Here is a 55,683-nt window from a genome sequence, read left to right as displayed (position 1 = left end):
GGCGAGCGCATCGCGGGCCACGAGGGTCAGGTTCTCGATCTGCGCCCGGGCCGCGACCGGGTCCTTGGCCAGCAGCCGGAGCGCCAGGTCGCCTTGGAGGGACACCGCCGAGAGGCTCTGGCCCAGCAGGTCGTGCAGGTCGCGGGAGAGCCGCAGCCGCTCCCGTCCGATGGCGACCTCGGCCAGTTCGGTACGGGTGGCCTGGAGTTCGTCGATGATCCGCACCAGCCAGACCGATCCGTAGGTGGCCGCCACCCCGATCGTGAAACCGGCGGACAGCCAGAAGGTGGCCCAGGCCGCCTTCTCGGCGAAGCCCACGCCGGCGTACGGGCCGGACGGGGACGCGGCCAGCACCACCAAGGTCCCCGCCGCGGGAAGGACGGCGACGATGACCGCGAGAGCGCCGCGCAGCAGCATCATGGCCGAGACGACGACGAACAGCTGCATGTCGATCCAGTTCCCGGCGTACCACGGCATCGGCAGGTAGACCAGGGCGATCAGCGCCGGGAACGTCCACCACCAGCCGCGCGGGCGTTCCCCCCGCACCGCGGCGAAGCTGTGCCGCAACTGGAGCGCGCCGACGGCGAGTCCCACCAGAAGGGGGACGACGGGGTGGCGTGCCGCGGGATTCTCCACGCCGGTGATCGCGTAGATCGGAGACGCCAGGATGAACGGCACGTGGGCGGCGACGAGGAACCAGCGGGCGCGGCGCGGTGACCAGGCGGGGCCGCCCTCCAGCCACCCGGCGGGCGCGGCCTTCACGGGGCGTCCCCCGGCTCGGCGGTGACCTCCAGCCGCAGGCGGCCGTCGTGGCGGGTGACCACGATGGCGCAGCGCCGGACGGCGTCGTCGTGCAGGAGGCGTGCGACGTCGGTGCGCAGGGCCGAGTGAAGGGCCTCATCGAGGGTGTCGGGGACGTCGCCGTCCGGCAGGACGACGCGGCACTCGATCCCCGCCGCGGACAGGAGCGTCACCGCGGTGTCCAGTGCGGCGTCCAGCGAGGTGTTCTGGTAGCCGCGGATCAGGCGCCGGGTCTCGGCCAGCGTCCGTCTCGAATCGCCGGCCAGGGCCCGCAGTTCATTCTCCGAGGCCCGCCTGTCATGCGGGGCCAGCGCACCCGCCCGCCGTCCCCGCGCGGCGATCGACTCCAGTGCCGTGCCGACCGTGTGCCGCAGTTCCTCGTCGATCCGCAGCCGTTCGCGCGCGACCGCCCGGTCGGCCAGCGCGCCGCGCGCCGCGTGCAGCCGCCGCACCGCGCCGACAAGCCAGATCAGCAGGAACACCGGCAGTCCCTTGAGGGCCCCGGCGATCGTGAAGAAGGGCGCCATGTCGGGGCGGCCGAGCACGATCGCGAGCGGTGCCTGCGCGGCCACGATCGTCCCGAAGAGGGCGAACGACCAGGGGCGGCGCACCACGATGAGCACGGACACGGCGAGCGCGTGGAACTGCCCGAGCCAGAGGGCCCCGAGGTACGGGACGGCCCCGACGATCACCGCGGCCATCGCCGCGACCGTCCAGCCGGCTCCGCGGGGACGGGTCCCCTGCGCCGCGTGGTAGACGTGCCTGACGTGCAGCGGCAGGTAGGCGGCCGTGGCCAGCACCGCGCCCAGGGCGGGGGCGTCCGTGGACGTGAGGGCGAAGCGCCACAGCTCCACCAGGGGGATCAGGACGCTGTAGGCGACCGCGCCCATCGCCGCGAGCGGAACGAAGTTCGCCGTGAGCGGGAGGGAACGGCCGGTTCTCGCCCGCGGCGGTCGCGCGGCCCGCGGCGGTCGCGCGGCGTGCGGGGGTCGCGTCGGTTGCGGCGTCAGGTGGCCCTCCACCCGTGGATCGAGGCCGGGCCAGGATATGCGCCGGCCTCGCGGCATGGCCAACGAGGCGCCGGCATCCGTCACGTGACCTCCTCCGCCGTCCCCGTGGCCTCCCGGCCTCCACCATCGCGTTCGCCGTTGACCAGTGTCGTTCCGCCGCCGCGTTCATCGGCAGATGCGGATGTCCGCATTTCACCCATGACGTTCATCACCGCCGACTGACGACATCGGCATCTGCCCTGCGGGCCGTCCGCTCGGCGAGGCTCGATCCGTCAGGACGGGCGCCGCCGGAGACCGGTGCGCACGCACACCGGAAGGATCCACGGGGAACGGCATGAAGGAAACGACAGGTACCGGCGCGGACGGTGTCGTCCAACTGCGGGCGGTGCGCAAGGTGTTCGGCTCGAAACGGAACGGCGTCGCGGCGCTCAACGGGGTCGACATCACGTTCCGGCCCGGCGGCTTCACCGCGATCATGGGTCCGTCGGGCTCGGGGAAGAGCACCTTCCTGCACTGCGCGGCGGGACTGGAAAGGCCGACGTCGGGCTCGGTCGTCCTGGACGGCCACGAGCTGACCGGCATGGGCGAGCGGGCCCTCACCAAACTGCGGCGCGAGCGCATCGGCTTCGTGTTCCAGGCGTTCAACCTGCTGCCCGCGCTCAACGTGGCCGAGAACGTGGGACTGCCGATCCTGCTCGCCGGCGGCAGGCCGCGCCGGGCCGCCGTCCACGAGGCGCTGGAGCGGGTCGGGCTCGGCGCGCTCGGACGCCGCCGTCCCGCCGAACTGTCCGGGGGGCAGCAGCAGCGCGTCGCGATCGCGCGCGCCCTGGTCACCCGTCCCGCGGTGGTCTTCGGCGACGAGCCGACCGGCGCGCTCGACACCCGCACCGCCCGGGACGTCCTCGCCCTTCTCCGTGAGGCGGTGCGCGACGCCAGGCAGACCATCGTGATCGTCACCCATGACCCGGTGGCCGCCGCGCACGCCGACCGGGTGGTCTTCCTGGCCGACGGCCGCATCGTGGACGAGTTGGACCGGCCGTCCGCCGACGCGATCGCCGGGCGCATGACGCATCTGGGCGCCTGGGACACCGATCCGGGCGGGCACCGTCCGGCGGAGGTGTCCTGATGTTCCGGCTGGCCCTGCGCACCCTGCGTTTCCGGAAGGGCGGCTTCGCCGCCTCGTTCGCCGCGCTGTTCCTCGGAGTCGTCATCGTCACCGCGTGCGGCGGGCTGATGGAGAGCGGAATCCGGACCGAGGTGCACCCGGAGCGGCTGGCCGCGGCTCCCGTCGTGGTGGCCGGCGACCAGTCGTACCGGGTGCCGAACTCCGAGGACGCGGAGCGGGTGACGCTCCCGGAGCGGGTTCGCCTCGACCCCGATCTGGTGTCCGCCGTCCGGGCCGTGCCCGGTGTCGCCGGGGCGGTGCCGGACGTGTCCTTCCCCGTCGCCGTGTTGCGGTCGCGCGACGGGACGCCGCTTCCCCTGGGCGAACGTCCGGCAGGGCACGCCTGGTCGTCCGCCCCGCTGGCGCCGTACACCCTGAAGGCGGGACGAGCGCCAGGCGCTGAGGGCGAGGTCGTGCTCGACGGGCGACTGGCCGCGTCCGCCGGGGTCGGGCCGGGCGGCACCGTCGGGCTGGTGGTGGGCGGCGCGGCCGAACGGTTCCGTGTCGTCGGCCTGGCCTCGGGCCGCTCCGCCCTGCCGCCGGGAGTGTTCCTCTCCGATCCGGACGTGCAGCGCATCGCGCCGCGGCGGATCGACGCCCTCGGCGTGTTCCCCGTCCAGGGGACCGGCGCCGGCGAGCTCCGCGGACGGGTCGCGCACGCGCTCGCGGGACGCGGCGTCACCGTATCCACGGGTCTCGACCGGGGGCGGGCCGAGTTCCCCGACGTCCGTCCCGCGGGAGAGACCCTCATCGTGCTGGCCGCGGTGTTCGGCGGGCTCGCGATCATGGTGGTGGTCTTCGTCGTGGCGAGCACGCTGGGGCTGTCCCTCCAGCAGCGCCGCCGCGAGATGGCGATGCTGCGAATCGTCGGCGCCACCCCGGGGCAGCTTCGCCGGCTGGTCCTCGGCGAGACGTTCGTGCTGGCCGTCCTGGCCGCCGCGCTGGCCCGGCTGCCCGGCGCGTTCCCCGGACGGCTGCTGTTCGACCGCCTCACCGCGCAGGACGTGGTGCCCTCCGAGATCGTCTTCCGGCAGGGCTGGATTCCGCCGGCGGCGGGCGCGGGCGTCGGGCTGCTCACCGCCGTGGTCGCGGCGTTCGTCGCGGCCCGCGGGGCGGCGACGGCACGTCCGGCGGAGACCCTCACCGAGGCGGCTCTGCCGGACCGGCCCCTCGGCCGGGTGCGGGTCGCCTGCGCGCTGGTCTGCCTGGCCGGCGCCACCGCGCTGGCGCTCGTCACCGCGATCGTGATCCCGGGTCCGGTCGCGGCCAGCACCGCCGGGCCGGCCGCGATGCTCTGGGCGGCGGGGCTCGCCCTGCTCGCACCGCGGATCGCGCCGATCCTGCTCGCGCCGCTGCGTCCGGTGCTGCGCGCGCTCACGGGGAACGCCGGCCGCCTCGCGGTGCTCAACGTCCGGGCGCGGCGGATCCGGACGGCGGCCGCCATCACCCCCGTGATGCTGGCCACGGGACTGGCCACCGGCATGATCTACCTGCAGACCGCGCAGTCCGCCGACGCGCAGCGCGTCTTCGCCGAGACCCTCCGGGCGGACGCCGTGGTCACCTCGTCCACCGGCGGGCCCACCTCCGGCCTGGTCGCCGACATCCGCGAGGACCCGGCGGTCGCGGCGGCATCGGCCCTGGTCACCAGCGTCGGGTACGTCGAGGCGCCGCGTTTGGGGGGCCAGAGCGAGGACGGGGTGCCGCTGCGCGGGGTCAGCCCGGAGGGTGCCGCGGCGACGACCGCGGTCTCCGTCACCGCCGGCACGCTCACCGCGTTGCGCGGCGACACGGTCGCCGTGGACGTCGAGCACGCCCGGCGGATCGGCGGGGGCCTCGGTGTGGGCGACACCGTGACGCTGCGGCTGGGCGACGGCGCGAAGGCGAACCTCACGGTCGTCGCGCTGGTCGCGATGGAGGCCGGGCCCAAGACCGTCCTGCTGCCGGCCGACCTGCTGGCTCGGCACACCACGGCCGCTGGACCCGCACAGGTTCTCGTGCGGGCCGCGCCCGGCGTCGGGCCCGGCCGGCTGGCCGCCGCGCTCACCGACCGGCTCTCGGGCAGGCCCGGCGTGCGGGTCGCCGACCGGGACGAGGCCGTCGCGGTGCAGGCCGAGCAGGAGCAGACCGGGGCCTGGGTGAACTACATGTTCGTCGCCGTGATCGTCGGCTATACGGTGATCACCTTGGTCAACACGCTGATCATCGCGGCGGCGGAGCGGCGGCGCGAGTTCGCCCTGCAACGCCTCATCGGAGCCGACCGCGGCCGGCTCCTCCGGATGATGGGCGTCGAAGGGCTCGCCGTCGCCATCACCGGCGTCCTGCTGGGCAGTCTCGTGGCGGCCCTGACGCTGGTGCCGTTCGGCATCGCCCTGGACGGCTCGCCGGCCCCCGCCGGACCGCTGTGGATCTACCTCACCGTGATCGGCTCCGCGGGCGCGCTGACCCTCATCGTGACCGCCCTCTCCACCTGGTTCGCGCTGCGCCCGCACCCCGCCGCCGCGGCCGCCGTGTGACCCACATCACTTCCCCGTTTCCGGCCGCGGCGGGTCGGCGAGCGGAAGTTCGTGGCCGGCGGGCTGCTGCTCCAGACCATCGGCATGGGCTGGATCGCCCTGGTCGCCGATACCGACACGGGCTATCTCGAACTTCTGCCCTCGCTCGTCATCGGCGGTCTCGGGCTGACCATGGCCATGCCGGCGGCACAGAAGTCGGTCGTCGGAGCGGTGCGGCCGCACGAGATCGGCCAGGCCTCCGGCGCCTTCATGATGCTGCGGATGTTCGGCGGGGTGTTCGGCACCTCCGTCACGGCCGCCATCTTCGCGACCGCCGGGGGCTACGCGTCGGCCGAGGAGTTCAGCGAGGGCTTCTCGGCGGGGATGGGAGCGGTCACCGCACTCGCCTTCATCGGCATGCTCATCGCGCTCGGCATGCCGGGCAGACGACCGGTCACCGTGTCGCCACCCCCGGCCGCCACGAGCACCGCATCCCAGGACGAGACCGTTCCCAGCCACTAGCCGGCCACCGGCCGGGCGACGACCTCGTCCTCGCCCGGCTTCGGCGGCCGTCCCGCAGGGCGCGCGGCGGTCAGGTCGCCAGGAGTCCGCGCATGCGGCCGATCTCGGCCAGCTGGGTGGACTCGACGTCGCGGGCCATCTCCTGAATGGTGATGTCGGTGCCCTTGCCCAGGACGTCCTTGACCATGGTGAGCGCGCCCTGGTGATGGGTGATCATCAGGGTCAGATAGAGCTTGTCGAACGCGGCGCCGCGCGCGTCCCGCAGCTGCTTCATCTGCTCGGCCGTGGCCATCCCCGGCATGCCGGCCTGGTGCCCGCCGTGGTTGCGGCCGTGCGCCTTCAGGACCGCCTTGGGGTTCTTCTCCAGCCAGGACCGCATCGCCGCGATCTCGACCTTCTGCGCCGCGTCGATGCGGGAGGCCAGCGACCGCACCCGCTCGTCGGACGCACGGTCGGGGGCCAGCGCGGACATCTCCAGCGCCTGCGCGTGGTGCGGGATCATCATCTGCACGAACGTGACCTCGGCCGCGGTGGGCGGCGCGGCTTCGCGCGGACCCGCGACCTCCGTCTTGTTGGGCTCGCCCGGACGGCCCGGGACCAGCACGGACCTCGACGGGGCGGCCTCGGGCCCGTCCTCGCCGCTGCACCCCGCCAGGACGCCGGCGGCCAGCACGACCACCATGCCCGTCATCGCGATCCGGTTCCGCATCACGCCTCCCAGGCCAGCCGACCACGCAACCGGACCGTACAAGCAGAGCAAGATTACACAAAACCGGCTTTTGATATCTGGACAAATAGCCACACGTTCGGGCAGGTCTATGCATCAAGCCCAGTGGACTTCATAATCCGGGGAGATCAACTGTCCCACCGGGGGTCATGTAGACAAAGGAGTCAGGGTGGCGCCAGTTCTCAAGCGAAGAACCAGACGCAAGACCTTCTTCGGCATCCTCTCGGGCATCGTGCTGGTGATGTCGTCCGTGCTCGTGCCAGCGGCGTCGGCCGAGCCGGGCGATGACCCGATCAGCAAGACCCCGAACATGCACCATCTGGCGAACATCCCCAAGCAGGGGCCGCTCGCCGGGCCCACCGCGTACGGCTCGGACTGGGCCTTCAAGGGCCGGTACGCCTTCGGCGGCAACTACGAGGGCTTCACGGTCTACGACATCAGCCGGCCCCAGAGGCCGAAGGTCGTCACCGTGGTGCACTGTCCCGGCTCCCAGAACGACGTGTCGATCGCCGGGGACCTGCTGTTCCTGTCGACGGACAGTTCCAGGAGCGACGACTCGTGCCAGTCCGTGTCCAAGCCCGCCACCGAGAAGTCGGCGTGGGAGGGCATCAAGATCTTCGACATCAGCGACGTCCGCAACCCGCGCTACGTCAAGGCCGTCGAGACCAAGTGCGGCTCCCACACCAACACCCTCGTCCCGGGCAAGCGCGGCACGGTCTACATCTACGTGTCCTCGTACCGCCCGAACGACACCTACCCCGACTGCAAGCCCCCGCACGACCTCATCTCGATCGTGAAGGTCCCGCTGCGGCACCCGCAGGCCGCGCACGTGGCGGCCGAGCCGGTGCTGTTCCCGGACGGCGGCAACCCCGGTGACCCGGCTGACACGCCGTGGCCCAACGGGACCAGCGCCACCTCCGGCTGCCACGACCTGACCGCCTACCCCGACAAGGACCTGATGGCCGGCGCCTGCATGGGCGACGGTGTGCTGTTCGACATCTCCGACCCGCTCAAGCCGCGCACCATCACCAGTGTGCGCGACGACGACAACTTCGCGTTCTGGCATTCGGCGACGTTCAACAACCGCGCCAACAAGGTCGTCTTCACCGACGAGCTGGGCGGCGGCGGCGCCGCCACCTGCAACGCGGAGGTCGGGCCCGAGAAGGGCGCCAACGCCATCTACGACATCGTCGGCAAGGGCAAGCACCGCGAGCTGAAGTTCCGCAGCTACTACAAGATCCCGCGGCACAACACCGACGCCGAGAACTGCGTGGCGCACAACGGCTCGCTGATCCCGGTGAAGGGCAAGGACATCATGGTGCAGGCCTGGTACCAGGGCGGCATCTCGGTGATGGACTTCACCGACTCCCGCAAGCCCAAGGAGATCGCCTGGCTCGACCGCGGCCCGTGGTCGGACGAACTGGCGATCGCCGGCCCGTGGTCCGCGTACTACTACAACGGCTTCATCTTCTCCAACGAGATCCAGCGCGGCCTGGACGTCATCGACCTCCGGGACCGCCGTACCGACCGGGCCAAGCGCGTCAGGATCGACATGCTCAACGCGCAGTCCCAGCCGAACTACTACGACGACTGATCTGACCGGAAGGGCCTCGGCCCCGTGGAGCGCCAAGCTCCGCGGGGCCGATGGCGTTTCCGGCCGATGGCGTTTCCGGGCGATGCGGACGGCATGCCGGGGCGCTCCACCTGAGCGCCGAGTACAGCCGCTACCCTCGGTTCGTGGAGGCTGCGACGTAGTGAAGCGACTTCACAGTGATGCGATTTCAGAAGATCCCAGCGGCCGGCACGCCACGCCGGTGGACCTCACCGGCCGGGGGACCTGCGCGTGAGCGAATCCGAATCGTCCGGGGCCGACGGCGGGGAGGCCGCGTCGGACCGTCCCCGCGAGAGTGAGCCGGACGCGCGGTTCACCTTCGCCAACGAGCGGACGTTCCTGGCCTGGAACCGCACGGCGCTCGCCCTGATCGTCGCCGGGCTGGCCATCGTGCAGCTGCTGCCGCCGTTCCCCGGGCTGCCGTGGGGCCGGCATCTGCTGGCCGTCCCGCTGATCGTCCTCGGCGCCGTGCTGTCCGTCGGCGGTTTCGCCGAGTGGGGCCGCAACCAGCGTGCGCTGCGCCGGGGAGAGCCGCTGCCGCGGTCGCCGCTCCCCCGCGTCCTCGCCATCGCCATCGCGGCCGTCGCGCTGCTGGCCGCCGTCCTCGTCCTGCTGTCGGAGGCGGTCGAGTGACATCCGGGGCCCTCGACGATCCAGAGGACCTCGATCCCGGCCTGGCCCGTGAGCGCACCGAGCTGGCCTGGTTCCGGACCGCCGTCGCCTTCGCGGCCCTCGGCGGCGCCATGCTCCAGACGACCCCCGTGATCGGTGGGCTCGTCCTGGGCATGAGCGCGCTGGTCCACGTGCTGGGCCGCGCGACACGTCCGGCCGGACGCGCCGCCGCGCACGAGCGCCGCCGCGCCCTCCTGCTGATCAGCGTCGCCGTGACCCTGGTGGCCGCGGCCGCCCTCGCAACGGTCTTCTTCGCCTCGGACAGCCTGTTCCCGCTTCGACGCTGATAAGGAGACGCAACGGCGGCGGGCCGGGGCGAGCACTGTACCTGGCTCGCTTCAGATGTCGTTGTCATGCCCGGGTAGACCGGTGCCACCTCGAGAACTCATCGATCATGCCCGGCGCTTCTGGCGGCGGCCGGGGTTTTGCAGGTTTCCCACAACTCGGGACGCCCAGCGTGCGCTGTCAGCGACATGGCGCCGCGGGCCGCCAGACGGAAAAGTGAGCACCTGCGGAGGCCGCCGTGTCGCGGCTCGCAGCGTCGGTTACAGAAGCGTCGGTACAGGAAGGTTCGGCCGGGTGTTCAGTCGTGTCGCCATCGTCAACCGTGGTGAGGCCGCCATGCGGCTCATCCACGCCGTACGGGACATCGCCGCGGAGACCGGGACGCGGATCGAGACCGTCGCCCTGCACACCGACGTCGACCGCACCGCCACGTTCGTGCGCGAGGCCGACCTCGCCTACGACCTCGGTCCCGCCGCCGCGCGCCCGTACCTCGACCTGGAGGTGCTGGAGCGCGCCCTCGTGGAGACCGGGGCGGACGCCGCGTGGGTCGGCTGGGGCTTCGTCGCGGAGGACCCGGCGTTCGCGGAGCTGTGCGAGAAGGTCGGCGTCACGTTCGTCGGGCCGAGCGCGGAGGCGATGCGCAGGCTCGGCGACAAGATCGGCGCGAAGCTCCTCGCCGAGGAGGTCGGCGTGCCGGTCGCGCCGTGGAGCCGCGGCGCGGTCGAGACCCTGGACGCCGCGCTGGCGGCGGCGGACGAGATCGGCTACCCGCTGATGCTGAAGGCGACCGCCGGCGGCGGCGGGCGCGGCATCCGCGTCATCACGAGCGGGGACGAACTCGCCGACGCCTACGAGCGCACCAGCCAGGAGGCGGCGCGGGCGTTCGGCAGCGGCGTCGTGTTCCTGGAGCGCCTGGTCACCGGCGCCCGGCACGTCGAGGTCCAGGTGATCGCCGACGGCGAGGGGACGGCGTGGGCGCTCGGCGTCCGCGACTGCTCGGTGCAGCGGCGCAACCAGAAGGTCATCGAGGAGTCGGCGTCGCCGGTGCTCGGCCCGGCGCAGGCGGCCGAGCTCAAGGCGTCCGCCGAGCGGCTGGCCGTCGCGGTCGGCTACCGCGGCGCGGCGACCGTCGAGTTCCTCTATCACCCCGGGGACGAGCTGTTCGCGTTCCTGGAGGTCAACACCCGGCTGCAGGTCGAGCACCCGATCACCGAGGCCACCACCGGGTTCGACCTGGTCAAGGCCCAGCTGCGGGTGGCGTCCGGCGGCCGGCTCGAAGGCGGGCCGCCGGTGGAGCGCGGGCACGCCGTGGAGGCCCGGCTGAACGCCGAGGATCCCGACCGCGACTTCGCGCCCTCCCCGGGCCGCATCGCGCGGCTGGACCTGCCCGCCGGGCCGGGCATCCGGGTGGACACCGGCGTCCGGGAGGGCGACACCATCCCCGCCGACTTCGACTCGATGATCGCGAAGATCATCGCCTACGGCCGGGACCGCGGCGAGGCGCTCGGCAGGCTGCGCCGGGCGATGGCGCAGACCGCGGTGATCATCGAGGGCGGCGCGACGAACAAGAGCTTCGTGCTCGACCTGCTCGACCAGCCCGAGGTGATCGACGCGAGCGCGGACACCGGCTGGATCGACCGGGTCCGCGGCGAGGGCCGGCTCGTCTCGCACCGGCACTCCGCCGTCGCGCTGGCGGCCGCCGCCATCGAGGCGTACGAGGAGGAGGAGCGCGCCGAGCGGCAGCGGCTGCTGTCCACGGCGTTCGGCGGGCGCCCGCAGGTGCAGCACGAGAGCGGCCGGCCGCTGGAACTCAAGCTGCGCGGTGCCGGCTACCGCGTGCGCGTCGCGCGGGTCGGCGCGCACCGGTTCCGCGTCGGCGTCGAGGCGGTGGACGGCGCGGCCGGCGCGGTCCGCACCGCCGACGTCGAACTCGAACGCTTCGACCGGCACACCGGGCAGATCGTCGTCAACGGCTCCCGGTACCACCTGCTCACCGGCACGCACGGGCCGGTCCACATGGTCGAGGTGGACGGTGTGGCGCACCGGGTCAGCCGCGACGAGGGCGGCGTCGTCCGCTCGCCCGCGCCCGCGCTGGTCGTCGCCACGCCGCTGAAGGTCGGCGCCGAGGTCGAGGCGGGGGCACCGGTCCTGGTGCTGGAGAGCATGAAGATGGAGACGGTGCTGCGGGCGCCGTTCAAGGCGCGGCTGAAGGAATGCGCCGTCGCCGTGGGCAGCCAGGTGGAGACCGGTGCGCCGCTGCTTCGGCTGGAGCCGCTCGCCGACGACGGCGAGGACGACGACACCGCGGCGGCCGAGTCCGTCGAGCTGGACCTGCCCGCCGCGCCCGCGGCGGTCCCGGCGCGGGAACGCGCCCGCCGCGGCCGGGAGGACCTGCGCAGCCTGCTCCTGGGCTTCGACGTCGACCCGCAGGACGGACGCCGGGTTCTCGACGACTACCTCGGCACACGCCGGGCCGCCATCGTGGACGGCCATTGGCCGCTGGCCGAGGAACTCGAACTCGTCAACGTGTTCGCCGACCTCGCCGAGCTGAGCCGCAACCGGCCGGCGGGCGGCGACGGCGGCGGGGACGGCGGCGGGAACGGGCATGTGCACAGCGCCCGCGAGCACTTCCACACCTACCTGCAGAGCCTCGACGTCGAGCGGGCCGGGCTGCCGGAGGCGTTCCAGGCCAAGCTCGCCACGGCCCTCGGCCACTACGGGGTCACCGAGCTGGATCGCTCCCCCGCGCTCGAATCCGCGGTGTTCCGGATCTTCCTCGCCCAGCAGCGCGCGTCCGCCGACGCCGCGGTCGTCACGACGCTGCTGCGCGCGTGGCTGCGGGAACCGCCGCCGGAGGAGTCGCTGCGCGAGCCCGTCGGTCTCGCGCTGGAGCGGCTGGTGGCCGCGACACAGGTCCGCTTCCCGGTGGTCTACGACCTCGCGTGCGGTGTGGTGTTCGCCTGGTACGCCCAGCCGCTGCTGCGGCGCAACCGGGCCCGCGTCTACGCCGACGTCCGCAGGCACCTGCGCCACCTGGACGCGCACCCGGACGCGCCCGACCGCGCGGAACGCATCGCCGAGATGGTGCGGAGCACCGAGCCGCTGGTGCGGCTGCTCGGCCGGCGGCTCATCCGCGGCAAGCGGGACGGCCGCGGGGGGAACGACCACGGGCGCGACAACGCGGTCATGCTGGAGGTGCTGACCCGGCGGTACTACGGCAACAAGGGCCTCACCGGCGTCCGCACCAGCCGGGTCGCGGACTGCACGTTCGTCGTCGCCGAGCGCGCGGGTTCGTGCCTGGTCTCCTCCGCGGTGAGCTTCGAGGCGCTGGGCGGCGCGCTGCGCGGGCTCAGCGAGCTGGCAGGCGGCGACGAGGACATCGACGCCGACATCTACCTCGCCTGGGAGAACCAGCCGGACGACTTCGACGCGATGGCGGCGGCGCTGCACGGGGTCATCAACGCGCACCCGCTGCCGGACCGGGTCCGCAGGATCACCGCCACCGTCGCGGGCAGCAGCGGCGCGGTGATGCACCACCACTTCACGTTCCGCCCGTCGGGCGGCGGGATGGCGGAGGAGCGGCTGATCCGCGGCCTGCACCCGCACATCGCGCAGCGGATGCAGATGGAACGGCTGAGCAGGTTCGACCTCACCCGGCTGCCGTCCTCGGACGAGGAGGTCTACCTCTTCCAGTGCGTGGCGCGCGACAACCCGTCCGACGACCGCCTCGTCGCGTTCGCGCAGGTCCGCGACCTGACGGAACTGCGGGAGCAGGACGGCAGGCTGCTCACGCTGCCGACGGCCGAGTACACCATCGCGTCCTGCGTCGACTCGATCCGCCGCGCGCAGGAGCGCCGGCCGTCGAAGAACCGCTTCAACACCAACCGGATCGTGATCTACGTCTGGCCGCCGAGCGACCTCACCCGCACGGAGCTGGAGCGGATCGCCGGGCGCGTGGTGCCGACGACCGTGGGCGCCGGGCTGGAGGAGATCCTGCTCATCGGGCGGCAGCGCGACCCGAGGACCGGCGAGCTGTTCAAGATCGCCGTGCGGGTGGCGTACGACGCCACCGGCGGAACCGAGCTGACCGTCGGGGAGCCGTCGGACGAGCCGGTGGAGCCGCTCGACGACTACCGGCAGAAGGTGCTGCGCGCGAGCAGCCGCAACACGGTGTACCCGTACGAGCTGACCGGCATGCTCGGCCGCTTCGCCGAGCACGACCTCGACGTCGACGAAGCGGGGAACCACGTGCTGGTGCCGGTCGACCGGCCGCGTGGACGCAACACCGCGGCGATCGTCGCGGGCGTCGTCACCACGACGACCCGGCGGCATCCCCGGGGCGTCACCCGGGTCGTGCTGCTCGGCGACCCGACGAAGGCGCTCGGCGCGCTGTCGGAGCCGGAGTGCCGCCGCGTGATCGCCGCGCTGGACCTCGCGGAGCGGATGCGGGTGCCGGTGGAGTGGTACGCGCTGTCCGCCGGGGCCCGGATCTCCATGGAGTCGGGCACGGAGAACATGGACTGGGTGGCGGCTGCGCTCAAGCGGATCGTCGAGTTCACCCAGGACGGCGGCGAGATCAACATCGTGGTCGCGGGCATCAACGTCGGCGCGCAGCCGTACTGGAACGCCGAGGCGACGATGCTCATGCACACCAAGGGCATCCTGGTGATGACGCCGGACTCGGCGATGGTGCTCACCGGCAAGCAGTCGCTCGACTTCTCCGGCGGCGTGTCGGCGGAGGACAACTTCGGCATCGGCGGCTACGACCGGGTGATGGGCCCGAACGGGCAGGCGCAGTACTGGGCGCCCACCCTGGCCGCCGCGCGGGACGTGCTGATGTCGCACTACGACCACACCTACGTCGCGCCGGGCGAGGAGGCGCCGCGCCGCGCGCGGACGTCCGACCCCGTCGACCGGGACGTCTCCGGCTTCCCGCACGCCGTGGAGGGCAGCGACTTCACCACCGTCGGCGAGATCTTCTCCGCCGAGGCCAACCCGGACCGCAAGAAGCCGTTCGACATCCGGACCGTGATGCGGGCGCTCTCCGACCAGGACCACCCGGTGCTGGAACGCTGGGCCGGCATGGCCGACGCCGACACCGCGGCGGTGCAGGACGTGCATCTCGGCGGCATGCCGGTGTGCCTGCTCGGCATCGAGTCGCGGGCGGTGCCGCGGCGCGGCTTCCCGCCCACCGACGGCCCGGACACCTACACCGCGGGCACGCTGTTCCCGCAGTCGTCGAAGAAGGCCGCGCGGGCGATCAACGCGGCCAGCGGCAACCGGCCGTTGGTGGTGCTGGCGAACCTGTCGGGCTTCGACGGCTCACCGGAGTCGATGCGGAAACTGCAGCTGGAGTACGGCGCCGAGATCGGCCGCGCGATCGTGAACTTCCGCGGGCCCATCGTGTTCTGCGTGATCTCGCGCTACCACGGCGGCGCGTTCGTGGTGTTCTCCAAGGCGCTGAACCCGAACATGACCGTGCTGGCGCTGGAGGGTTCGTTCGCGTCGGTGCTCGGCGGCGCGCCCGCCGCCGCCGTCGTGTTCTCCGGTGACGTCAACGCCCGCACCGCGGCCGACCCGCGCGTGCGCGAGCTGGAGGCCCGCCTCGCGCCCACCTCCGGCGCCGACCGCGCCGCGCTGACCGCCGAGCTCGACGAGCTCCGCGCGTCGGTCCGCGCGGAGAAGCTGGGCGAGGTGGCCACGGAGTTCGACCGCGTCCACGACATCCGGCGCGCGGTCGAGGTCGGCTCGGTCGACGCCGTCATCCGCGCGGCGGAACTGCGCCCGCGGATCATCGAGGCGATCGAGTCCCACCTGAACCGGCGCTGAGCGGCCGGCCCGCGCACGAAGGGCCGGGGCGCCGCGGACGGCGCGCCCGGCCCTCACCCGTGCTCCGGGACGGCCTGACCGGCGTTACGTGAACGCGGGCATCAGGACGTGAACGCGGGCATCAGGTGTTCGTGGATCAGGCGGAGCTGGCCGTCCACGTCCGGGACGCCGGTGAGGTCGCGGCCGGTGAAGGACTTCACCAGGCCGGGGTCGGTGATCGCGCAGATCATGTGGTTGACGCCGGTCGGCGCGATCTCGCTCTCGATCTTGGCGCGGACCTCGTCGGGGGTGCCGGCCAGGGACAGCTTCTCGGTGATCTCGGGGGTGGTCAGCTCGATGGCCTTGGCCAGGTCGCCGGCGCCGATGGCCTCGATGATCGGGGCCATGTCCGCCGGGTCGACGCCGTTGCGCTCCAGCTGCTCGGCCGGCATCGCGGACGCGTACAGGCCGACCATGCTGCGGGCCGCCTCCTTGGCCGCGGCCGAGTCGGGGCCGACCGCGAACACGACCCAGGCGCCGATGTCGAGCGTCCGCCAGTCCTTGCCCGCGCGCTCGGCGCCCGCCTTGAAGTGCTCGACGGCGTACTCGTAGGCGCCGCGCGAGTAGCTCAGCGCGTGGTGCACGCCGTCGGACAGCTCACCGGCCGCCTCGAACGACTTCGGCCCGCGCATCGCGCCGATCTTGACGGGGAGGTGCTCCTGGACGGGGCGCGCGAAGGTGAACAGGCCCTCGTAGGAGTAGAACTCGCCGTCGCGGGTGATGGCGCCCTCGTCCAGCAGGGTCCGGACGACCGCGACGGCCTCCTTCACCCGGGTGAGCGGCTTGGTCTTCGCCCAGTCGATCTTGTATTGGGCGAGGACCCCGAAGTTGCCGCTCCCCAGGACGACCTCGGCGCGGCCGCCGGTGAGCTCGTCCAGCGTCGCGGCGGCCTGGGCGATCAGGGACGGCTCGCGGAGGGTCACCGCCGACACCGACGGGCCGAGGCGGATCTGGGAGGTGCCGGCCGCGGCGGCGGCGAACAGCAGCCACAGGTCCTTGTGCCACGGCTCGTCGGCCGCGTACACGGCGTGGAAGCCGAGCTGGTCGGCGAGCTTGATGGAGTCCAGCGACTCCGAGAGCGGATAGTCGGGAAGCATGGCATAGCTGAACTTCACAGGGAGACATCTCCTTGTAGTGCGCACCCTGCGCACGGTTCGGGGGATGGGGAAATCGTAGGCGCTCCGGCGTGGCCGGAGGGTCACTTTCCGCTTATCGTCAGATTTCCACCAAAGTCCCATGAAGGCCGTTACGCCTCGCCCTCATCCACACCCTCGGCCTGAGCCGCCGCCGGCCTGGACGAACTGCGGGACCACCCGGTCGAGGAGATGCAGAAGGACCTCCTTCAGCATCAGATGGACCTGGTCACGGCTCAGCCGCCCGTACTTGAGCCATTCACGCGTGGTCGCCTCGGCCATCCCCGAGTATCCCCGGAACGCCGCACGGATCTCCGGGTGCTCGCGGGAGGCCGGCGCCAGCCCGACGACCTCGGCCATGTGGTCCACCGCGGTCTCCCTGCCCTTCTCCAAGAGCTCCACCAGTTCGGCGTCGACCCCGGAGGCGCTCATGTCCAGGGCGGTGATCCAGGTCGTCCGGTTGCGTTCGAGGAGTTCCAGCCACGCCTCGATGCTCTGGTCGATGCGGTCGGGGACCATGGCACCCTCCACGAACGCCGGCACGGGGACCGGCGGCACCGCCAGCATCTGCGCCACGGCGGCCAGATACAGATCCCGTTTGGTGCCGAAGTAGTGGTTGAGCAGGCCCCTGCTGACACCGGCCGCGGCCGCGATCTCGGTGTTCGACACCGAGCCGTAGGGACGTTCCCTGAACAGCGCGCGCGCACATTTGAGGATCTGCTCCCGCCGCTCGTCAGGCCCCTTGCGGACTCTGCGCGGAGCCTCCACCGCAGCCTGGTCGGTCACGTCGTTCCTCGGATCCGATCGCCGGGAGCGGCGTACGGGCCACCGGTGGCGACGCGTCCGGTGATGAGTGTTCCGGTGGTTGCGAGGCCTGCCATGTGCGAGGACCCTCCGTCCGATCGTGTGCCGCTGCGCTCGGCGAGCACTGTTGACGCTATGCCAACAGGACGTTGCCGACAACAGGGCCGCCACTATTGGCGAAGCGCCAATATTGCTCTAGGGTCACGTGTGACTCCACGGCGCGGGAGATCCAGACAGTCGGGGGCCGGCGACATGAGAGGACATCATGAGCGGCAGACACGACTCGGGCCCTGCGGACAGGCCGACCCGGCGGAGGTTCCTCGGCGGCGCCGCCGCCGTGGGTGCGGGTGCGGCGGTGGCGGGAGTCCTGGGCGGTGAGGCGTCGGCGCAGGCCGGGTGGCAGGCGGGCCCGGCCGGGGCGCGGCGGCGTGCGGCCGGCCGCCGGGTGGCGGTGTTCGGCGGCGGGATCGCGGGGCTGTCGGCGGCGTTGGAGCTGGCCGAGCGCGGGTTCGCGGTGACGGTGTACGAGCGGCGGCAGCTGGGCGGCAAGGCCCGGGTGTTCGGGGTGCCGGGTTCGGCGCGCGGCGGGCGGGACGAACTGCCCGCCGAGCACGGGTTCCGGTTCTTCCCCGGCTTCTACCAGAACCTGCCCGACTCGATGCGCCGCATCCCCTTCCCCGGCAACGAGAAGGGCACCTGGGACAACCTGACCCGCGCGTCCACCTACCTGGGCGCCCGCAAGGACCGCCCGGACCTGACGATCCCGTTCCCGTTCCCGTGGCCGATCCCCGAGGGCACCCCGCCGTTCCTGACGCCCGAGTCGCTGATCTCCACGTTGATCAGCGGGCTGCAGTCACTGGGCATGATCCCGCTGCCGGAGATCCTGCACTTCGTGCGCAAGGGCGTCATGTACGTCACCAGCTGCGACGAACGCCGCGTCGGGCAGTGGGACCACGTGTCGTGGGCCGACTTCCTGGGCACCGCGACCCGGTCGGAGGAGTACAACACGCTGCTGGCCGACGGGCTGGTGCGCAACCTGGCCGCGATGAAGTCCGCCGACGCCAGCACCCACGCCATCGGCCTGGTCGGCGAGGCCACCCTGTGGAGCGTCCTCGGCGAGGGCAACGAGGCGGGCGGGTCGGTGGACCGGGTCCTCGCCGGCGCGACCGACGAGATGCTCATCGACCCATGGGTCGCGCACCTGAAGACCCTGGGGGTGCGGTTCCAGGTGGGGTGGGCGGCCGAGTCGTTCCAGCTGTCCGGCGGCAGGATCGCCTCGGCGGTCGCGGTCGACCCCGCCGGGGCCCGGCACACCGTCGACGCCGACTGGTTCGTGTCGGCGGTGCCGCTGGAGCGCGCCGACCGGCTGGTCGACCACCGGATGCGCGCCGCCGACCCGATGCTGAACAACATCTCCAAGCTGCGCAACGACTGGATGAACGGCCTGATGTTCTTCCTCAAGCGGGAAGTGCCGATCACACCGGGGCACGTCAACTACTGGGACTCCACCTGGGCGATCACCTCGATCAGCCAGGCCCAGTTCTGGAAGCGGGACTTCACCGCCTACGGCGACGGCACGGTGACCGACAACCTGTCGGCGATCATCTCCGACTGGAACACCCCCGGCATGTTCAACGGCAAGACCGCCAAGGAGTGCAGCCGCGAGGAGATCGCCGAGGAGGCCTGGAAGCAGATCAAGGCGCACGTCAACAAGCCCGGCAAACCGCCGGTGCTGACCGACGACATGCTGCACACCTGGTACCTGGACCCCGGCATCCTCAACCCCGGCACGCCCCAGGTCGCCAACGAGGACCCGCTGTTCATCCAGACCCTCGGCGCCTACGAGACGCGCCCCACCGCCGGCACCGGCATCGAGAACTTCTTCCTGGCCGGCGACTGGGTCAAGACCGGCCTCTACGTGTCCACCATGGAAACCGCCAACGAAGGCGGCCGCCTGGCCGCCAACGCCCTGCTGGACGCCGCCGGCCACAACGGCGACAAGGCCGCCATCGGCGAGCTGTGGATCGCACCCGCCTTCAACGACGCCAAGAAGCTCGACCAGGAGCGCTACCGCGACGGCGAGCCGCACATCCTCGACGACGGCATCTGATCCGCCGCCGGGCACCCGAGTCTCCGGCACTGGCCGCGTCGCGCGCCGAACCGTGCGGCCAGTGCCGGGTTCCGGCCGTCACAGGAAGCCGCGGTCCGGCGTCATCTCTTCGTAAGAACCAATGGACGGTTCCGCCGTTAGCGTGAACGGCATGAAAAAGGTGATCGCGGCCGTGATCGGTGCCGTTCTGCTCGTGGCCGGATGCGGAGGCGGCGGCGATGGTGATGGCGATGGCGCGACCTCCGTCCCGCCATCGAGCAATGCACCCGAGCGCCCCGCCGCGCAAAGCCCCGCCGGGACCGTGCCCGAAGCGTTGAAATTCGAGGGCGAGACGCTGGACGGCAAGGGCTTCGACGGCGCGAGCCTGGCGGGCAAGCCGGTGGTGTTCTGGTTCTGGGCGCCCTGGTGCCCCAAGTGCCTCTCCGAGGGGCCCCACGTGGCCAAGGCCGCGGAGAAGTACGGGGACAGGGTCTCCTTCGTCGGCATCGGCGGCCTGGACGACGGCAAGGACCGGCTGCAAGCGTTCGTCTCCCGGACGGGCACCAAGAGCCTCACGCACCTGGACGACCGGACCGGCAAGCTGTACTCCCATTTCAAGGTGACGTCGCAGTCGTCGTTCGTCTTCATGGCCCCCGACGGGACGACGAGCAAGGACTCCGGGCCGCTGGGGCAGTCCGAACTGAACCGGCACGTCGACGAACTCCTCGGCTGACCGGCCGATGGAGACGATCTCGCTCGCCCTGGCCGCCGGGCTGGTGGCCGCGTTCAACCCGTGCGGCTTCGCGCTCCTGCCGTCCTATCTGACGCTGCTGATCGCCACGCCGGGGGCGGGCGGCGTGTGGCGGGCCCTGCGGCTGTCGGCCGCGATGACCGCGGGGTTCGTCACCGTCTTCGGCGTGTTCGGCCTGCTGGTCTCGGTGCTGACGACCTCGATCCAGCAGTACCTTCCCTGGGTCACCATCGTCGTGGGCGTGGCCTTGATCGCGCTCGGGGCGTGGCTGGTCACCGGGCGGGAACTGCTGCTCCGGCTGCCGCGCGTGCAGGCGGGCGGGCTGTCGGGGTCGCTGGCGGGACTGTACGGATACGGCGTCTCGTACGCCGTCGCGTCCCTGTCGTGCACCATCGCGCCGTTCCTGGCCGTCACCGGCCTGGTGTCCGGCGGCGCGGGCATCGTCGGCGGGCTGGCGGCGTTCGCCGCGTACGGCGTCGGGATGGGCCTGGTCGTGGGGCTCCTGTCGATGCTGGTGGCGCTGGCGCGGGACGCCGCGGTGGCGCGCACCCGCCGGATCCTGCCGTACGTCGCCCGTGCCAGCGGCGGCCTGCTGCTCGCGGCCGGGCTCTACGTCGCCTACTACGGCTGGTACGAGGTGCGCGTCAACGGGGGCGCCTCGGCCGACTCCCCGGTCGTCGGCGCGGCCACGGAGATCCAGGGCACGGTGTCGGGCTGGGTCGACCAGATCGGCATCTGGTGGATCGCCGCCGCCTTCGCCGCCCTCGCCGCCGGAACCGTGGCGGCACGCAGGCTCCTGCCGCGTGCACGGCGCACGCCCCGGGAGCCGACCGCTACGAAGTGAGACTCCCTCTCGTCGCGGCGTCCTCCCGCGCGCGGGCGTCCCGGCGGGCGTTGGGTCACCCCCGCCTCCGCACCCTCTTTTAACGTGAGAGTAGTGTGCCGTCGGAGTGGCCGGTGCTGCCCCGCCCCGCCATGCGGCAGCGGGCGGGTCCGGCCGACACGAGAGGGATCATGCCGACCTACCGAATCCAGCAACAGGAAGGCGCCCCGCAGACGGTGCGGGCGCTCCGTCTCCGGACGGACGACGAGCAGATCTACTTCGAAGACCGGGTGAAGGGCGACTGGCAGCCCGTCCTCGAACTGCGCCTCGACGACGTGGAACAGGTACAGCGCCGCCTCAACGAGAACAACGGCGCATGGATCTGGGTGACCGAGCACGTGCGGCGCATGGCGAAGTGACCCTCCGCCGGCGGGTCAGTCGGGGACGCCCGCGGCGAGCATCGGGGTGAGGGTGAGGCCGGGGTGTTCGCGTTCGATGGCGCGCAGGCGCCATTTGTCGACGAACACCGCGATGAGTGAGCCGTCCAGGGTGCGGGTGAGGACTTCCACGCCGCGTCGTCCGGCGAGGGTCTCGGCGGACTCCTTGTCGGTGATGCGGGCGGTGGAGTAGTCCAGCCGGTTCAGGTCGACGGGTGCGTTGAACTCGTCGGCCATCCGGGCGGTGACGACGTCGAACTGCAGCGGCCCGACGGCGGCCAGCACCGGTGCCTGGTCGCCGCGCAGGTCGCTGCGCAGCACCTGGACGACGCCCTCGCTGTCGAGCTGGTCGACGCCGCGGCGGAACTGCTTGGCGCGGCTGTTGTCGGTCACCCGCATCACCATGAAGTACTCCGGGGCGAACGCCGGGATCGGCGGGAACGACACCGGGGTCTTGGCGTACAGGGTGTCGCCCACGGTCAGTCCGGACGCGTTCGGCAACCCGATCACGTCGCCCGGGTAGGCCGCGTCGAGGGTGGACCGGTCGCGCCCGAAGATCGTCTGGGCGTACTTGGTCGCCAGCGGGCGCCCGGTGGGGGCGTGGGTCAGCGACATGCCGCGTTCGAAGCGGCCCGAGCACACCCGGATGAAGGCCAGCCGGTCGCGGTGGGCCTTGTCCATGCCCGCCTGCACCTTGAACACCTGCCCGGAGAACGGCGCCGACACCGGCCGCTCGGTTCCGTCGGCGTCCGCGCGCGCCGACGGCGCGGGCGCCAGCCGGCACACCGCCTCCAGCAGCTCCGCCACGCCGAAGTTGGGCAGCGCGGCGCCGAACAGCACCGGCGTGCAGATCCCGGCGGCGAACGCGTCGGCGTCGAGGACGGCTCCGATCTCGTCCAGCAGCGCCAGCTCCTCGTTCGCGGTCTCCCACGCCGGGCCCTCCTCGGCGGCGGCCTGCTCGGCGGGGACGTGTTCGGCGATCGCGCGGGTCGCGCCGCCGGGCGTGCGCCTGAACCGGGTGAACGAGCCGCCGGCGCGGTCGATCAGCCCGCGGAAGTCTCCCGCTACGCCGACCGGCCAGTTCAGCGGGGCCGGACGCAGCCCGATGCGCTGCTCGACCTCGTCCAGCAGCTCCAGGGGTTCGCGGCCGGGACGGTCCCATTTGTTGACGAAGGTGATGACGGGGATGCCGCGGTGCCGGCACACGTCGAACAGCTTCAGCGTCTGCGCCTCCAGGCCCTTGGCCGAGTCGAGCAGCATGATCGCCCCGTCCACCGCCGCCAGCACCCGGTAGGTGTCCTCGGAGAAGTCCGCGTGGCCGGGGGTGTCCAGCAGGTTCAGCAGCGCGTCACCGAACTCGAACCGCAGCACCGAGGAGGTGATCGAGATGCCCCGGGACCGCTCGATGTCCATCCAGTCCGACCGCACGCCCCGCCGCCCGGCCTTGCCGTGCACCGCCCCCGCCTGCTCGATCGCCGCCGCGTGCAGGGCGAGGGCCTCGGTCAGCGTCGACTTGCCCGCGTCCGGGTGACTGATCACCGCGAACGTCCGCCGCCGCGCCGCCTCCGCCGCCACGTCCTGCGGTGTGCCCGTCCCGCCGCTCACCGCGAACGGCAATCGTGTCTGCTCTGCATCCGCCCACCATCCGAGGACCGTCTCCGTCAACCTAACCTTACGTTAAGGTATCTTGTGCACGGTCGGTTCCAGAGCGTGCTCGCCGGCTACGAAGAACGGGACCGCGATGGGCGCATTGTTCGAGGAACTCGACTGGCGTCCGACGCCCATGGGCGCCATCAGCCTACGGCGGCGCCGGGACCCGTCCCTCCGCATCGACGTCTACGAGATCAAACTCGATGACGACTTCCTCATGTCGAGCCTGTGGACGGCCGGTGAGATCGAACTCGCCCGGCTCGGCCTGGCCGCGGCGGAGGGCACCGGCCTCGATGTCGCCGTCGGGGGCCTCGGGCTCGGCTACACCGCCGATGCCGCGCTGGACGAGCCGCGGGTCCGTTCGCTCGTCGTGGTGGAGACGCTCGCCGAAGTGATCGACTGGCACCGCGCGAAGCTGGTGCCGCTCGGGGAGCGGCTGACGACCGACGACCGCTGCCGGCTGGTACAGGGCGACTTCTTCGCCATGGCCTCGTCGGAGACGGGGCTCGACCCGCGGACGCCCGGCGGCCGCTTCCATGCCGTCCTGCTCGACATCGACCATTCGCCGAGCCATCTCCTCGCCACCGGCCACGCCTCCTTCTACCGGCCCGGGCCGCTGGGCCGGCTCGCCGCGCGGATCCACCCCGGCGGCGTCTTCGCGCTGTGGTCGAACGACCCCCCGGACGATGCGTTCACGGCCGTCCTCGGCGAGGTCTTCGCCGAGGTCACGGCGCATGTCGTCGAGTTCCCCAACCACGTTCAGGGCGGCACCGCGGCCAACACCGTGTACGTCGCGCGCACGCACCCGCGCTGAGAACGGGACCGCCGCGAAGATGGCAAGCTTGACCGACGGTATGGATCATCCGCCTCCGGCGGGTCGGCCGGCGGTGCGAGGAGGACCCTGATGGACGGCAGGCACATGCAGATCGGCGAGGTCGCCGACCGGACCGGCCTGAGCCTGCGCACCATCCGCCACTACGAGGAGGTCGGGCTCGCCCTCCCCACGGCGCGCTCCCAAGGCGGTTTCCGCCTCTACACCGACGACGACGTCACCCGCCTCCTGGTCGTCAAGCGGATGAAGCCGCTCGACTTCACCCTCGAAGAGATGCGCGACCTGCTGGACATCCTGGACCGGCTCCAGTCCGCCGACACCGGCGAAGCCACCCGCAACGACCTCACCAAACGCCTCGCCGTCTACCGCTCGCTGGTCGAGGAGCGCTGCGAGAAGATCCGCACCCGCCTCGCCGACGCCGAGCAGTTCTCCGCCGAACTCTCGGCGGAACTGCGCAAGCACCGCCCATAGCCGGTTCCGGCCGGGCGGCCTTGTCCGGACGTCGCGGCCGCCCAGAAAATCCGGTATGGACCTGCCACTAGACTTGTGTCATTCGTTGTCTCAAGTAGGTCGCGTTTGTGAAGGTAGGTCACCGCCATGACCGCATCCCAGCCCCCGACGACGACCGCCGAGGAGCTGCGCGGTGCCGGCCTGCGGGTGACGGCCGCCCGCGTCGCCCTGCTGGAGACCGTCCGGGACGGTGACCACCTCGACGTCGAGGCGATCGCCTCCGGGGTGCGCGACCGCGTGGGCCACATCTCCCTCCAGGCCGTGTACGAGGCCCTGCACGCGCTCACCGCGGCCAGGCTCGTGCGGCGCCTCGAACCCGGCGACAGCCCCGCCAGGTTCGAGGGACGGGTCGGCGACAACCATCACCACCTGGTGTGCCGGAGCTGCGGCGCGGTCAAGGACGTCGACTGCGCCGTGGGGCACCCGCCCTGCCTCGACCCGGTGGACGACGCGGGTTACCTGGTCGACGAGGCCGACGTCACCTTCTGGGGCCTGTGCCCGCAGTGCCGCCCGGCGACGACGAGCTGAACACCACCCGAGCCAGTACGCCCGGGCCGGCCCGTGCAGGCCGGCCCGGGCGCCGGGATCAGGCGAGGTCGAACCGGTCGAGGTTCATCACCTTGTCCCACGCCGCGACGAAGTCGCGCACGAACTTCTCCCGCGCGTCGTCGGCGGCGTAGACCTCCGCGATCGCGCGCAGCTCCGAGTTCGACCCGAAGACGAGGTCGACGCGGCTGCCGGTCCACCTGACCGCACCCGAGGCGTCGCGGCCCTCGAAGGTCTCCGCCTCCTCGGACGTCGGCTTCCACGTCGTGCCCATGTCGAGCAGGTTCACGAAGAAGTCGTTCGTCAGCGACCCGGGGCTGTCGGTGAGGATGCCGAGCGACGACGACTGCCGGTGGTTCGCGCCCATGGCCCTGAGGCCGCCGACGAGGACCGTCATCTCGGGTGCGCTCAACGTGAGCAGGTTCGCCCGGTCGATCAGCGAGTACTCGGCCGGCAGCGGGCTGGCCTTCCCGAGGTAGTTGCGGAACCCGTCGGAGGTCGGCTCCATCTCGGCGAAGGACTCCACGTCGGTCTGCTCCTGCGACGCGTCCGTCCGGCCCGGGGTGAAGGGGACCTCGATGTCGTGACCGGCGGTCTTGGCGGCCTGCTCGACGGCGGCGCATCCGCCGAGGACGATCAGGTCGGCGAGCGAGACCCGCTTGCCGCCGGTCTGGGCCGAGTCGAAGGACTCCTTGACGCCCTCCAGGGCGCGCAGGACTCTTTCCAGCTCGTCGGGCTGGTTGACCTCCCAGCCGTTCTGCGGTTCGAGGCGGATGCGCGCGCCGTTGGCGCCGCCGCGCATGTCGGTGCCCCGGTACGTCGCGGCCGACGCCCACGCGGTCGACACGAGCTGGGAGACCGACAACCCGGAGGCGAGGATCTGGGCCTTGAGGGCGGCGATGTCGCCGGCGTCGACGAGCTCGTGCGTCCGCTCGGGAACGGGGTCCTGCCACACCAGCGTCTCGTCCGGAACCTCCGGCCCGAGGTAGCGCGCCACCGGGCCCATGTCGCGGTGGGTCAGCTTGAACCACGCGCGGGCGAAGGCGTCCGCGAACGCGTCGGGGTCGTCCTTGAAGCGCCGCGAGATCGGCTCGTAGACCGGGTCGAACCGGAGCGACAGGTCGGTCGTCAGCATCGTGGGGGCGTGGCTCTTGGACGGGTCGTGCGGGTCGGGGACGGTACCGGCCCCGGCGCCGTCCTTCGGCCGGTACTGCCAGGCGCCGGCGGGGCTCTTGAACAGCTCCCACTCGTAGCCGAACAGGATCTCGAAGAAGCTGTTGTCCCACGTGGTCGGGGTGTCGGTCCAGATGCCCTCAAGGCCGCTGATGATCGCGTCCCCGCCCTTGCCGGTGCCGAAGGTGCTCTTCCAGCCTAGGCCCATCTCTTCGAGGGGGGCGCCCTCGGGCTCGGGGCCGACGTGGTCGGCCGGGCCCGCGCCGTGCGTCTTGCCGAACGTGTGCCCGCCGGCGATCAGGGCGACGGTCTCCTCGTCGTTCATCGCCATGCGGCGGAACGTCTCGCGGATGTCGCGGGCCGCGGCGACCGGGTCCGGGTTGCCGTTGGGGCCCTCCGGGTTGACGTAGATGAGCCCCATCTGGACCGCGCCCAGCGGGTTCTCGAGGTCGCGGTCGCCGCTGTAGCGCCGGTCGTCGAGCCAGGTGGTCTCGGGGCCCCAGTAGACGTCCTCCTCGGGCTCGTAGACGTCCTCGCGGCCACCGGCGAAGCCGAACGTCGTGAAGCCCATCGTCTCCAGGGCGACGTTGCCGGTCAGGATGAACAGGTCGGCCCACGAGATCTGCCGGCCGTACTTCTTCTTGACCGGCCACAGCAGCCGGCGGGCCTTGTCGAGGCCTCCGTTGTCGGGCCAGCTGTTGAGGGGCGCGAAGCGCTGCTGGCCGGACCCGGCGCCGCCGCGGCCGTCGCTGACGCGGTAGGTGCCGGCGCTGTGCCACGCCATCCGGACCATGAACGGGCCGTAGTTGCCGAAGTCCGCGGGCCACCAGTCCTGCGAGGTGGTGAGGATCTCGGCGATGTCCCGCTTCACGGCGGGAAGGTCGAGGCTCGTGAACGCCTCGGCGTAGTCGAAGTCCTCGTCCATGGGGTTCGACACGTCGGGGTTCTTGGCGAGGAGCTTCAGGTTGAGCCGGTTCGGCCACCAGCCGCGATTGCCGCCGCCCTGGGTGGGGTGCGGGGCGCGCTCGTGGACGACCGGACAGCGGCCTTCGGCGTTCGTCTCGTTGACGGCCGACTCTTGGTTTTCCGACATGGGGATCCTCCCAGGCAATGCATGCCGAGTCAGGAACTAGGCCTGGTGGGACACCTTCGGGAGCCCCCGGCGCACGACCCCGATGATCGAGTCGGTGTCGGCGTGCGGATGCGCGTGGACCGCGCTCAGCACCTCCGCACGGGGACGGGTCACGCGCAGAGCGGCCCCGCGCGGCATCTGCCGGTGGTCCGAGGGCGTTGCCACGTCCGACAGACTGGCTCAGTATCTGGAACCAGTCAAGAATTGGGAGCCGTCAAGCTTGGCCGGTTCGCCGCGGAAAAGTCGTCCCGCCGGACGCGGCGCGGCGTCCGGCGGGACGGGGATCGTGAGGCGGGGGGACTAGCGGAAGTTCACATCGCTGCAGATGTAGTACACCTGGTCCATGTGCGACGCCTGCCAGATCGTGAAGACGACGTGGCGGCCGCTGCGACCGGGTGCGTTGATGTCGCTGATGACGTAGTTGTTGCTGGAGCCGTAGCGTCCGGTTTCGCGGACCAGCTCCAGGTCGCTCCAGCGCAGCGGCTGGTTCAGGCCGTCGTAGCCCTGGCGGGTGACGTAGACGCGGAAGTAGTCCGCGCCGTGGCTGGCCTGGTCGTACAGGTTGATCGTGAAGTCGGTGCCGATGTCGGTCATCTTCCACGCGCCCACGGCGTCCATGGACCGGTAGCGCCCGCCCTCGGCGTGGCCGCCGCTGCACAGCTGCCCGTCGGGCACCGCGGCCTGGTGGTCACCGCCGACGTTGTTCTGGTAGAGCCCGTTCCAGTTCCACATGGCGTTGGGGTTGTCCTGCCATGCCTGCCAGCACATCGCGTCGAGCTGCTGCATCTCGGGGTTCAGGTGGTCGTCGCCCCAACGGTCCCAGCAGCCGTAGTTGCGGGACGCGGGGTCGATGACCGATCCGTGCGCCGAGGCCGTGTCGACCCAGAAGAGCGGGACGAGCACGGCCGCGAACAGGATGGTCGCGGCACGCCGTATTCGGTGGTGCATGTGCGAGGTCTCCGTTCCGGTTGCGGGGGTATGGCCGGATTGGGAGCGCTCCCGGACAGAGGCTAACTCCGATCCGGACGATCCGTCATCCGGCCCGTGAAAGCTTTCACGCCGGGCCCGCTAGCAGTCCGTCCCAGCCGGCCCTTCACCCGGCAGATGGCCCGCCGGCGGCGGATTCCCGGAGTCTCCGGGCGAGGGTTTCCGCGTCGTACGGGCCGGTGTGGCGGCGTTCTCCGACGAAGAAGGTGGGTGTGCCGCGTGCTCCGCTGGCCTCGGCGCTGGTGACGTCCGCCCGGATCCGGGCGGACGTGCTCTCGTCGTCGAGGTCCCGGAGGAACATCTCGACGTCCAGCCCGAGGTCGGCGGCGTAGCCGGCGACGTCCTCGTACTGGAGTTCGTCCTGGTGCTCGAACAGGAGGTCGTGCATCTCCCAGAACCGTCCCTGCGCGTCGGCGGCGACGGCCGCGTGGGCGGCGAGTTCGGCGTAGGGGTGCACGTCCGGGAGGGGCAGGTGCCGGAAGACGTACCGCAGGTCATCGCCGAAGCGCTCCTGCAATTCGTCCGCGACCCCCGTGGAGCGGGCGCAGAACGGGCATTCGAAGTCGCCGTACTCCACCAGGGTGAGCGGTGCGTCGTGCGGACCTCTGATGTGGTCCACTTCCGGGTCCACCGGCCGGTCGAGGAACCGCGGCAGATCCGCCTGGTCTTGGCCGCGCAAAACCGCGGCGGCGTGGAACACGAGCCACCCGAGGGCGGTCGCGAGCACCACCGCCAGCAGCACGCCGACGGTCGCCTGGTCGCGGGTCGTCTCGTCATCGAAGGCCAGGCGGACGATCAGCAGCGAGACGGTGAACCCGATGCCGGACAGGGCCGCGCCGCCGAACACGTGCTCCAGGCTGACCCCCTGGGGCAGCCTCCCGAGGCCGAAGCGTGTGCCGAGGACGGTGCTGAGCCCGACTCCCAGGGGTTTGCCCAGCACAAGACCGATGATCACCGCCCAGGTGACCGGTGAGGTGAGCGCGTCGCCGAGAAGACCGCCGCGGAGATCGACGCCGGCGTTCGCCAGCGCGAACACCGGGACGATGAAGTAGCTGCTCCAGGGGTGCAGCGTCGTCTGCAGCCGCTCGTTGACCGACACCGCGCGCTGCAGCCCTATCCGGGCCGTCATCCCCACGTCCGCCATGGGGGACTGCCGGAAGGCGCGGAAACTCCGGGCCGCCTTCTCGACCGCTTCCCTCACGGGCCTGTGCGCGGGGACGAGGAGACCGCCGAGCATCCCCGCGATGGACGCGTGCAGGCCCGCCTGGATCGTGGCGAGCCACAGCGCCAGGACGGCGACGACATACGGCGCCGCACGCCAGACACCCCGCCGGCTCAGCAGCACCGCCACCCCGCAGAGGACGAACATGGCGAGGAGTGGCAGTACGCGGACGGTCTCCGAATAGACGAACCCGATCACGCTCACGGCCACGATGTCGTCGATGACGGTGAGCGCCAGCAGGAAGATGCGCAGCTGCGTCGCGAACGTGGGACCGACGACGGCGAGAGCGCCCAGCATGAACGCCGTGTCGGTGCCGATGACGATGGCCCAGCCGTTCGCGGCCTCTCCCCCGGGCGCGACCAGCAGGTACAGGAGCGCGGGAACCAGCATTCCGCCGACGCCGCCCACGACCGGGAGGACGACGCGGCGGGGTTCCCTGAGTTCACCGACGGACAACTCGTACCGGACCTCCAGGCCGATCACGAAGAAGAACAGGGCCATCAGGCCGTCGCTGACCCAGTGCCCCAGGTCCATCGACAGCTCGGCGCCCCCGAGCGACATGGACGCCTCCGTCGCCCACAGGGACTCGTACTGGTCCGACCATGGGGAGTTGGCCCAGAGCAGAGCGGCCACGACGGCCACCAGCAGCAGGGCCGAGCCGCCCACCTCCGTCGCCAGGAACCGCTGCACAGGCCCGGAAAGCTGAGCGAGAAGCGCCTGCCTCCTGGCCCGCGTCTGAGAACCGGCCCGCTTCCTCGTCCACATCACCGGTCCGTCATACCGGATCCAGAGCACCGATACGCAATCAGCACGCCCAGGTGGGCCCGCGCCCGGCGGTGTGGCGGTGCCTTTCCGGCGGGCCCGAATAAGAGATCTTTTCGGCGGGTCTGGGTAAGAGGTCTCTCGTGGATCTCAACGCACCGGACCGCACCCTCCGGATCGGCGGCCGCCCGCTGCCGGTCGTCGGCCCCGCCCGGATGTACGTCTGCGGGATCACCCCGTACGACGCGACCCATCTCGGTCACGCGCGGACGTTCGTCTGGGCCGATGTCGCCGCCCGCGTCCTGCGCCATGCAGGGGGTGACGTGCGCGTATGCCGCAACGTCACCGACGTCGACGACGTACTGAACCAGGCCGCCGACCGTGCCGGCAGCCCGTACGACAGCTTCGCCGCCGTCCAGCAGTTCTACTTCGAACGCGACCTGGAGGCCCTCGGCGTCCATACCGTCGACCACCAGCCACGCGCGCACAACTACATCAGGGAGGTCGTCGCGCTCGCGCAGGGGCTCCTCGCGTCCGGCCACGCCTACATCCGGGACGGAGGGGTCTACTTCCGCGGCGCCGACGTCCCGGGGCGCGCGGGGCTCGGCGATCAGGAGGCGCGGGAGCTGCTGGCCGAGTACGGCGACGAACCCGAGGATCCCGGCAAGGAGCATCCGTTCGACATCGCCCTCTGGCGGCCCTCGAACTCCGGGGAACCCGCCTGGCCCAGCCCCTGGGGCTCGGGACGGCCCGGCTGGCACGCCGAATGCACCGCGATGGCCATGACGACGTTCGGGCCGGCCCTGGACCTGCACTCCGGCGGCGCCGACCTGCGGTTCCCCCACCACGCCTACGAGGCCGCACTGGCCGAGGCGCTGACCGGCGTCCGGCCGTTCTCCCGCGCCTGGCTGCACGTGGGCATGGTTCGCGTGGACGGCGTCAAGATGGCCAAGTCCACCGGCAACCTGGTCCTCGTCTCCGAGCTGATCCACGACCACCCGGCCGCGGCGATCCGGCTCATGCTCATCACCGCCCCCTGGCGGGAGGAGTGGGACTACACCGCCGGGACCCTCGACTCCGCGACGGCACGCCTGGACGCGCTCCATCTCGGCGCGGGCCGCCGCGCGTCGTCGGACGCGGCGGAGGCGGCCGCGACCCGCGCTCTGCTCGACGATCTCGACGTGCCGGCCGCGCTCGCCATCGCCGAGGAGGAGGGCGGCCGCACCGCCCGCCTGGTCATGCGGGTCCTGGCGCTCGGTTAGCCGCCCCTGCCCCGGCCTCGGCCTCGGCGGAGAGCCCGACGAGCCGTGTCCGGGTCGCCTCAAGGCGGTCCACGACCAGTTCGGCGACGCGGCGTGTCAGCTCGTACCCGAGCGACGGGTCGACCGCGCAGAACGTCCGGACGAGCCGCGCGTCGAACTCGATGGCCCGGACGGGCGTGCAGGTGACTCCCCCGAACCGCCACCGGTAGGGGCGGAACATCCATGACCAGCCCAGCACGGAACCCGGGCCGTAGGTGTCGATGACGACCGTCCCGCGGCCGGGAACGTCGGCGTCCACGGCGACGGTCCCGTCCTGGACGAGCCAGAACCGCTCCGCCGGGGCGCCCTCGTCGAAGATGCGCCGTCCCGCCGGTATCTCGATGGACCGGGCCGCCGTCGCCAGCCTGCGCAGGTCGGCGCTCCGCATGCCGCTCAGGAACGGTTCACGCGCGAGATCCGTCCCGTCGTAACCGACGGCCACATGGGTCATGACGTCCTCCTTCTCATCGGCCACCTTCCATGAGACCCGCCGGCGTGGCCTGCACCACAGGGCCGAACGGCCCTTTCGCGTGCGGACCTCTGCCCCCAGAGGCGCTCGCGGTACTCGCCGCCAGGATGGGTAGGCATCACAGGTCACCTGGTCAAACGGGAGTTGTGATGCCTTCAGAACCCAATGGCGAGCGCTTCGGCTTCGCCTTCGACCGCCCTTTGCCGCGCCCGCTGCGGATGCTGGGGATCCGGCCGGAAACGTGCTACCTGCTGATCACCACGTCCAGGCTGGACGTCCGTTTCGGGCGCTGGTCGGTGCGGACCGCCTTGGACAATGTGGCCGGTGCCGAGGTCACCGGCCCCTTCTCCGCCTGGAAGGTGCTCGGTGTGCACCTGTCGGCCGCCGACCGCGGGCTCACCTTCGGCACCGGCACCGAACAGGGTGTGTGCATCCGGTTCCACCGTCCCGTCCCCGGCGCGGAGCCGACCGGCCTGCTGCGCCACCCGGGGCTGACGCTCACCCTCGCCGATTCCCCCGCGGCGGCGCGGCGGCTGCAGGAGATCGCGTCCGCTCTGCACCCGGTGCAGGTCTAGGCGGGTTCGGGAGACGATCGCGGTCCCGGAAGGTGGACGATCTGGTCGACCGCGCCGGGGGACGGGGGCGTGTGCGTGATCAGCAGGACGCCGGTGCCGGGACCGATGTCCAGGACATCGGTGAGCAGGTCGTCGGCGGTGCCGGGATCAAGGTGGGCGGTGGGTTCGTCCAGGACGATGATGCGGGCGCCGACGAGGAAGGCGCGGGCGAGCGCGATCCGCTGGCGCTGGCCGCCCGAGACGCGGTCGCCGTGCTCGCCCACGTGGGTGTCCAGGCCGTCCGGGAGCGTGGCGATCCAGTCCCAGACGCGGGCGCGGCGCAGCGCGTCGATGATCTCCGGTTCGGTGGCGTCGGGCCTGGCGAGGCCCACGTTGGCGCGGATCGTGGTCGCGAACAGGTGGGCGTGCTGGTCCACCAGAGCGATCACCCGCCGGACGTCGTCCTGGGCGTAGGCGCGCAGGTCGTGGCCGTCGAGGGTGATGCGGCCCTCGTCGGGGTCGCGGAAACGGACGAGCAGGTGGGCCAGGGTGCTCTTGCCGCTGCCGCTCGGGCCGAGCAGCGCGACACGCCGTCCGGGGCGCAGGTCCAGGTCGATCCCGTCCAGGACCCAGGGTGAGCCGGGGGCGTAGCGGGCGCGCACGGCACGGCATCGCAGCAGGTCGCCGCGCGGGGCCGCGAGGGGGCGCCGGGGGTCGGAGGCGGGCGGGTCGGGGGCGGTCAGCGCGGTGAGGCGGGTGGCGGCGTCGTGCGCGGCCAGCAGGTCGCGGGCGGTGTCGGGCAGCGGCCGGACGGCCTCGAACGCGGCCATGGCGATCAGCCCGAGGGCGGCGAGCAGGACACCGGGAAGGACGCCCCGGCGGGCGGCGTGCAGGCCGGCGGTGAGGACGGCGAGCGTCGTGGCGGCGGTGAGGAGCGTCACCGCCGCCGAGGTGAACCCGGCGGTGAGCGCGTCACGGCGGCTGATGCGGGCCAGCGTGGTGTCGGCGGCGCCGATGCGGGCGAGCTGGTCGTCGGCCTGGTCGAAGGCGACCAGGTCGGGGGCGGCGTGCAGGAGTTCGACGGTCTCGGCGTTGAGCGCGGCGCGGGCCGCGCTCTGGCGGCGGGCGGCGGCGCGGGTCAGCGCGACGGACGCGGCGGGCAGGACGAGCGCGGCGGGCAGCAGCCCGAGCGCCAGCCAGATCCCGGCGGCGGGCAGCAGCCACCCGGCGGCCGCGACCGAGCCGGCGCCGACGGTGAGTGCGATCAGCGGCGGGGCGAGGCCGCGCAGGTAGAGGTGCTGCATGGCTTCGACATCGGCGACGAATCCGCTGAGCAGTTCCCCGCTCCGGGTGCCGGGCACGCCGGCCGGGACGAGAGGTTCCAGCCGGGTGAACCAGCGGACGCGCAACGCGCGCAGCAGCCGCAGGCTCGCGTCGTGGGAGATGAGGCGTTCGGCGTAGCGGAACACGGCGCGCGACAGACTGAGGGCGCGAACCGCGGTGATCGTCACGGCGAGCGCGAGGACCTCCGGACGCTGCGCGGCACGCGAGATGAGGTAGCCGGAGGCACCCATCAGCGCGACGGCCGAGCCGAAGGCGAGCGCGCCGCAGAGGGTCGAGACGGCGAACCGGTGTGCGGCGGGACGGGCCGCCGCGACCATCGCCGGCAGCGGACGCCCGGTCACGTGCGGATCTCCGCGCCGGCGAGGTCGATCACCTGGTCGGCGGTGTCGGCGAGCCGCCGGTCGTGCGTCGCGACGACCACGGTGCGGCCGGTCACGCCGTTGATCGCGTCGATGACGCCCCGGGCGGTGGCCGCGTCGAGGTGGGCGGTGGGCTCGTCCAGCAGCAGGAGCGGCGCGGGCCGGGCCAGCGCCCGTGCCAGGGCGAGGCGACGCAGTTCGCCGGCGGAGAGCCCGGTGCCGGCCTCGCCGACCGTGCGGTGCAGCAGGCAGGACGCCCCGGCCAGTTCCGCCGCCGCGACCGGGCTCAGGTCGCCGGGCTCGGCGGGGGTGATGGCGGCGAGCGCCGGGCCGGGACGCAGCCGGGGGCGCTGCGGCAGCCAGGCGGCCAGCCGCCGCCACCGGTACGGGTCGAACTCGGCCAGGTCGGTCCCGTCCACGGTGATGAGCCCGGAGGACGGCTCGATGAAGCGCATGAGCAGCGCCAGCAGGGTGCTCTTGCCCGCGCCGCTGTCTCCGACGAGGACGGTCCGTTCCCCTGGGCGTATCTCCAGGGTCATCTCCTCCAGCACGGGCGGGCCGTCGTCGTAACCGGCGGTGACGCCCTCCAGGCGGACGACCCCGAACCGGGCCGTGCGGGGACGGGCCGGTGTGGACGCGGCGGGCGCAAGCGCGAGCAGGCCGGACAGCCGCCGCGACGCCGTCAGCCCGTCGGCGCCCGCGTGGTACTCCGCGGTGAGCCCGCGCAGCGGCCCGTACAGTTCGGGGGCGAGGACGAGGACCGCCAGGCCGGTGTGCAGCGCCAGGTCCCCGGCGACCAGCCGGAGCCCGATCCCGACCGCGACCACCGCCGTGCCGAGCGTGGCGGCCAGCTCCAGGACCATCGCGGACAGGAACGCGACCCGCAGGACCTTCATCGTCTCCCGCCGGTAGCGCTCGGTGGTGGCGGCGATGGTGGCGGCCTGGGCGCGTCCCCGGCGGTAGGCGCGCAGCGTGGTCAGCCCGTTGACGACGTCGAGGAAGTGCCCGCTCATCCGGGCCAGGGCCAGCCACCGCGCCCGCGTCCTGGCCTGGGTGGACCGCCCGATCAGCGCCCCGAACAGCGGGATCAGCGGCAGCGTCACCAGCATGAGCAGCGCCGACAGGGCGTCCTGGGACGCCACCCACAGCAGGATCGCGGACGGCGCCAGCACCGCGGTCGCCAGCTGCGGAAGGAACCGGGAGACGTAGGTCTCCAGCGCCTCGACGCCGCCGGTGGCGGCGGTCACGACCTCGCCGGACCGCACACTGCCCGGACGCGCCCGCAGCAGATGGCGTAGCACCCGGCCGCGCAGCTCACCGGTCATCCGGGACGCCGAGGTTCGCGCGAAGGCGTCCGCCGTCCAGCCGGTCGCGGCGCGTGCGACGCCGACGCCTCCGAACGCCAGCAGCGCCGCGAGCAGGTCCGGGACGTCCCGGTGCTGGAGGAAACCGGAGGCGACGATGTGGGCGAACAGGATCGCCTGGACGATGGTGAGGGCCGCCGAGCAGGCGGCGAGCAGTCCCGCCGTCACCGTGAACCGGCGGATGCCGGGCACATGCGACGGCAGCCACGGGTCGGTCGCGCGCATCCGGTGGCCTACTCCCCGCCCCCGGAGGAGGCGTCGCCGCGCTTGTGCCCCCGCTCTCCCGTGATCATGTGCAGCGGGTGCGGCGGACGCGCGAAGTCCGCGCGGGAGAGCCGTGCCCGGAACACCCACAGCGCCCAGACCTGGTAGGCGAGCACGATGGGCACGAACACGGCCGCGACGATCGTCATCGCGACGAGCGAGTAGTGGTTGGAGGCCGTGTCGTAGATCGTCAGGCTCGGCGAGCCGGGCGTCGACGACACGATGACCCTCGGGTACAGCCGGACGAACAGCGCCGCGACCAGCAGCACGGTCGCGGCCGACGTGCCGGCGAAGGCGGCCAGGGCGCGTCCGCGCAGGGCGAGCGGCCCGGCCGCCGCGGCGGCCGCCAGGCTCAGCACGATCAGCACGATCACGGGCAGCGGGTACGGCGCGGACGAGGCCGCCTGGAACGCCGTCCAGACGAGGAACGCGATCAGCAGTACCGCCGCCGCCGGCCAGAGCGCCAGCGCGGTGCGGCGCGCCCGCTCCTCCAGGCCGCCCTCGGTCCGGATGGCGAGGAACAGCGCCCCGTGCAGCGCGAACGCCGCGACGAGCGCGAACCCGGCGAGGACGGAGTAGGCGCTGAACGGCCCCGGCGGTCCGCTGGTGAGGTTGCCGTCGGCGTCCATCGCCACTCCCCGGGTGATCTCGGCGAAGACGACACCGAGCAGGAACGGGATCGCCGCGCTCGAGATCGGCAGCGCGTAGTCCCACCGCCGGTGCCAGGACGGGTCGTTGTGCTTGTTGCGGTACTCGATGGCGACGCCGCGCACGATCAGCGCGAGGAGGAGCGCGAAGAAGACCAGGTAGAAGCCGGAGAACAGGCTCGCGTACCAGCCGGGGAACGCGGCGAACGTGGCGCCGCCCGCCACGATGATCCACACCTCGTAGCTGTCCCACACGGGCAGGATCGTGGCCAGCAGCGCGTGCCTCTCGGGGTTGTCGCGCCCGAGGAACGGATAGAGCATCCCGACGCCGAAGTCGAAGCCGTCGAGCAGGAAGAACCCGATCCACAGCACCGCGATGAGCCCGAACCAGAGGGTCTGGAGGCTGAGGTCGCCGGAGATCTCCATGGTGATGCGCCTTTCGCGGGGCGGGTCAGTAGAGCATCGGCGGCAGCGGGTCCTCGCGGGTCAGCTCCGGGGCCGGTTGCTCGGGTCCCGCCTTGACCGCGCGGACGATCAGCCATGCCTCGATCACGGCCAGCACCCCGTAGAGGACGGTGAAGCCGATGAGCGTCCCGATCACCTGGCCGCTGCCCACCTTCGGGGAGATGGCGTCATGGGTTCTCAGGAGGCCCTGGACGATCCACGGCTGGCGTCCCATCTCGGTCAGCAGCCAGCCGGCGGTGTTGGCCAGGAACGGCAGCCCGAGGAACGCGTACGCCCACCAGGCGAACGTGCGGGAACGTTCCAGCCCGCGCCGGCGCGCGAGCCACAGCCACAGGGCGGAGAACAGCAGCACGAGGAGACCGACGGCGATCATGACCCGCCAGGACCAGTAGATGCTGCCGATGATCGGTGTGTAGTCGCCGGGCCCGTACTTCTCCCGGTATTCGCGCTGGATGTCGTTGATCCCGCGGATCTCGCCGTTCCAGTCGTTGGTGGCCAGCACCGACAGGCCGTTCGGCAGGGCGATGTCGACGTTGACGCGATCGGGATGCTTCTCCCACGGGCCGATCGCCAGCAGGGACAGCGGCGCGGGCGCCCGCGTCTCGTACAGCGCCTCCGCCGCGGCCATCTTCATCGGCTGCTCGTTCACCAGGATCTGTGCCTGGAAATGCCCCACGCCGATCACCACGACCGACGACCACAGCGTCACCCAGAGCGCCCCGCGCGCGGCACCCCGGAACAGCCGCACGTCCTTCTCCTTGCGGATCCGGTATGCGGACACGGCGATCACCAGCAGGCCCGCCGTGATCAGCGACGCGGCGATCGTGTGGAAGAAGTGCGTGATCTGCAGGGGCTGGAGGAGGACGTCCCCAAGCGAGGTCATCTCGGCGCGTCCCTCGTTCATCTCGTAGCCGATGGGACGCTGCATCCACGTGTTCGCCGCCAGGATGAAGTACGCGGACGCCGTCACGCCCGCCACGACGAGCCAGATCATCGCCAGGTGAATCCTCGGCCGGAGCCGATCCCAGCCGAAGATCCACAGGCCGATGAAGGTGGACTCCAGGAAGAACGCCACCAGGCCCTCGATCGCCAGCGGCGCCCCGAACACCGATCCCACGAACCTGGAGTAGACGGACCAGTTCATACCGAACTGGAACTCCTGCACGATTCCGGTGACGACGCCCAGCGCGAAGTTGATCAGGAAGAGCTTCCCGAAGAACCGCGTCATCCGCAGATAGTGCTCGTGCCCGGTCCGGTGCCAGGCCGTCTGCATGCCGGCGACGAACCATGCGAGACCGATCGTGACCGGCACGAAAAGAAAGTGGTAGATGATCGTGACGGCGAATTGCCATCGGTCCAGGACGGCCGTCGTCTCCACCGGGCCCCTTCCTCGTCGGCGACGCTCCTGCGTTCGGGGGGGCCGGCCGGCGAGCCGATCGAGTCGGGCACGCCACGAGGGGACGGCATACAGCACACTTCCCCGGCATCCGGTTCGCAAAATGATCTCTCGTCAACCGTCGGTCAAAACTTGGAAGGGCGTCGCGGTACCGGTGGCGTGGACCGGCGGGGCTCGTTCCCGCCCGCCGCGCGGGCACGCCGACCGATGTACTACCGTTCGTAGTACATGTGCCGATGGTGATGCGGGAGATCCGGGACCCCGGACGATGACGGACACGGTGACCGACACGATGCGCGCCGACGTGATACGCGCCGACGCCGGTCTGCGACTGCTGCGGTCGGCGGCGTTCTCGGCCGTCTGCGTGGCGGTGTCCGCGTCCGGTCACGCGCTGGTGTCCGGAGCCGGGCTGCCCTGGGGGCCGCTGGCGGCCGGCTGGGTCGTGACGCTGTTCCTGGTGACGCCGCTGGCGGGCCGGGAACGCTCCAGAACGGGCATCACCGCGACGCTGCTGTGCGGTCAGACGGTCCTGCACGTGCTGTTCTCACTGGGGCAGGCCCACGCGCATCCGGGTCACGCGGCCGCCATGCCGGGTACGCACGCCCATGGCATGCCCGCACCCCTGATGCCCGATCCGGCGATGTTCGCGATGCATCTGGCCGCCGCGTTCGTGTTCGGCTGGGTACTGCACCGGGGCGAACACGCCATCTGGCGGACGGTGCGGATCGCGGTGCGAACCGCCGGAGCGCTCACCGGGCCTCTGGCCGGGATGCTCGCCGCCGTCCTCGCACGGCCCGCGCCCCGCCCGCCGAAGCCGCGGATCCGCATGCCACGCCGCTGCGAGGAGGAGGCCCCGCGCGGCGGAGTCGTCCTGCTGGGCCATGCCGTCGTCCGTCGCGGACCGCCCGCACCGGCCGCCGCCTGAGCTGACATCCGGACGGGAGCAACCCGTCCCCTTTTCCTCGCGCCCACCGGGGCACTCGTGTGCCCGCGCGGCGTTCCTCTCCCTGGAGGCTTTTCATGCGTGTGCTTCCGCACGCCTGCGCGGACCTCTCCCGCGCACCGCACGCCCGCCGGATGGCCGTCGCCGCCCGGCTGGCCGCCGCCGTCGCGGCGATCGCCGTGACCGCCGCCGCGTGCGGCGGCACCCCGGCCGATGGCGTCCCGGCCGCGGCCGGGGCGTCGTCCCCGGCGGCCCCGTCCGGCACCGCCGTCCGGCTGGACCGCCCGCTGCCGAAGCCCGGACTGACACTGACCGACGACCGGGGACGCCCCTTCGACCTGGTGGAGCAGACGGCGGGCAGGCCGACGCTGGTGTACTTCGGCTACACCCACTGCCCGGACGTGTGCCCGACGACGATGGCCGACATCGCCAACGCGGTGAAGAAGCTGCCGGAGGCGGACCAGGAGCGGCTTCGGGTCGTCTTCGTGACCACCGACCCGGCACGCGACACCCCGCAGCGGCTGCACAGATGGCTCGCCGCCTTCGACTCGCGCTTCATCGGGCTGAGCGGCGACTTCGACGCCATCCAGCGGGCGGCGCGCGGCCTCGGCATCCTCGTGGAGAAGCCGGTGAAGGAGGCCGACGGCGGCTACACCGTCAACCACGGCGCCCAGGTCCTGGCGTTCTCCCCGGCCGACGACGGCGCCCACACGATCTACACGTCGGGCACCACGTCCCAGCAGTACGAGGCCGACCTGCCGAAACTCGTCGAGGGGGCACGATGAGGCGCTCCACCGCCGCTCTCGCGGCGCTCCTGCTGGCCGCCGGGTCGGCCGCCTGCACCTCGCGGGACACGGACGGGGACGGGCCGCGCCTTGCGGTGACCGGCGCCTATGTCCGGCAGCCGCCGATGCGCGACCTGGCGGCCGGCTACCTCACGGTGGTCAACACCGGGCGGGACGCCGACGAACTGATCGCGGCGACCGCCGACATCGCCGGAGAGGTGCAGCTCCACACGACCGTGGACAACGCGATGAAACAGGTCGAGTCGATGACCGTCCCACCGCACGGCCGCCTTGAGCTCCGCATGGGCGGCGACCACCTGATGCTGATGAAGCTGAAGAGCAAGCCGGAGATCGGCGACACGGTCACGTTCACACTGCGTTTCGCCATCTCGTCCCCCATCACCGTGCAGGCACCGGTCCGGCCGACAGACCACCGGCCCGCCCCCGCCCCCCACGGAGAACGATCATGAGTGAGTCGTCCGGGCGCCGTGGTCTCTCGCGGCGGCGTCTGCTCGGCGCCGCGGGCGCCGCCGGGGCCGCCGGGCTGGCCGCCGGCGGCCTGACCGGCGCCTCCCGGAACTGGACCGGCGACGACGAGGTGCCGCTCAGCACCGTCGGCGGCACGGCCGTCCCGTTCCACGGCCGCCACCAGGCCGGGATCACCACCCCGGCGCAGGCGTGCGGCCACCTCGTCGCGTTCGACCTGCGGCCCGGCGCGGACCGGGGCGGCGCGGCGGCACTGATGCGCCGCTGGTCGGCGGCGGCCGAGGCGATGACGGCGGGGCGGCCGCCCGCCGGCGACGACCACATCGCCCTGGACGCCGGACCGTCCTCGCTGACCGTGACGTTCGGGTTCGGGCGTTCCTTCTTCGGCAGGACCGGGCTCGGCGACCGCATGCCGCCCGCGCTGGTGGAGATGCCGCCGTTCTCCGCCGACGCCCTGGACCCGTCCAGAAGCGGCGGCGACCTGTGGGTGCAGATCGGCGCCGACGATCCGCTCGTCACCGTGCACGCGTTGCGCGTCCTGCAGCGGGCGGCGTCCGGCACGGCGAAGGTGCGCTGGCAGATGGGCGGCTTCAACCGTGCCCGCGGGGCCACCGACCGGCCGAGGACGGTCCGCAACCTCATGGGGCAGATCGACGGCACCGGCAATCCGCGTCCGTCCGAACGCGGCTTCGAGGCGAAGGTCTTCGCGGGCGGCGGCACCGGACCGCACGCCTGGATGAACGGCGGCTCGTACGCGGTCGTCCGCCGCATCCGGATGCTGCTGGACACCTGGGACCGGCTGCCCGCCGACCGGCAGGAGCGGGTGATCGGACGCCGCAAGGACACCGGGGCCCCGCTGTCGGGCGGTACGGAGTCGACGCCGCTGAACCTGTCGGCGGCCGGGCCGGACGGGGCACTCGCCATCCCCGGCGACGCCCACGTCCGGGTCGCGGCCCCGTCGTCCAACGGCGGCGCGGCGATGCTTCGCCGCGGGTTCTCCTACCACGACGGGCTCCGCCCGGACGGCGCGCCCGACGCCGGCCTGCTGTTCATCGCCTGGCAGGCGGACCCGACGACCGGGTTCATCCAGGTGCAGCGCAAGCTCGACGGCGCCGACGGCCTCACCCGCTACATCCGCCACGAATCCAGCGCGATCTTCGCCGTGCCCGGAGGGGCCGCCCCAGGCGACTACGTCGGCCGGGCCCTGCTGGAGTCCTGATCACCGCCGGGCCGGGAGAGCTACGTCGGCCGGGCCCTGCTGGAGTCCTGATCACCGCCGGGCCGGGAGAGCATCGCCGGACATCGGCCCGGCGAGGTGGTCAGTCCGGGCGGTTGCGGGGGCGGGGGCGGGCGGCGGGGATCGGGTGGGGCGCGGCGCCTTCGGTGACGGTGTTGGTGATGCTGCCGATGCCTTCGACGGTCATGGTGACCTCGTCCCCGACCCGGAGCGGGGGCGGGGTCCGGTCGCCCCTGACGCCCCACAGTTCGGCCAGGCAGCCGCCGTTGCCGCAGGTGCCGGAGCCGAGGACGTCGCCGGGGCGGACGCGGGTGCCGCGCGAGGCGTAGGCGATGAGGTCCTCGAAGGGCCAGCCCATGTTGGAGAGCAGGTCGCGGCCGATCTCGGTGCCGTTGACGGAGACGGACAGCGCCAGGCCGAGGAAGCCGTCGGCGTCGCGGTACGGCTCCAGTTCGTCGGCGGTGACGATCCACGGGCCGAGGGTGGTGGCGGTGTCCTTGCCCTTGCACGGGCCGAGGCCGACCTGCATCTCGGCGGCCTGCAGGTCGCGGGCCGACCAGTCGTTGAAGACGGCGTAGCCGAAGATGTGGCCGCGGGCCTGCTCGGGCGTCAGGTCGCCGCCTTCCTTCCCGATGATGACGGCCACTTCGAGTTCGAAGTCGAGGACCTCGCTGCCGGGCGGCACGGGCACGGGCGCGCCGGTACCGATGATCGCGTAGGGGTTGGTGAAGTAGAACGTCGGGGCGGCGTACCACCGGCCGGGGACGCCGGCCTCGCCGCCGACGCTGCGCCGTACCCCTTCGACGTGCTCCTCGAACGTCACGAAGTCGCGGACGGTCGGCGGCTGGATCGGCGCGAGCAGCGTCACCTCGCTCAGCGGGACCGCCGGGCCCGCGGCCTCCGGCCGGTCCCCGGACGCGATGACCGTGAGGAGGTCGGGGGCGTCGAGGCGGTGGACGGCGTCGCCTCGGACGACGCCGCAGTGCCGCCGGCCCCCGTGGGTGTAGGTGGCGTAGCGCATCAGACGGGCGGGGCGACGAAGACGCCGCGGTCGGGGTCGTTGAACGATTCCTTGGCGATCAGCTCGTTCATCGGGTTGGCGGTCCCCCACTGGTCGGCGACGTCCGGCTGGGTGAGGTCGTGGACGGACGGGTGCCAGGCGTCCTCGTCCAGCAGTTCCAGCTCGGTGGTGTACTCGACGGTGTTGCCGTGCGGGTCGAGGAAGTAGGAGAAGGTGTTGTCGCCGGCGAGGTGGCGGCCGGGTCCCCAGATCATGCGGGCGCCGGAGCGCAGGAGGCGGCCGGTGCCGTACATGTACTCGTCCAGGCCGCGCATCTCGAAGGAGACGTGGTGCAGGGACGTGTGGGGGCCGCGGGCGATGGCGAGGCTGTGGTGCTGCGGGTTGCAGCGCATGAAGTGCATGATCTCGCCCATGTGCGGGGACGCGAGCGTGTCCGAGAGCGCGAAGTCCAGGTGCGTCTCGTACCAGGAGCGGGTGGCGGCGATGTCGGGTGCGTTGAGCACGACGTGGGAGAGCCGGACGGGCACGGCCTCCTTGGGCTCCAGCTTGCGGTGCCTCCGGACGGCGACGTCGGCGGAGACCTCGACCGTCCGGCCGTCCAGGTCGAAGAAGCGGAACCCGTAGCCGCCGCCGGGGGTGCCGAGACCGCCGGGCTCGGTGATCAGCTGGACGGAGGCGTCGCGGAGCCGCGCGGCGAGGGCGTCGACGTCCTGCGGGGTCGCGGCGCCGAAGGCGATCAGGTCGAGCCGTTTGCCGGTGTCGCGGCGGAGCCGGACGATGTACTGCTCCGGCGACCCCTCGGCGGCCAGGAAGCTGATGCCGGTGTCCGAGGCGACCTCCGTCAGACCCCAGACGCCGGAGTAGAAGTCGCGCTGGCGCGCGAAGTCGGGGACGGCGAGGTCCACGTGCCGCAGGTGGGTGATGAGTCGCATGTCAGTCCTTGAGTGAGAAGAGCGCGACGGCGTTGGCGCCGCCGATGGCGTCCACGTCGTCCGGCGCCAGCCCGGCGGCGCGCAGGTCGCCGAGCGGGTCGTCGGAGCCCATGTCGAACGGGTGGTCCGAGCCGAGCAGGACCTGGCCGGCGCCGGCGACGGACACGAGGTGGCGCAGGACGCCGGGGTCGTGCACGAGGGAGTCGAACCAGAGCCGCCGCAGGTAGGAGCTGGGCGGCTCGGCGCAGCCCTTCGTGTCGGGGCGGGCGTGCCAGCCGTGGTCGGCGCGGCCGATGTGGGTGGGCAGGTAGCCGCCGCCGTGGGCTGCGACGATCTTCAGCCCGGGGTGCCGGTCCAGGACCCCGGAGAAGATCAGGTGGGAGAGGGCGACGGCGTTCTCGGTGGGCTGGCCGACGATGTTGGACAGGTACCAGCGGTCGAGCCGCTCGTCCAGCGTGCAGCCGAACGGGTGCAGGAACAGGACGGCTCCGCGTTCGGCCGCGCGGGCCCAGAACGGTTCCAGGGCCGGGTCCGACAGTTCCCGGCCGGGGGCGTGGGAGGAGATCTCCACGCCCTTGAGGCCGAGGTCGAGCGCGTGGTCGAGCGCCTGGACGGCCATGCCGGCGTGCTGGAGCGGGACGAGGCCCAGGCCGTGCAGCCGGCCGGGGGCCTCGGCGCAGTGCCCGGCGGTGCCTTCGTTGGCCAGGCGGTAGACGCGTCCGGCGAGTTCCGGTTCGGCCCAGTAGTGGTAGTGGGACGGGGACGGGCTGACGATCTGGACGTCGACGCCGGCCGCGTCCATGTCGGCCAGCCGCACCGTGACGTCGGTGAGCCGGGCGAGGCGGTCGCCGACCATCCTCCCGGACACGGCCGTCGACTCGGCGCCGTTGCGGCGGAGGTCGAGCGCGCGCTGGGCGTCCAGTTCCGGGCGGCCCGCGACGGCCTGCTCGACGTCCCGGAGGAGGACGTGCGCGTGGACGTCGACGGTCGTCATGGCAGCTCGCTCACCAGGGCGCTCGTGCGGGCCATGAGGCCGGGCACGTCGGCGTCGCCGGAGGGTTCCATCTGCCAGCGGGCCAGCTGGAGCGACCCGTCCACGACGGCCTGGACGCGCGGGTACCGCCGGTCGGCGAAGGCGGTGAGCAGCGTGTCGCCGGCCTCGCGGTTCTCCAGCAGCATCTCGGCCAGGACGGAGGCGTCCTCCAGGCACATGGCCGCGCCCTGAGCCAGGGTGGGCGGGCATGCGTGCACGGCGTCGCCGATGAGGACGACGTTCCCCCGATGCCAGGGACGCGGCACCAGCAGCGACTCGAACCAGGTGTAGTTGACGCGCTCGGGGTCGGTGATGTCGCCCTTGATGTCGTCCCACGCGCCGCCGTACGGCTCGGCCAGCTCCCGCATGATCGTCGCCTTCTGCGCCGCGGGAATGGACGTGCGGTCGCGGGCCTTCTCCACCAGGTAGGCGTAGAGGGTGTTCTCGCTGGTCGGGCAGTATCCGGCGATGTAGCAGGGGCCGCCGTAGGCGAGGTCGGTGCGCACGACCGACCCGGGCCGGCGGGCGTGCACGCGCCAGATGCCCATCCCGACCGGCTCGGGCCCGATGTCGATGCCGATCATGGCGCGGACGGCGGAGTGGATGCCGTCGGCGCCCACGATCAGGTCGTAGTCGCCGGTGGTGCCGTCGTCGAAGGTCACCGGGTCCAGGGCGGTGACGGTGCGGCCGGTGGTGAGGCGGGCGCCGGCCCGCCGGGCCGTCTCCACGAGGATCGCCTGCAGGTCGGGGCGGTCCATGCCGAGGGTGGCGGGCAGGTCGGGGCCGCCGGTCCGCATGTCCTCCTGCTCGAACAGCAGGGAACCGTCCGGCTTGGTGATGCCGACGGAACCGAAGGGGTAACCCTCGGCCAGGATCTGCTCCCACACGCCGAGTTCGCGCAGCACCCGCAGCGCGTTGCCCTGCAGTGTGATGCCCGACCCCAGCGCGGACCAGGTCGGCTTCACCTCCACCACGTCGACGCGGACTCCTCCGCGGGCGAGCAGGGTGGCCAGCGCGGTGCCGGTGATGCCACCGCCGACGATCAGCACGCTGCCGACGTTCGTCATGTGCGGTCTCCGTTCGGATGCCGGGACGCTCATTTGAGAGCGAGGGGGTTGACGGGCGAGCCGACCGCCCCGGTGATGGGCAGCGGCGCCGCGATGAGCTGGAACTCGTAGACGCCGTCGGCGGCGCAGTCGGCGGCGAGGGCGTCCAGGTCCCACATCTCGCCGACGAACAGGCCCATGTTGGGGATGACGATCTGGTGCAGGGGCTGGAAGGCGTCCTCGAACTCGTTGGGCCGCACCTCGAAGCCCCAGGTGTCGGTGGCGATGGCGGCGATCTCCGTGCCGTGCAGCCAGCCCGCCGTCCAGAACGACAGGCCGGGGGCGGGGCCGCCGGCGTACTCTCCCCAGCCGTCGCGGCGGACGCGGGTGAGCTGCCCGGTCCGGACGCACACGATGTCGCCGCGGCCGACCTCGACGCCGTGCGCGGCGGCGGTGGCGGCCAGGTGCTCCTCGGTGATGGCGAACGCATCCGGCAGTTCCCCGCCGCCGATCACGCGGCCGACGTCCAGGAGGACGCCGCGTCCGGCGACGGCGTCGGCGACCGTCTCGATACCGGTCACCTGGTCGCCGTTGCTGGTCACCACGTCCTGGGCGGGACGGCCGTTCCAGGCGTTGCCGCGGTCGAAGATGTGGCCGAGGCCGTCCCACTGGGTGGAGCACTGCAGCGGCATCGCGATCACATCGTCGGCGCCGCCGATCCCGTGCGGGAAGCCCTGCTTGCCGAGCGCCGCGTCGACGCCGGTGTCGAGCATCGTGTGCACCGGGTTCGTACGCCGCCGCCACCCGCGCTGAGGGCCGTTCATGTCGAACCGCTGGGACAGGGAGAAGCTCACGCCCCGCCTGACCAGCCCGGCCGCCTGCACCCGCTTGGCCTCGTCGAGGAAGTTGAGGGTGCCGCGGACGTCGTCCTCGCCCCAGCGTCCCCAGTTGGAGTACTCGCGCGCGGCCTCGGCGATCGCCTTCTCCACGGCGCTCATGACTCGGCCCGGCAGACGACGCGCTGGGTGCCCAGGCCGGTGATCGTGCCCTCCATGACGTCGCCGTCGCGCAGGAAACGGCCGGACGCCATGCCGTTGCCCGCGGGGCTGCCGGTCAGTATCAGGTCCCCGGGCCGTAGCCGGGCGATCTGGGACGCGGCGGAGACGAGGGCGGCGACGTCGAACAGCATGTCCTTGGTCGACTCGTCCTGCATGACCTCGCCGTTCACCGTCAGCGTGACCTGAAGGTCCATCGGGTCGCCGGCCGCGTGGGCGGGGACCAGGAACGGCCCGAGCGGCAGGAAGCCCGGCGCGTTCTTGGACCGGAACCAGTCGGTGCCGATCTCCTTCATGTCCTGCCGGAACACCAGGTCGCGGGTCGTGACGTCGTTGCAGATCGTGTATCCGGCGACGTGGTCCAGAGCCTGCTCGCGCGTCACCCTGAACGCGGGCCGCCCGATGACGGCGGCCAGTTCCAGTTCCCAGTCGTGCCGGTCGCTGTACCCGGGCAGGACGAGGTCGTCGTACGGGCCGCCGACCGCGCCCGGCAGGCCGACGAACAGATAAGGCGTCCCCTCCGCCGCCCGCCTGTCCATCATCGCGCCGACCTCGGCACGGGCCGCCGCCTCCTCCGCCGGGTCGGAGAACTCGCGGTGCGCGACGGCGAGATCGACGACGTGCGTCCGGTAGTTCGCCCCGGACTGGATCACCTGGCCGGGCGTGAACGGCGCCAGCACCTCCAGGTCGGAGAGCGGCCACCCGGCGGAGCCCGCCAGGCCGTCCAGGACCGGGAGCGCCTCGTCCCAGCCGGCCAGCAGCGCCTCCATCGACGGCCAGTGGCCCCGCAGGTCGGCCACACGGTCATCGACGACCAGACCGGGGACGGGTTTCCCGTCGACGGAGAACGTCCCGAGCGCGAAGCGCGCGGACGAGGTCAAAGAAGCTTCCACGGCGTTGCCTCCGATGTGATTGCCCTCACTGTGACCGAAAGACAACGATGTGAGAAATCAATAGTTTGTCTATGAACTATTGATGCGATGGATGGGGGGCGGTCGTGGAAAGCCTGGACCTCAACCTGCTGATGGCCCTGCACGCACTGCTGGAGGAACGCAACGTGACACGGGCCGGGCGGCGGGTCGGCCTGTCACAGCCGGCGATGAGCTCCAACCTGGGCAGGCTGCGCCGCCACTACGGCGACGAACTGCTGACCCGCGTCGGCAACTCCTACGAGCTGACCCCGCTGGCGGCCGCCCTGGTCGACCCGACGGCCCTTGCCGTCAACGTCGTCGACCGCGTCTTCTCCGCCCGGCCGCGGTTCGACCCGTCCGAAAGCGACCGCGAGTTCTCGATCGTCGCCTCCGACTACGTGCTCACCGTCCTGGGCAACCCCCTGATGCGCAGGCTCGCGATCGAAGCCCCGCGGGTACGCATCCGGTTCCTGCAGATCAACGTGCCGAGGGTCGACGACATCGACGCCACCCTGCGCTCCACGGACGGGCTGATCATGCCCCACGGGTTCGTCTCGACCCACCCGTACACCGACGTCTACTCCGACCGATGGGTCATCATCGCCGACCCCGCGAACCCCGCCCTGGTGGACGGGATCACCATGGAACATCTGGAGACGCTGCCCTGGGTCACCGCCTTCCGCGGCCCGACCGCTGCGTCGTTCGCGATACGCCAGCTCACCATGCTGGGCATCGAGCCGAACGTGGAGGTCGTCGTGGAGAACTTCCAGTCCCTGCCGTTCCTGATCCCCGGCACCTCCAGGGTCGCGCTCATCCAGGAACGGCTGGCGCGTCGCCTCTCCGCCCTTGGCGGGATCCGGCTGCATCCCTGCCCGTTCGAGGCCGTCCCGATCCTGGAGGCGTTCTGGTTCCACACCGTCCACCAGGCCGACCCGGCCCACCGCTGGCTACGCGAAACCCTCACCGAAGTCGGCCGAGAAATCGAACACGAGCCCGAGTAGGCCGGTCACCTCCCGCCCTCGGCGGTCTGCCGCTCGTACTCGTCCCACAGCTCAAGCGACTCGATGAGCACGTCCTCCACCTGCTCGGCCGCCGCCCGGTACGCCTGCGCCCGCCCGGTACACACTCCCGCGTCCCACACCCGTCCCTGCCCTGACCACACCCGGGCCCGCGCAGCCTCCATCTCCGCCAGCGTCCGCCACGCCCGAGCCTCCTGCGGGAACACCTCCAACGCCTTCCGCGCGCCCGGCGCCATCCCGGCGAGCAAGAACACCGTCTCCGGGTAAGGCTCCGGAAGCCGCTCACCAGGCCCTGCACCCCGCAGAGCCAGCCTGGCCCACGCGTCCCGCAGCACCTGCGCGGCCGCCCTTTTCCTGCTCACCGCGCCACCTCGAACCACACCATGTACCGGCCGTCGTCGCCCGGCACCGTCCCCCAGCACTCCGCCAGCCCGGCCACGACCATCAGGCCGCGGCCGGACTCGTTCCAGCCCGCACCCTGCACCGGGATCAGCGGACGCCCCGCCGAACCGCCGTCGTCCTGGATCTCCACCCGCAGCCGCTCCCGCGACACCAGCACCGTCACCCACACCCCGCCGCCGGGCCTGCCGCTGGCACTGTGCCGGATCGCGTTGGTTGCGATCTCGCAGACCATCAGGTCCACGTCGTCCAGGTCGACCCCGTCCACGCCGCCCGCCAGCGCACCGGCCAGCGTCCGCCGCACCCACGCCCGGACCTCCCGCACGTCAAGGCCCCCGCCCGAGCACATCCGCTCGGTGTGCACCTCGTCCCAGACGATCACCGCGCCACCCCGGCGATCTGCCGAGCCGCCACGAGCGTCCCGTCCGCCGCAGCCTTACGGCCGCCGTCCCACATGTACGACCAGCCGCCGCGGTCCTGCACGCCCAGAACCGCCAGCCGTCCCGAACGAGCCTGGACGTACAGAACCGGCTGCCCCGCGACGGGAAGAGCAAGCCACGACCCCCGCCCGAGCCCGCGCAGGTCCGTCATCAGCCGGACGAGCACGTCCAGCCGCTCGAACGTCGCATCCGCACTCACCCCGTAGCCGTTCACCACGACCACCGGGCCAGCTGCTTCAGCACGATCAGCGCCCGGTCCGCCGACGCCGACTCGGCCCCCACCTCGCCGACCACGTGCCCGCGCTCACCACCCCACCGGAACCACCGACCGTCGCAAGCGATCACCTGTTCGCGACGCGCACCCAGCGACACGACGAGCGTCCCCCCATGCACGTCGGCCCGGACACCCCGTTGCGCAAGCTGCGCCGCCAACTGCTCCAACGGCCTACCCGTACCATCACTCACGGGTCCGACTCCTTCCAGTCGGGCTAGGCCCTGGGACGCGGTGTGCCACCACCGGCCCGGGGCCGCCATCTTTCCGGCCACGTCACCGCGAGATCGGATGACGTTCGTAACTCAGCAGAACCGCCCACACGCGGTCTGTGATGCTGACAAGCTATAGCGTGCAGCGGGGCTACCCTTTTGGCAAGTCCCCGTTCGCAATTCCCCAAAACAGGAGGTGACTTTGTGCCGATACGCCCGAGTCCGACCGTGCGCGGCCGCCGATTGCGCTACGAACTGCGCCGTCTGCGCGAAGAGCGCGGTCTGACGATCGATCAGGTCGTGAGCCGATCAGAAGGCGACTTCAGCAGCTCGACGATCAGTCGATGGGAGACGGGTGAGCGACGCATCCGCCCTACTGACCTGCGCGTGCTGCTGGACGTCTATGACGTGGACGCCAGCAGGCGCGAGGTGTTGCTCACCTTCGCCCGCGAAGCCCGGCAGCGCGGATGGTGGCACTCTTACGGCGCGGCCATCCCCAGCTGGTTTCAGTTCTTCGTGGGCCTGGAGGCCGAGGCGGCTTCGATCCAGGCCTATGAGTCAGAGCTCATGCCCGGCCTGCTCCAGACCCCGGACTACTATCGAGCGTTCCTGCACGCCGCGCCCGCAGCAGGCAACGAAGACGAGATCGAACACAAGATCGAGGTGCGCTCGGCCCGTCAGCGGCGTCTGACCGGAGAAAGTCCGCTCAAGTTCTGGGCGGTGGTGAACGAAGCTGTCATTCAGCGAGTCGTCGGGACCGAGGAAACGATGCGCGACCAGCTGCGACACGTCGTGGATCTCGCCCGCCAGCCTCACGTGAGCGTCCAAGTCCTTCCGTTCAAGGCGGGAGCGCACCCCGCCATGGAAGGATCGTTCACGATTCTGGACTTTCCGGAAGCCAGCGACCCCGATGTGGTCTACCTGGAGAACCAGACCGGCAGCCTCTATCTGGAGGAGACGCCCCAAATCGAGCGTTATACACTGATGTTCAACTACCTCATAGCCAAAGCGCTCGATCCCGACGAGTCGCTGTCCATGATCACTCGCGTAGCCGAAGAGCTAGCGTAAATCATCGTTTGGGAGGAGTGGGCCATGACCAACGCGGATCTCTCCCGCGCCGTCTGGCGGAAGAGCAGCCGGAGCGGCAACGGCGGCAACTGCGTGGAGGTCGCCGCTCTGCACCATGACATCGCTGTGCGCGACAGTAAGAACCCCACGGGCCCCAAGCTGATGTTGACGCGTGCCGACTGGCGCGCGTTCACGGATGCCGTGAAGCGCGGGGCGAGCGACAACGCGTGACGTGCTCGCACTTCGCGCACTGTGAGTTTCCCTACTGGTCTGAGCGCGCGTCGCGCACTTACCGCGCCTGGCAGAGCCAGCAACGTGACCGGCCGGGTCAGGCCGGCCGGTCATGTGCTTCTGCAACCAGGGCGTATGCCGTTTGGCCGGGCGTCCGGCGGAGTCGTTGATCGTGGCGGCGCTGAGGCCGCATCCGATGGCCTGAACGACGCCAGCTCGCCGCGATCGGCAGGTCCAAGGATATTCGCCTCCCTGATGACGCCCCCACTGAGCGCCGCTCTCACCACTGGATCGACCTCGCCCGAGCGCACGTGTGGCGCAACGACCCGTCCGGCGCCCTCCACTGCCTCTATGAGGCACGCGGCATCTCGGCTCAGCACACCCGCTTCCATCCCCAGGTGCGGGAGACCGCACAGCAGGTCGCCCGCATGGAGAGACAAACCAGCGGCACACTCAGGTCCTTCGCCTCATGGCTCGGCATAAACGACTGAACCCCTCGCCCCCGCATTCCGTGGAGCACTGGCGTGGGCCATGTGGCGCTGTGGATCTGGGCGGTCGTCAAGAACTCCGAGCTTCACCCAGGCTGCGGCTGCGGCGGCCAGACCGGGATGGGTCTTCGTCCAGCGCCCCGGTTTCCGCGTCGCTTCGGCGCGGTCTGGGTTAGGCCGGGTCGGCGCCGGTCAGGGAGCGCACGTCGGCGATGTCGTATTCGGCCACCGAGGCCGAGAGCATCGCGGCGCTCTGGTCGTCACTGGGGCCGCTGCTGCGGAAGGTCTCCACGGCCGCCTGCGACTCCCAGCGTTCGAAGATGTTGATGCGGGCGGGGTCGAGCAGGTCGGCCGTGATGGCGAAGTCGAGGCAGCCGGGCGCCCGGCGGGCCTGTTCGACGACGCTCGTGCAGCCCGCGAGGTAGGACTCGCGCTGACCGGGATCGACCGTGATGTGTCCAGCGACGATGACCATGAATGCGTTCCTCTTCCGATGTGGCAAGGCGTCTTCCATCTCGCACCTACAGACAGCACGAATACCCGAAACTCATCGGTGGGTCGCGGGCGACCGCTCACGTTGCGTCCCCGTGAGATCCTGCGGGTGTGACGACGACCGGTTCCGGCGAACCGCCCCAGCGCCGTCGGCGCGGCCGTCCCGGCTACGACCAGGAGGCGATCCTTCGCACCGCGGTGGAGCTGTTCAACCGCAAGGGGTACGACGCCACGAGCATGGGCGACCTGGCCAAGGAGCTGGGGCTGACGAAAGCGGCCATCTACCACCACGTCACGAGCAAGGAACAGCTGCTCAGCCGCGCGTTGGACGACGCCCTCGACGAACTCACCGCCGTCGTGGCCGAGGCCGCCCATGAGCGGGCCGGGGCGACCGCCTACGAGCGCGTGCGCGGGGTGGTGCGGCGCAGCGTCGAGGTCCTCGTCGCGCACCAGCCGTCCGTCACGCTGCTCTTGCGGGTGCGGGGGAACAGCGACGTCGAGCTGGCCGCCCTGGAACGGCGCCGTTGGCTCGACGACCGGCTCGCCGCCCTCGTCGCGGACGCCGTCAAGGAGGGCGCCCTGCGCGACGACGTGCCGCCCGCGCTGGTGAGCCGGCTGCTGTTCGGCATGGTGAACTCGCTGATCGAGTGGTACCGCGCGGACGGGGTGTACGACCCGGCGACGGTCGCCGGCGCGATCACCACGATGGCCTTCGACGGCCTGGCCCGGCACGAGGCCTAAGCGTCGTAGTCGATGGTGACGTCGTCGCCGACCGGGAACGACTGGCAGGTGAGGACGAACCCGGCATCGAGTTCGGCGGGTTCCAGGGCGTAGTTGCGGCGCATGTCGACCTCGCCCTCGCGGACGACGGCGCGGCACGTCCCGCAGACGCCGCCCTTGCAGGCGAACGGCAGGTCGGCGCGCGTCCGCTGGGCGCTTTCGAGGAGCGTCATATCTCGGGGGACGGTCGACGTCGTCCGCAGGCCGTCGAGGACCATCGTCAGCTCGGTCGTCGGGCCGGGCCCGGGACCGGCGACGGTGCGGCGCGGCTGCGGCGGGGGCTCGTCGACGTAGAACAGTTCGACGTGCACGGTCGCGGGGACGGCGAGGTCGGCGAGCACCGCCCGCGCGTCTTCGAGCATCCGCAGCGGCCCGCAGAGCCAGACGTGGTCGAACGTCTCGGCGGGGATCAGGTCGGTGAGCAGGCGGCGCAGCCGGTCGCGGTCGAGGCGTCCGGAGAACAGCTCGACGTCGCGCGGCTCACGGGAGAGCACGTGGACCATCTGGAACCGGGCGCCGTACCGGTTCTTCAGATCGCCGAGTTCTTCGGTGAACATGACGGTGCGGCTGGTCCGGTTGCCGTACAGGAGCGACACCTGCGCCCCGGGGTTGGCCAGCACCGTGGACGCGACCGACAGCATCGGCGTGATGCCCGACCCGGCGGCGATGCACAGGTGCCGCTCACCCGGCCCCGGGTCGGCCTGCCAGGAGCCGGACGGCGTCTGCACCTCGATGCGCGTCCCCGGCACCACGTCGCGGACGAGCCAGGAGGAGAAGAGGCCGTCCGGGATCTCGCGGACGCCGATGCGCGGCGCGGCACCGGCCGGGGCGCAGATCGAGTAGGACCGGCGTTCTTCCCGTCCGTCCACGAAGCGGCGCAGGGTGAGCGACTGACCGGCCTTGAACGCGTACGCCTCGCACAGTTCGGCGGGGACGTCGAACGTGATCGCCGCCGCGTCCTCGCACAGGTGGTCGACCGCCGCCACGGTCAGCGCATGGAAGGCCGCGGCCGGCCGGGTCCGTGTGGGAGCTGGAGTGGTCAAGTCAGATCTCCTTGACGTGCTCGAACGGTTCGAGGCAGCCGGTGCAGCGGTACAGGGCCTTGCAGGCGGTGCCGCTGAACTCCGACGTCAGCCGGGTCGCCGTCGAGCCGCAGCGCGGGCAGGCGGGGGCGAGCCGCGTCGGCCCGAGGTTGACGCTCGTGGGCCCGGCGGAGCGGCGGGCGGGGCCGGGCGCCGACAGTCCCGCGTCCCGGAGGGCGGCCCGGCCGCGTTCGGAGATCCAGTCGCTCGACCACGGCGGGTCGAGGACGACGCGCACCTCGACCCGGGGGAACCCGGCGCCGTTCAGCCGGTGGACGAGGTCGTCGCGCATGGTCGCCATCGCCGGGCAGCCGGTGTAGGTGGGGGTGATCGAGGCGATGACGACCTCGTCTTCCACGTCGACGCCACGCAGGACGCCGAGGTCGGCGAGGGTGAGCATCGGCATCTCCGGGTCGCGGACCTGCGCGGCGACCTCGGCGGCACGTTCCCTGACGTTCACCAGCGGCCTCCCGGGTGTGCGCGGGCGACCACCTGCATCTCGGCGAGCAGAAGGCTGAGGGCCTCGGTGTGCATGCCGTGCCGGCCCGTCCGCCCGCCGACGGCGGCCAGGGCCGGGCGGTCCGGGCGGTCGACGCCGCTCACCGCGAGCACCTGGTCGAGGACGGCGTCGACCTCGTCGCGGGTGGACGCCGGGTCGACGCCGACGCCCGCCTGCGCGAGGGACAGTTCGAGGGGGTGCGCGGAGACCAGTTCGGGCTGGAGCGGCCAAAGGTCGTCGAGGGCCTTGACGAGCCTGCGGCGCGACTCTTCGGTGCCCTGCGCGAGGGTGAGGAACCAGCGGCCCGCCCAGTCCCGGTGGTAGGTGACCTCCTTGACGCCCTTGGACGCCACCGCCGCCAGCACCGAGTCGGTGCTCGCCCGCAGCCGCTCCAGCAGGGCGAGCCTCGCCACGGAGAACAGCAGCAGCCGGACGACGACGTGCGCGAAGTCTCCGTTCGCCACCTCGGTGAGGCGCACGTTGCGGAACTGCCCGGCGTCGCGGAAGAACGCGAGCGCGTCCTCGGCGGGCACCGGCGAGCCTTCGGGGAGGGCGGGCACGACGGCGGGGTCGGCGGCGGCCGCCCGCGCCAGGAGCAGCCGCGCCTGCCCGAGGAGGTCGAGGGCCGTGTTCGCCAGAGCGATGTCCTCTTCGAGGTCCGGCGCGCGGCTGCACCACTCCGACAGGCGCTGCGACAAGATCAGGGCGTCGTCGCCGAGCATGAGGCAGTACGCGGCGAGTTCGGCGTGGTCGACGCCGTCCGGCACGGTCGTGTCGACACCGGCGAGCGGATCCTCGAAGTCGGTGCCGAACGCCCACTGCGAGGTGTCTACGGCGTCGAGGAGCCCGTCGAAGATGCTGCCGTGGTCGTCGCTCATGATGATCTGTCCTCCGGTCACATGTGCGGGACGTTCCCGGGGATGTCGTAGAACGTCGGGTGCCGGTAGACCTTGTCGCCGTTCGGCGCGAACAGCGGGTCCTTCTCGTCCGGGCTGGACGCCGTGATGGCGTCGGCCCGCACGACCCAGATGCTCACGCCCTCGTTGCGCCGCGTGTAGACGTCGCGCGCGTGGCGCAGGGCCATC

General features: G+C 71.9%; 52 protein-coding genes and 2 pseudogenes (2 of these 54 running past the window's edge). 24 read left to right on the top strand and 30 right to left on the bottom strand.

Going from position 1 to position 55,683, the window contains the following annotated elements:
• A protein-coding gene (locus tag ACGFIS_RS00760) for a sensor histidine kinase (RefSeq protein ID WP_392968838.1) crosses the window boundary here: on the bottom strand, positions 1–762 show its 5' portion. 402 nt of this gene lie to the left of the window's left edge; the window shows 762 of its 1,164 coding nt (coding positions 1–762); it begins with the start codon at positions 760–762; its stop codon lies beyond the left edge, outside the window.
• On the bottom strand, positions 759–1,691 hold the full coding sequence (locus ACGFIS_RS00755; protein ID WP_392968835.1) for a hypothetical protein: 933 nt from the start codon (positions 1,689–1,691) through the stop codon (positions 759–761). The genes ACGFIS_RS00760 and ACGFIS_RS00755 overlap by 4 nt, the downstream gene beginning before the upstream one ends.
• Positions 1,692–2,145: 454 nt before the next feature.
• Between ACGFIS_RS00755 and ACGFIS_RS00750 the strand changes: the two genes are divergently transcribed.
• The 3 genes and pseudogenes from ACGFIS_RS00750 to ACGFIS_RS00740 all read left to right on the top strand — a co-directional run.
• Positions 2,146–2,937 carry an ABC transporter ATP-binding protein gene (locus ACGFIS_RS00750; RefSeq protein WP_392968832.1) on the top strand — a complete coding sequence of 264 codons (792 nt, stop codon included), beginning with the start codon at positions 2,146–2,148 and terminating at the stop codon, positions 2,935–2,937.
• Positions 2,937–5,489 carry an FtsX-like permease family protein gene (locus ACGFIS_RS00745; RefSeq protein ID WP_392968829.1) on the top strand — a complete coding sequence of 851 codons (2,553 nt, stop codon included), beginning with the start codon at positions 2,937–2,939 and terminating at the stop codon, positions 5,487–5,489. Before ACGFIS_RS00750 ends, ACGFIS_RS00745 begins: the two co-directional genes overlap by 1 nt.
• Positions 5,490–5,531: 42 nt before the next feature.
• Positions 5,532–5,990, top strand: a pseudogene (locus ACGFIS_RS00740) (hypothetical protein); the annotation flags it as partial.
• A 70-nt stretch (positions 5,991–6,060) separates the two neighbouring features.
• Here the strand turns inward: ACGFIS_RS00740 and ACGFIS_RS00735 are convergent.
• Positions 6,061–6,699: a DUF305 domain-containing protein gene (locus tag ACGFIS_RS00735; RefSeq protein WP_392907439.1), complete on the bottom strand. Its 639-nt coding sequence runs from the start codon at positions 6,697–6,699 to the stop codon at positions 6,061–6,063.
• Positions 6,700–6,958: 259 nt separating this feature from the next.
• On the opposite strand from ACGFIS_RS00735, the gene ACGFIS_RS00730 reads away from it, so the two are divergent.
• The 4 genes from ACGFIS_RS00730 (at position 6,959) to ACGFIS_RS00715 (ending at position 15,115) form a co-directional block, all read left to right on the top strand.
• Entirely contained in the window at positions 6,959–8,311 is a 1,353-nt protein-coding gene (locus ACGFIS_RS00730) for an LVIVD repeat-containing protein (protein ID WP_392907616.1), read from the top strand.
• A gap of 249 nt (positions 8,312–8,560) precedes the next feature.
• Positions 8,561–8,962, top strand: a complete 402-nt coding sequence (locus ACGFIS_RS00725; protein WP_392907442.1) for a YidH family protein — start codon at positions 8,561–8,563, stop codon at positions 8,960–8,962.
• Positions 8,959–9,288, top strand: a complete 330-nt coding sequence (locus tag ACGFIS_RS00720; RefSeq protein ID WP_392907445.1) for a DUF202 domain-containing protein — start codon at positions 8,959–8,961, stop codon at positions 9,286–9,288. Before ACGFIS_RS00725 ends, ACGFIS_RS00720 begins: the two co-directional genes overlap by 4 nt.
• Positions 9,289–9,580: 292 nt before the next feature.
• Complete coding sequence (locus ACGFIS_RS00715) at positions 9,581–15,115, top strand: carboxyl transferase domain-containing protein (protein ID WP_392968826.1); 5,535 nt, start codon at positions 9,581–9,583, stop codon at positions 15,113–15,115.
• A 101-nt stretch (positions 15,116–15,216) separates the two neighbouring features.
• Here the strand turns inward: ACGFIS_RS00715 and ACGFIS_RS00710 are convergent, their stop codons facing one another.
• A complete protein-coding gene (locus tag ACGFIS_RS00710) occupies positions 15,217–16,269 on the bottom strand; it encodes an LLM class flavin-dependent oxidoreductase (protein ID WP_392907450.1) in 1,053 nt (350 codons plus the stop codon).
• Between the two features lie 144 nt (positions 16,270–16,413).
• Positions 16,414–17,073, bottom strand: a complete 660-nt coding sequence (locus ACGFIS_RS00705) for a TetR/AcrR family transcriptional regulator (RefSeq protein WP_392907452.1) — start codon at positions 17,071–17,073, stop codon at positions 16,414–16,416.
• Positions 17,074–17,356: 283 nt separating this feature from the next.
• Between ACGFIS_RS00705 and ACGFIS_RS00700 the strand changes: the two genes are divergently transcribed.
• From ACGFIS_RS00700 to ACGFIS_RS00685, 4 genes are all read left to right on the top strand, one after another.
• Positions 17,357–19,201, top strand: a complete 1,845-nt coding sequence (locus tag ACGFIS_RS00700; RefSeq protein WP_392968823.1) for an FAD-dependent oxidoreductase — start codon at positions 17,357–17,359, stop codon at positions 19,199–19,201.
• A gap of 151 nt (positions 19,202–19,352) precedes the next feature.
• On the top strand, positions 19,353–19,913 hold the full coding sequence (locus ACGFIS_RS00695; RefSeq protein WP_392968820.1) for a TlpA family protein disulfide reductase: 561 nt from the start codon (positions 19,353–19,355) through the stop codon (positions 19,911–19,913).
• 7 nt (positions 19,914–19,920) lie between these two features.
• On the top strand, positions 19,921–20,775 hold the full coding sequence (locus ACGFIS_RS00690) for a cytochrome c biogenesis CcdA family protein (RefSeq protein WP_392907459.1): 855 nt from the start codon (positions 19,921–19,923) through the stop codon (positions 20,773–20,775).
• Between the two features lie 170 nt (positions 20,776–20,945).
• Entirely contained in the window at positions 20,946–21,173 is a 228-nt protein-coding gene (locus ACGFIS_RS00685) for a hypothetical protein (protein ID WP_392907461.1), read from the top strand.
• A 15-nt stretch (positions 21,174–21,188) separates the two neighbouring features.
• Here ACGFIS_RS00685 and ACGFIS_RS00680 read toward each other — a convergent pair whose 3' ends face one another.
• Positions 21,189–22,808: a peptide chain release factor 3 gene (locus ACGFIS_RS00680; RefSeq protein ID WP_392969297.1), complete on the bottom strand. Its 1,620-nt coding sequence runs from the start codon at positions 22,806–22,808 to the stop codon at positions 21,189–21,191.
• A gap of 124 nt (positions 22,809–22,932) precedes the next feature.
• On the opposite strand from ACGFIS_RS00680, the gene ACGFIS_RS00675 reads away from it, so the two are divergent.
• From ACGFIS_RS00675 to ACGFIS_RS00665, 3 genes are all read left to right on the top strand, one after another.
• Positions 22,933–23,655, top strand: a complete 723-nt coding sequence (locus ACGFIS_RS00675; RefSeq protein WP_392968817.1) for a spermidine synthase — start codon at positions 22,933–22,935, stop codon at positions 23,653–23,655.
• A gap of 90 nt (positions 23,656–23,745) precedes the next feature.
• Complete coding sequence (locus tag ACGFIS_RS00670; RefSeq protein WP_392968814.1) at positions 23,746–24,144, top strand: MerR family transcriptional regulator; 399 nt, start codon at positions 23,746–23,748, stop codon at positions 24,142–24,144.
• A 126-nt stretch (positions 24,145–24,270) separates the two neighbouring features.
• Positions 24,271–24,711 carry a Fur family transcriptional regulator gene (locus tag ACGFIS_RS00665; RefSeq protein WP_392907467.1) on the top strand — a complete coding sequence of 147 codons (441 nt, stop codon included), beginning with the start codon at positions 24,271–24,273 and terminating at the stop codon, positions 24,709–24,711.
• A 58-nt stretch (positions 24,712–24,769) separates the two neighbouring features.
• On the opposite strand, the gene katG is transcribed toward ACGFIS_RS00665, so the two are convergent.
• The 4 genes and pseudogenes from katG to nhaA all read right to left on the bottom strand — a co-directional run bounded on the left by katG (position 24,770) and on the right by nhaA (position 29,933).
• Positions 24,770–26,995 (bottom strand): catalase/peroxidase HPI, encoded by a 2,226-nt coding sequence (katG, locus tag ACGFIS_RS00660; RefSeq protein WP_392907469.1) that lies wholly within the window; start codon positions 26,993–26,995, stop codon positions 24,770–24,772.
• 39 nt (positions 26,996–27,034) lie between these two features.
• Positions 27,035–27,172, bottom strand: a pseudogene (locus ACGFIS_RS00655) (transcriptional repressor); the annotation flags it as partial.
• A 162-nt stretch (positions 27,173–27,334) separates the two neighbouring features.
• Entirely contained in the window at positions 27,335–27,982 is a 648-nt protein-coding gene (locus ACGFIS_RS00650; protein WP_392907472.1) for a lytic polysaccharide monooxygenase, read from the bottom strand.
• Between the two features lie 145 nt (positions 27,983–28,127).
• Positions 28,128–29,933, bottom strand: coding sequence for a Na+/H+ antiporter NhaA (nhaA, locus tag ACGFIS_RS00645; RefSeq protein WP_392907474.1), 1,806 nt, complete (start codon positions 29,931–29,933; stop codon positions 28,128–28,130).
• A 215-nt stretch (positions 29,934–30,148) separates the two neighbouring features.
• Here nhaA and ACGFIS_RS00640 point away from each other — a divergent pair, with 215 nt between their 5' ends.
• The gene (locus ACGFIS_RS00640) at positions 30,149–31,267 is read left to right on the top strand and encodes a class I tRNA ligase family protein (RefSeq protein WP_392907476.1); all 1,119 of its coding nucleotides are present in this window, start codon (positions 30,149–30,151) and stop codon (positions 31,265–31,267) included.
• Here the strand turns inward: ACGFIS_RS00640 and ACGFIS_RS00635 are convergent.
• Complete coding sequence (locus ACGFIS_RS00635) at positions 31,242–31,757, bottom strand: cyclic nucleotide-binding domain-containing protein (protein ID WP_392907478.1); 516 nt, start codon at positions 31,755–31,757, stop codon at positions 31,242–31,244. The two genes, ACGFIS_RS00640 and ACGFIS_RS00635, sit on opposite strands and share 26 nt — an antisense overlap.
• A 167-nt stretch (positions 31,758–31,924) precedes the next feature.
• Between ACGFIS_RS00635 and ACGFIS_RS00630 the strand changes: the two genes are divergently transcribed.
• On the top strand, positions 31,925–32,350 hold the full coding sequence (locus ACGFIS_RS00630; RefSeq protein ID WP_392907481.1) for a hypothetical protein: 426 nt from the start codon (positions 31,925–31,927) through the stop codon (positions 32,348–32,350).
• Here the strand turns inward: ACGFIS_RS00630 and cydC are convergent.
• Genes cydC through ACGFIS_RS00610 form a run of 4 tightly spaced genes read right to left on the bottom strand, consistent with a single transcriptional unit; the run spans position 32,347 to position 38,150 of the window.
• Entirely contained in the window at positions 32,347–34,014 is a 1,668-nt protein-coding gene (cydC, locus tag ACGFIS_RS00625) for a thiol reductant ABC exporter subunit CydC (protein ID WP_392907483.1), read from the bottom strand. The genes ACGFIS_RS00630 and cydC overlap by 4 nt on opposite strands.
• The gene (cydD, locus tag ACGFIS_RS00620; protein ID WP_392968811.1) at positions 34,011–35,621 is read right to left on the bottom strand and encodes a thiol reductant ABC exporter subunit CydD; all 1,611 of its coding nucleotides are present in this window, start codon (positions 35,619–35,621) and stop codon (positions 34,011–34,013) included. The genes cydC and cydD overlap by 4 nt, the downstream gene beginning before the upstream one ends.
• A gap of 8 nt (positions 35,622–35,629) precedes the next feature.
• Positions 35,630–36,733, bottom strand: coding sequence for a cytochrome d ubiquinol oxidase subunit II (gene cydB / locus ACGFIS_RS00615; RefSeq protein WP_392907489.1), 1,104 nt, complete (start codon positions 36,731–36,733; stop codon positions 35,630–35,632).
• A 25-nt stretch (positions 36,734–36,758) separates the two neighbouring features.
• Complete coding sequence (locus tag ACGFIS_RS00610; RefSeq protein ID WP_392907491.1) at positions 36,759–38,150, bottom strand: cytochrome ubiquinol oxidase subunit I; 1,392 nt, start codon at positions 38,148–38,150, stop codon at positions 36,759–36,761.
• A gap of 286 nt (positions 38,151–38,436) precedes the next feature.
• Between ACGFIS_RS00610 and ACGFIS_RS00605 the strand changes: the two genes are divergently transcribed.
• The 4 genes from ACGFIS_RS00605 (at position 38,437) to efeB (ending at position 41,601) form a co-directional block, all read left to right on the top strand.
• Positions 38,437–39,093 carry a hypothetical protein gene (locus tag ACGFIS_RS00605; protein ID WP_392907493.1) on the top strand — a complete coding sequence of 219 codons (657 nt, stop codon included), beginning with the start codon at positions 38,437–38,439 and terminating at the stop codon, positions 39,091–39,093.
• Between the two features lie 95 nt (positions 39,094–39,188).
• Positions 39,189–39,896: an SCO family protein gene (locus ACGFIS_RS00600; protein WP_392907496.1), complete on the top strand. Its 708-nt coding sequence runs from the start codon at positions 39,189–39,191 to the stop codon at positions 39,894–39,896.
• Positions 39,893–40,366, top strand: a complete 474-nt coding sequence (locus tag ACGFIS_RS00595) for a copper chaperone PCu(A)C (RefSeq protein ID WP_392968807.1) — start codon at positions 39,893–39,895, stop codon at positions 40,364–40,366. Before ACGFIS_RS00600 ends, ACGFIS_RS00595 begins: the two co-directional genes overlap by 4 nt.
• On the top strand, positions 40,363–41,601 hold the full coding sequence (gene efeB, locus ACGFIS_RS00590; RefSeq protein ID WP_392907500.1) for an iron uptake transporter deferrochelatase/peroxidase subunit: 1,239 nt from the start codon (positions 40,363–40,365) through the stop codon (positions 41,599–41,601). Before ACGFIS_RS00595 ends, efeB begins: the two co-directional genes overlap by 4 nt.
• Positions 41,602–41,701: 100 nt before the next feature.
• On the opposite strand, the gene ACGFIS_RS00585 is transcribed toward efeB, so the two are convergent.
• The 6 genes from ACGFIS_RS00585 to ACGFIS_RS00560 are packed head-to-tail and all read right to left on the bottom strand — an operon-like array spanning position 41,702 to position 47,599.
• Complete coding sequence (locus ACGFIS_RS00585) at positions 41,702–42,640, bottom strand: fumarylacetoacetate hydrolase family protein (RefSeq protein ID WP_392968804.1); 939 nt, start codon at positions 42,638–42,640, stop codon at positions 41,702–41,704.
• Positions 42,640–43,572, bottom strand: a complete 933-nt coding sequence (locus tag ACGFIS_RS00580) for a VOC family protein (RefSeq protein ID WP_392968801.1) — start codon at positions 43,570–43,572, stop codon at positions 42,640–42,642. Before ACGFIS_RS00580 ends, ACGFIS_RS00585 begins: the two co-directional genes overlap by 1 nt.
• Position 43,573: 1 nt before the next feature.
• Positions 43,574–44,566, bottom strand: coding sequence for an amidohydrolase family protein (locus ACGFIS_RS00575; RefSeq protein WP_392968798.1), 993 nt, complete (start codon positions 44,564–44,566; stop codon positions 43,574–43,576).
• Entirely contained in the window at positions 44,563–45,672 is a 1,110-nt protein-coding gene (locus tag ACGFIS_RS00570; RefSeq protein ID WP_392968795.1) for an FAD-dependent oxidoreductase, read from the bottom strand. Before ACGFIS_RS00570 ends, ACGFIS_RS00575 begins: the two co-directional genes overlap by 4 nt.
• A 29-nt stretch (positions 45,673–45,701) precedes the next feature.
• Positions 45,702–46,649 (bottom strand): cyclase family protein, encoded by a 948-nt coding sequence (locus tag ACGFIS_RS00565; protein ID WP_392968792.1) that lies wholly within the window; start codon positions 46,647–46,649, stop codon positions 45,702–45,704.
• Positions 46,646–47,599, bottom strand: a complete 954-nt coding sequence (locus ACGFIS_RS00560; RefSeq protein ID WP_392968789.1) for a fumarylacetoacetate hydrolase family protein — start codon at positions 47,597–47,599, stop codon at positions 46,646–46,648. The genes ACGFIS_RS00565 and ACGFIS_RS00560 overlap by 4 nt, the downstream gene beginning before the upstream one ends.
• Positions 47,600–47,703: 104 nt before the next feature.
• On the opposite strand from ACGFIS_RS00560, the gene ACGFIS_RS00555 reads away from it, so the two are divergent.
• Complete coding sequence (locus ACGFIS_RS00555; protein ID WP_392907515.1) at positions 47,704–48,618, top strand: LysR family transcriptional regulator; 915 nt, start codon at positions 47,704–47,706, stop codon at positions 48,616–48,618.
• Between the two features lie 5 nt (positions 48,619–48,623).
• Here ACGFIS_RS00555 and ACGFIS_RS00550 read toward each other — a convergent pair whose 3' ends face one another.
• Genes ACGFIS_RS00550 through ACGFIS_RS00535 form a run of 4 tightly spaced genes read right to left on the bottom strand, consistent with a single transcriptional unit; the run spans position 48,624 to position 49,940 of the window.
• Positions 48,624–48,998, bottom strand: coding sequence for a hypothetical protein (locus ACGFIS_RS00550; RefSeq protein WP_392968786.1), 375 nt, complete (start codon positions 48,996–48,998; stop codon positions 48,624–48,626).
• Positions 48,995–49,417: an ATP-binding protein gene (locus ACGFIS_RS00545; RefSeq protein WP_392907519.1), complete on the bottom strand. Its 423-nt coding sequence runs from the start codon at positions 49,415–49,417 to the stop codon at positions 48,995–48,997. The genes ACGFIS_RS00550 and ACGFIS_RS00545 overlap by 4 nt, the downstream gene beginning before the upstream one ends.
• Positions 49,414–49,698, bottom strand: coding sequence for a hypothetical protein (locus tag ACGFIS_RS00540; RefSeq protein ID WP_392907522.1), 285 nt, complete (start codon positions 49,696–49,698; stop codon positions 49,414–49,416). Before ACGFIS_RS00540 ends, ACGFIS_RS00545 begins: the two co-directional genes overlap by 4 nt.
• Entirely contained in the window at positions 49,686–49,940 is a 255-nt protein-coding gene (locus tag ACGFIS_RS00535) for a hypothetical protein (protein ID WP_392907524.1), read from the bottom strand. The genes ACGFIS_RS00540 and ACGFIS_RS00535 overlap by 13 nt, the downstream gene beginning before the upstream one ends.
• A 261-nt stretch (positions 49,941–50,201) precedes the next feature.
• Here ACGFIS_RS00535 and ACGFIS_RS00530 point away from each other — a divergent pair, with 261 nt between their 5' ends.
• Complete coding sequence (locus ACGFIS_RS00530) at positions 50,202–51,026, top strand: helix-turn-helix domain-containing protein (protein ID WP_392968783.1); 825 nt, start codon at positions 50,202–50,204, stop codon at positions 51,024–51,026.
• Positions 51,027–51,050: 24 nt separating this feature from the next.
• Positions 51,051–51,257 carry a DUF397 domain-containing protein gene (locus ACGFIS_RS00525; RefSeq protein WP_392907528.1) on the top strand — a complete coding sequence of 69 codons (207 nt, stop codon included), beginning with the start codon at positions 51,051–51,053 and terminating at the stop codon, positions 51,255–51,257.
• 660 nt (positions 51,258–51,917) lie between these two features.
• On the opposite strand, the gene ACGFIS_RS00520 is transcribed toward ACGFIS_RS00525, so the two are convergent.
• Positions 51,918–52,220: a putative quinol monooxygenase gene (locus ACGFIS_RS00520; protein WP_392907531.1), complete on the bottom strand. Its 303-nt coding sequence runs from the start codon at positions 52,218–52,220 to the stop codon at positions 51,918–51,920.
• A gap of 128 nt (positions 52,221–52,348) precedes the next feature.
• On the opposite strand from ACGFIS_RS00520, the gene ACGFIS_RS00515 reads away from it, so the two are divergent.
• Positions 52,349–52,978: a TetR/AcrR family transcriptional regulator gene (locus ACGFIS_RS00515; RefSeq protein WP_392968780.1), complete on the top strand. Its 630-nt coding sequence runs from the start codon at positions 52,349–52,351 to the stop codon at positions 52,976–52,978.
• Here the strand turns inward: ACGFIS_RS00515 and paaE are convergent.
• The 4 genes in view from paaE to paaB are tightly spaced (at most 17 nt apart) and all read right to left on the bottom strand, a layout consistent with a single transcriptional unit that may run on beyond the window.
• Positions 52,975–54,060 (bottom strand): 1,2-phenylacetyl-CoA epoxidase subunit PaaE, encoded by a 1,086-nt coding sequence (paaE, locus tag ACGFIS_RS00510; RefSeq protein WP_392907536.1) that lies wholly within the window; start codon positions 54,058–54,060, stop codon positions 52,975–52,977. The two genes, ACGFIS_RS00515 and paaE, sit on opposite strands and share 4 nt — an antisense overlap.
• 1 nt (position 54,061) lies before the next feature.
• A complete protein-coding gene (gene paaD, locus ACGFIS_RS00505) occupies positions 54,062–54,559 on the bottom strand; it encodes a 1,2-phenylacetyl-CoA epoxidase subunit PaaD (RefSeq protein ID WP_392907538.1) in 498 nt (165 codons plus the stop codon).
• Positions 54,556–55,476 carry a 1,2-phenylacetyl-CoA epoxidase subunit PaaC gene (gene paaC / locus ACGFIS_RS00500; RefSeq protein WP_392907540.1) on the bottom strand — a complete coding sequence of 307 codons (921 nt, stop codon included), beginning with the start codon at positions 55,474–55,476 and terminating at the stop codon, positions 54,556–54,558. Before paaC ends, paaD begins: the two co-directional genes overlap by 4 nt.
• 17 nt (positions 55,477–55,493) lie before the next feature.
• Positions 55,494–55,683 carry the 3' portion of a 1,2-phenylacetyl-CoA epoxidase subunit PaaB gene (gene paaB / locus ACGFIS_RS00495; RefSeq protein WP_392907543.1) on the bottom strand. Its footprint extends 104 nt past the window's final position, so the window shows 190 of its 294 coding nt (coding positions 105–294); its start codon lies beyond the right edge, outside the window — the gene reads right to left on this strand; the stop codon is at positions 55,494–55,496.

The sequence above is a fragment of the Spirillospora sp. NPDC048824 genome (assembly GCF_043198455.1).
In the GTDB taxonomy this organism is placed as follows: domain Bacteria; phylum Actinomycetota; class Actinomycetes; order Streptosporangiales; family Streptosporangiaceae; genus Spirillospora.
The sequence above is the reverse complement of the archived record's forward strand: the minus strand, read 5'-3'. Positions and strand labels throughout refer to the sequence as shown.

What these genes read in the sequence shown, in the direction of transcription:
- ACGFIS_RS00755 (WP_392968835.1), bottom strand. Translation starts at nt 1,691, where the DNA reads ATGGGCGCGGTCGCCTACAGCGTCCTGATCCCCCTGGTGGAGCTGTGG.
- ACGFIS_RS00750 (WP_392968832.1), top strand. Translation starts at nt 2,146, where the DNA reads ATGAAGGAAACGACAGGTACCGGCGCGGACGGTGTCGTCCAACTGCGG.
- ACGFIS_RS00745 (WP_392968829.1), top strand. Translation starts at nt 2,937, where the DNA reads ATGTTCCGGCTGGCCCTGCGCACCCTGCGTTTCCGGAAGGGCGGCTTC.
- ACGFIS_RS00735 (WP_392907439.1), bottom strand. Translation starts at nt 6,699, where the DNA reads ATGCGGAACCGGATCGCGATGACGGGCATGGTGGTCGTGCTGGCCGCC.
- ACGFIS_RS00730 (WP_392907616.1), top strand. Translation starts at nt 6,959, where the DNA reads ATGTCGTCCGTGCTCGTGCCAGCGGCGTCGGCCGAGCCGGGCGATGAC.
- ACGFIS_RS00700 (WP_392968823.1), top strand. Translation starts at nt 17,357, where the DNA reads ATGAGCGGCAGACACGACTCGGGCCCTGCGGACAGGCCGACCCGGCGG.
- ACGFIS_RS00695 (WP_392968820.1), top strand. Translation starts at nt 19,353, where the DNA reads ATGAAAAAGGTGATCGCGGCCGTGATCGGTGCCGTTCTGCTCGTGGCC.
- ACGFIS_RS00690 (WP_392907459.1), top strand. Translation starts at nt 19,921, where the DNA reads ATGGAGACGATCTCGCTCGCCCTGGCCGCCGGGCTGGTGGCCGCGTTC.
- ACGFIS_RS00685 (WP_392907461.1), top strand. Translation starts at nt 20,946, where the DNA reads ATGCCGACCTACCGAATCCAGCAACAGGAAGGCGCCCCGCAGACGGTG.
- ACGFIS_RS00675 (WP_392968817.1), top strand. Translation starts at nt 22,933, where the DNA reads ATGGGCGCATTGTTCGAGGAACTCGACTGGCGTCCGACGCCCATGGGC.
- ACGFIS_RS00670 (WP_392968814.1), top strand. Translation starts at nt 23,746, where the DNA reads ATGGACGGCAGGCACATGCAGATCGGCGAGGTCGCCGACCGGACCGGC.
- ACGFIS_RS00665 (WP_392907467.1), top strand. Translation starts at nt 24,271, where the DNA reads ATGACCGCATCCCAGCCCCCGACGACGACCGCCGAGGAGCTGCGCGGT.
- katG (WP_392907469.1), bottom strand. Translation starts at nt 26,995, where the DNA reads ATGTCGGAAAACCAAGAGTCGGCCGTCAACGAGACGAACGCCGAAGGC.
- ACGFIS_RS00650 (WP_392907472.1), bottom strand. Translation starts at nt 27,982, where the DNA reads ATGCACCACCGAATACGGCGTGCCGCGACCATCCTGTTCGCGGCCGTG.
- ACGFIS_RS00635 (WP_392907478.1), bottom strand. Translation starts at nt 31,757, where the DNA reads ATGACCCATGTGGCCGTCGGTTACGACGGGACGGATCTCGCGCGTGAA.
- ACGFIS_RS00630 (WP_392907481.1), top strand. Translation starts at nt 31,925, where the DNA reads ATGCCTTCAGAACCCAATGGCGAGCGCTTCGGCTTCGCCTTCGACCGC.
- cydD (WP_392968811.1), bottom strand. Translation starts at nt 35,621, where the DNA reads ATGCGCGCGACCGACCCGTGGCTGCCGTCGCATGTGCCCGGCATCCGC.
- cydB (WP_392907489.1), bottom strand. Translation starts at nt 36,733, where the DNA reads ATGGAGATCTCCGGCGACCTCAGCCTCCAGACCCTCTGGTTCGGGCTC.
- ACGFIS_RS00605 (WP_392907493.1), top strand. Translation starts at nt 38,437, where the DNA reads ATGACGGACACGGTGACCGACACGATGCGCGCCGACGTGATACGCGCC.
- ACGFIS_RS00600 (WP_392907496.1), top strand. Translation starts at nt 39,189, where the DNA reads ATGCGTGTGCTTCCGCACGCCTGCGCGGACCTCTCCCGCGCACCGCAC.
- ACGFIS_RS00595 (WP_392968807.1), top strand. Translation starts at nt 39,893, where the DNA reads ATGAGGCGCTCCACCGCCGCTCTCGCGGCGCTCCTGCTGGCCGCCGGG.
- efeB (WP_392907500.1), top strand. Translation starts at nt 40,363, where the DNA reads ATGAGTGAGTCGTCCGGGCGCCGTGGTCTCTCGCGGCGGCGTCTGCTC.
- ACGFIS_RS00585 (WP_392968804.1), bottom strand. Translation starts at nt 42,640, where the DNA reads ATGCGCTACGCCACCTACACCCACGGGGGCCGGCGGCACTGCGGCGTC.
- ACGFIS_RS00580 (WP_392968801.1), bottom strand. Translation starts at nt 43,572, where the DNA reads ATGCGACTCATCACCCACCTGCGGCACGTGGACCTCGCCGTCCCCGAC.
- ACGFIS_RS00575 (WP_392968798.1), bottom strand. Translation starts at nt 44,566, where the DNA reads ATGACGACCGTCGACGTCCACGCGCACGTCCTCCTCCGGGACGTCGAG.
- ACGFIS_RS00570 (WP_392968795.1), bottom strand. Translation starts at nt 45,672, where the DNA reads ATGACGAACGTCGGCAGCGTGCTGATCGTCGGCGGTGGCATCACCGGC.
- ACGFIS_RS00565 (WP_392968792.1), bottom strand. Translation starts at nt 46,649, where the DNA reads ATGAGCGCCGTGGAGAAGGCGATCGCCGAGGCCGCGCGCGAGTACTCC.
- ACGFIS_RS00525 (WP_392907528.1), top strand. Translation starts at nt 51,051, where the DNA reads ATGACCAACGCGGATCTCTCCCGCGCCGTCTGGCGGAAGAGCAGCCGG.
- ACGFIS_RS00520 (WP_392907531.1), bottom strand. Translation starts at nt 52,220, where the DNA reads ATGGTCATCGTCGCTGGACACATCACGGTCGATCCCGGTCAGCGCGAG.
- paaC (WP_392907540.1), bottom strand. Translation starts at nt 55,476, where the DNA reads ATGAGCGACGACCACGGCAGCATCTTCGACGGGCTCCTCGACGCCGTA.